Raw genomic sequence first — 56,929 nt, 5'->3', positions numbered from 1 at the left:
TGCTTTCGCGGATGGCGAGGCGGTGCACAAGGCTGCGGGGGATTTCATAGTGATCTGCCCAGCGGTTGATGCTGGCGCGCAATTCACGTGTCTCATTCGGGTATAGGGGCAGGGCGCTTTTTGCTCTGGGCGTTTCAGATGGGCTTGCGGCGCAAGCTGCGAGGCCGCTGCTGGCCGCAAGGATCATAAAGGTGCGGCGGGGCAAACGGGCCATTGGGTGTCCTACATCGTTTGATTTTGGGGGACGTTAGTCCGAAAACGTATTCGGCTACAACAATGGAGCGCATCAGTGGCGAGCTTCCGCGTATCGCGGGTCATCTTTTGGTCACCCCATTTGTGACTTTAGGTAGCTTGCAAAGCCATTCAGAAATTTTGTGATATCTGTGCAATTGGGCGATTGATGCACCGCATGCGAGATATCTTCGGGCGCAACATTCATGAGCTTGAGGCGAAGGAAATGCTGAGGAGTGAACCCATCGCTGACGGTGGAAAGAACAAGCCTCAGTTGGGCCAGCATGTCATCTCCTCGATGCGAAGCATGCATTAACGCGATTGGTTTTCCAATGATTTCGTCTCGTGAGACGAGCCAGTCAATTGCATTTTTTAGCCCACCAGGAATCGCTCTGACATATTCGGGACTGGAAATGATGATCCCATCGTTTTCTTTGATCATGGTTATCAGGTTGTTCACAGATTCTGGCAGTGGCTCAACTTCGGCATCTGGATTAAAGACTGGTAGGCTAGCAAGATCGGAATAGACGTTTATTGTCATTCCATTGCTGGCGAGTTGTGCAACCGCATTGAGCATCGCTGTATTGGTTGAGGCCGCACGGGTGCTGCCAGATATGGCGAGAATTTTCATATACGATTTCTACAACAGGTACTTGGGCTGCTCAATGGCGCTGATAATTTGACACAAGCTGCATCGAACAACAAAAAAACGCCGCGCAAATGCGCGGCGTTTCTATGTGTCAAAGCCAGTAAAGGCTTTGGCGATAGCTTAAGCTTCTTCGTCTGCAGCTGCGGCAGGCGCTTCTGCATCGTCATCGTCGGACGCGGCGGAGCCGAGATCGTCAAACAGTTCGGAAATCTCGAATTCTGCTGCGGCTTCTTCTTCCGCTGCGAGTTCTTGAATGGATTTACCGGCTGCTTGCAATTCAGCTTCTTCAGGTGAACGTGCAACGTTCATCTCGATTGTCGCTTCAACCTCTGGGTGAAGAATAACCTTCACTTCGTGGATGCCCAAGTATTTGATAGGCGCGATCAAAACGACCTGCTTGCGGTCAACGGTGAAGCCTTCGGCAGTTGCGGCATCGGATGCGTCACGTGTTGTAACGGAACCGTAAAGCGCGCCTGCGTCGGAAGCGGAACGAATCACAACGAACTGCTGGCCACCAAGACGTTCGGCCATTGCTTCGGCTTCTGCTTTGGTTTCGAGGTTCTGTGCTTCGAGCTGTGCTTTCTGACCTTCAAAAGCTTCGATGTTTGCTTTGGAGGCGGTCAGAGCTTTTTGCTGTGGCAGCAAGAAGTTGCGTGCATGGCCTGGCTTAACGTCAACGACGTCACCCATTTGGCCCAGTTTCGCAACACGTTGGAGAAGGATAACTTTCATGATCTCTGCTCCTTAGTTTACAGCATAGGGCAGCAGGGCGAGGAAGCGGGCGCGTTTGATGGCACGGGCCAATTCACGCTGCTTTTTCGCAGATACTGCGGTGATACGGGAAGGCACGATTTTGCCACGCTCGGAGATGTAGCGTTGCAGAAGACGTGTGTCTTTGTAGTCGATCGCCGGAGCGTTATCACCCGAGAAGGGGCACACTTTGCGACGGCGGAAAAATGGTTTTGCAGCCATGGTTTAGGTCCTTTTTCTCAAGCCAAAATCAGCGACGTTCACGGCGCTCTGGGCGCTCGTCACGTTTTTGCATCTGAACCGATGGCAGCTCTTTGTGCGCATCAACTTTGATGGTCAGAACACGCATAACATCGTCGTGCAGACGCATCAGGCGTTCCATCTCTTGCACGGCAGTTGCCGGTGCATCAGAGCGCAAGAAGGCATAGTGGCCTTTGCGGTTCTTGTTGATTTTATAGGCCATCGTTTTGACGCCCCAGTACTCGCTATCCACGAGTGCTCCGCCGTTGTCGGACAGAACTGTACCAAAATGTTCGATGAGGCCTTCGGCTTGTGTATTGGACAAGTCCTGACGCGCGATCATCACATGCTCATATAGCGGCATGTTTGCTCCACTTATTTCAAGGCGCATTTCATAGGCAGGGCAATGATCCTTTGCGGCCCCACCACGAGAGTCTGCGCGGTTTAATCGTCTTACAAAGGAAGCACCGCATATACACCGTTTTGGGCGTGGCGCAAGCGGGGATGTCGTTGTTTGGGTGATGTGGCGTCTTCATGCATGTTGGACGACAATGGACTTTCAGCTTTGCGTCAACAACTTTCTTAATTGAAACAAGCTGTAGATCTGGCCCTTAATATTGATTCTGAATCTCATGCAGAGTGCTGCTATCGCGGTCAGGCAAATGCCTTCAACAATTACTTGGGTTTTGAACGGGGTTTTTGGCAACGTTAGTCGAGGTGGTTTGCGGCTGTGCCAAGAACAAGCGTTTAAGGCGTGCGCTGCGAAGGTTGGTTGAAACCTTAGATCGTTGTACTATTGACCAATATACCATAGGTTATGGGGCATACTACCGACGGAACCGATGACACATTATTTTTTTACCTTCCTACTGCTGGTTTCCGTCGCTTTGTTCGGCTCCCCGCCGCATGCGGCAATGGCCGAGTCCTCACAAGTAATGTCGGTCACGTGTCACACTCAAAAAACCACTATGCACGATGACGCAATGGCGAGTGGACATGGCGGGTCGTGTGAGCAAGCTATGACTGGAGCATGTGCAATTGCCTGCATGGGGTCAATTGCCACTTGGCTCACGGCCTCCGTACAGACCCCGTTTGCATTGCAGCCTTCCGCGCTTCGTATCCCAATGTCTCGCATTTTGCGTGGATGGTCGGGGGAAACCGCTGATCGGCCTCCACAGTCTGTTTGAACGTTTGACTGGCGGGGCCAAATAACGGCTCCAAAGTGATGCACCCCTCAGCGGGGTATAATGGAATTTTACGATGAAACATGATCTAACACGCCGCGGCTTTTTGGCTGCATCAACAGCTATGGCTGCAACAACTGCCTTGCCGCACAGGGGCTTTGCACAAGGCTCGCCACTTTCTCTAACCGCGACGACGCGCGTGATCGAGGTGAATGGCCGTGCTGCCACGGTTATGGGCATAACAAATGGGGCCGGAAAACAAGGACTGGTGCTTGATCCCGGTCAGAGATTTCAGGTGGACCTGACCAATGCTCTGGATGAGGAAACCATTATCCATTGGCACGGGCAAATTCCCCCCAATGTGCAAGATGGTGTGCCTAACCTGCCGATGCCGATGCTAACACCCGGTGAAATGCGCAGCTACGATTATGCGACCTTGCCCGGCACGTTTTGGATGCACAGCCATGTGCCTGTCCAAGAGATGAGCCTTCTCGCTGCGCCGCTGATCGTGAGACGGCCAGAGGATTTGACTGCGGATCGGCAAGAGGTCGTGATGTTCTTGCATGATTTCGCGTTTAAACCTGCTGAGGAGGTCTTGGCCGAGATCACAAACGGGGCCGCACAGCATGATATGAGCAGTATGGGCGAGCAAAGCGACATGGCGGGTATGGATCATTCCGGCATGGACATGTCGGCGATGATGGAAGGTGGGCAGATGAACATGGGCGGGATGGCCATGGACCTGAACGACTTTGATTTCGACGCCTATCTTGCCAATGACCGCACGCTTGCCGACCCAGAGGTGATCGCGGTTGAACCTAAGGGGCGCATCTTGCTGCGGGTGATCAATGCCTCTGCGGCGACAGTATTTTGGATCGATACGGGCGGTGTGGCTGCGCGGCTTGTGGCGGTGGATGGCCATCCTGTGGAGCCGATGGCGGGCACACGTTTTGGCATAGCAATGGCGCAGCGGCTTGATTTGGAAATTGATCTGCCGGGTGCAGGGGGCTTCCCTATACTTGCATTGCGCGAAGGCGCACGCGAACGCACGGGCCTTATTCTTGCGACCAAAGGCGCAGAAATACGTCGGATCGAAGATCTTGGAGAAACTGAAAGCGACGCGTTTGATATTGATCTGGCACAGGAGGTTTCACTTCGGGCGGCGACAGCCCCGCTCGCGCCGCGCCCGGTGGATCGCTCTCATATGATCATGCTGGGCGGCACAATGCAGCCCTACGTTTGGACGATCAACGGACAGGTTTGGGGCAGTCACATCCCAATCATCGCCACCTCAGGCGAGAGAGTACATCTGACATTCCACAACATGTCGATGATGGGACATCCGATACATTTACACGGGCATGTGTTTCAGGTGGTGAATGTGAACGGGCGTGCCATTAACGGCGCTTTCCGCGACACGGTCTATGTCCCGCCGATGGCGATGGTTACGGTTGCGTTGGATGCGGGCGAGGCCGCGCGCTGGATGCTACATTGCCACCACATGCCGCACCTCTCCACCGGCATGATGACAGAATTTGCCGTTACAGCCTGATATAAACACTAACTGAGTCAGGCTGGCGGGATATCCTACCCCGTCAGCCTGATTTTCACATCGTCGCAAGCATCCAGACGGCGATACCGATCATCATCAGGTTTTCTGTCAGCGACACAAAGCCAAGCGGCACCTTGTTGTTACCCCCCGACACATGCGCATTTCAGTTCACGCTTGTCGATATAGACAGCCTTGAACGCATCCACTGCGTCGCGGCTGGTCAGGTGTTGGTCATCAATAACATACCCCTGACGCTCCAACAGAACCTTGGATTTCATCCCGTAAGGGCACATGTGATCCGTCATCACCATCCGGTAAAGTGTGGCTTCCCTAAAACGAGTTCACTTACCCCCTCCCAAAACCACCCTTTTTGGAAGGGCCCAGCGTACCGGACTTAGCTGCACGCACGCCGATAGTCTGGCTTGGGCTTGAGAGGCTTGATGTTTTGGCCAATATTACTTGACGCCGTCCATGAATAGGATTCAGAAAATTCGCAAAGCTGGGTCAGAAATGGGCTACATTCAATACGCCATTCGCCCAGACCATGCCCACTGTGTGCCCTGTTTTGGTCCAGATTGCAGTGCACAAACTGTTTCAGACAGTAGGAGAGCAGCCCATGACAATAGCAACCGATTTTAAATTCGAACGGCCTTCGGCGTCAACGTCCGTGCAGGTTTTGGATGGATCTCGGTTTCTTGGGCGTGTTGCATTCCGTTTTAGCGCAATAAGTTTCGCGCTGATCACTGTACTCATCTGGCTAGCCCCCGGCGCATCGTGGGAAAGTGACGTGATGTTGTTCAAACTGGCGCTGAGTATTTTCTCGGGTTTGGTGGCTGTTGGGTGCTGGCAATCTGCGACGCCACCTGTCGCGCCGACGGTCGAGTTGGACATCGCGCGCGCTGAGGTGCGTTTGGTCTGTGAAGAGTCTGGAAGGCGAGTGATTAAAAGTTGCAGCTTTGCGGATTTACAGAGTGCCGAGTTAAATGGCCGTAGCATTTCCTTTTGGGAAGCGGGGGGGCAGTTTCTGGCGCAGGTAACTTTGAGCAATGCGACAGCACATGCTCATTTACTTCACGCTTTGCGCACGGCCGGCAAGCTCGACTAAGCCACACAAGTTTTAGGTCACATACTTGTGTGTTCATCTACGCGCAGCCCATGTTTGGTGGTGCGGAGTTTGATTATGTCGAAGAACACACCATTTAGGTGGGATGTTTAATCTTATCCGGAGTGTTCCTATGAAATCCCTCGTACTTGCCGCTTTGCTTTCAGCTACTGCTTCCATGAGCATGGCCGCAGATAAATACACCCTTGATTCCAGCCACAGCCAGGTGGTGTTCACTTATAATCACCTTGGCTATTCTACGACGACAGGCATGTTTTCGGGATTTGAGGGCGAGATCATGTTTGATCAGGAAAACCCTGAAAATTCTTCGGTAAGTGTCTCCATGCCGACAAAATCCATGTTCACAGGTTGGGAAGAGCGTGACACGCACTTCATGACGGATGATTTCTTTGGTGCCACTGACGAGGACATGATTACATTCACCTCAACGGCGATCGAAGTGACGGGCGAAAATACTGCCAACATCACGGGTGATCTGACCATGAATGACATCACCAAATCTGTGGTTCTTGATGCCAAGCTGAACCAGACGGGCGATCACCCGATGCAGGGCAAGCCTTGGGCAGGGTTTGATGCCACTACAACTTTGCTGCGGTCTGAATTTGGTGTGGATAAATTCGCGCCCTTCGTCGGTGATGAAGTCCAAGTGAAGATTTCTCTGGAAGCGATGAAAGCTGAATAAGCTCTTCTAGATTGTGAAGATTTGGCCGCGGGGAGGAAGCTCCCCGCGGCTTTTTTATTCCGCGGGTGTGCGGCTGGCTGTCAGGTCGATGGTGACGCCTACGTTAAAACCAAGCGAGCTTTCATCCGCCATATTATCCCCGATACCAAAGCTGCGTCTGTCAAGCGCAAGGTCAGCTTGCATGCGGGTGCTTTGCGCATCTGTGGTTAGGGTGAACGGGAAGGACAGCGGCATGGTTTGGCCTTTTAGGGTCAGCGTGCCTTGGGCTATCAGGCCGTCGGCGGCGATGATGTCTGCCTTAAAGATTGCCGTTTGGAACTGCGTCGCATCGAAATAGTCAGGCCCCATGGCCTGATCCGTGACGGACCCCAGAGTGAGCGAGCCGATGGCGATGGTGACCTCGACCATGCCCGCTGTGCCTTGGGTGATTTCAGGATCATAGCTGATGTTTGCTGTCCAATCGTTGAAGCTGCCTTGAACAACCGATCCGAATTGCGTGACCCCGATGCTGATGGTGCCAGTCTGGACGGTCCAGTCGGATGAAACTGCCGCCAGTTGCGCAGATTGAACTGTAGGTGCGGTGCTGTGACTGCCGTAGACACCAAAACTGCCACCAGCGGCGAGTGCTATTGCCCAAAGGGCTATGGCGGCAAAGAAAGGTGTTGCGCTGTGGCGGGCAGCGGGCAGGTGCCCCAGATCAGGGGCACCGTTGATCATTCTACGCAATGTCGCATCTTTATCCACCACCTGATGTTTCAGCGCGCCTGCGATGTGCAAGATAAGCGAGATAATCATCACCTTGCCAAAGACCCAATGCACACCGCCTGCAAAGGCGGCGACTGTTTCGGATTTTGGCACCATGGGCAGGTCTTGGCCCAAGGGCCACCAGATTGGCGCGAATCCGGTTGTGGCGGCGTGATGTACCCAGCCCGACAAAGGCACCAGCACAAGCGAACTATAAAGCAGCCAGTGAACGGTCTCTGCGGCGAGAGTTTCCAGTTTGCGTTTCGGGTGCAAGGGGGCTGGTTTGGTCTGGGTCATGGCCCAGAGGATGCGCAGCAAAGCCACAAGAAACACGCCGATCCCAAGGGTTTTATGGAGTGAAAACAGCCACGCTTTGCGGGTCAACTGTTCGGAGGTGTCAAAGGGCATATCGGCGGCCATGATGCCTACTGGAATAAGGGTGAGGATCAGCAAAGCCGTGAGCCAGTGAAAGCAGCGGGTGACGCTGCCGTAGGTGGTGTTGGTATTGGAACGGGCCATGAGTTACTCCGAGAATTGGCGTTCTCCCCTATCTACGCAAAGCGGGTTTCAGGGCAATGATCGTTTACGCAGGGGCATTGTGCGCTCTTGTGAGAAGGGGCATGTTTGGATACAACATCTTGCAAATATTAAAGGGTTTATCATGAGCACAGCATTCGTTTTTCCTGGTCAGGGCGCGCAAACCATCGGTATGGGGCGTGATCTGGCAGAGGCTTATCCGGCGGCGAAGGCCGTTTTTGATGAAGTAGATGACGCTTTGGGTGAGAAGCTGAGTGCGTTGATTTGGGACGGCGATATCGAGACGCTGACGCTGACCGAAAATGCGCAACCTGCTTTGATGGCCACATCCATGGCGGCGATGCGGGCGTTGGAAGCCGAAGGTATCGACGTGACACGCGCCTCTTTTGTGGCAGGACATAGCTTGGGCGAATACTCGGCGCTTTGCGCGGCAGGTGTATTTACGCTGGCTGATACGGCGCGTTTGCTGCGGACGCGCGGCCGTGCAATGCAATCGGCGGTTCCAGTCGGGCAGGGCGCAATGGCGGCTATTCTGGGTTTGTCGGCTGATGATGTGACGGCATTGGCAGCCGAGGCCGCTGGCGATGATATCTGCCAGTTGGCGAATGAAAACGACCCGACGCAGAATGTAATTTCAGGTAGTAAAGCGGCTGTTGAACGGGCGATTGATATGGCCAAAGGCAAAGGCGCAAAACGTGCATTGCCGCTGCCTGTTTCTGCACCGTTCCATTGCGCGTTGATGCAGCCTGCGGCAGATGAAATGGCACGGGCTTTGGCCGATGTCACGCTTGCTGATCCAACGGTTCCTTTGGTGGCCAACGTGCTGGCGGCGAGTGTCAGCACTGCGGACCCGATTGCGCAGTTGCTTGTGGATCAGGTGACAGGCCGCGTGCGCTGGCGTTCCTCGGTGGAGTGGATGGTAGAGCAAGGTGTGACCGAGTTTTGGGAAATTGGCGCGGGCAAGGCGCTATCTGGTATGATCCGCCGCATCCACAAAGACGCAGTTTTGCGTAATGTTGGCGTGGCGGCAGATGTAAAAGCGGCAGTTGAAGCGTAATAGACGCTCGCAAATGCACGAATTGAGAAGGAAGAGTAAATGTTTGATCTGACAGGTAAAAATGCATTGGTGACGGGTGCATCGGGGGGCATTGGTGCGGATATCGCACGGGCCTTGCATGCGCAGGGGGCCAGTGTTGGCCTGTCTGGCACGCGCACAGAGCCACTGGAAGCCTTGGCCGCCGAGTTAGGTGAGCGTGCCTATGTGCTGCCGTGTAACCTGAGCGATATGGAGGCCGTTAAGGCGCTGCCTAAACAAGCTGCCGAGGCGATGGGGTCGGTTGATATTCTGGTCAACAATGCGGGAATCACCCGCGACAATCTGTTTATGCGGATGTCGGATGATGAATGGCAATCGGTGCTGGACGTGAACCTGACCGCGACTTTCCAGCTGTGCAAAGGCGTGATGCGCGGCATGATGAAGGCGCGTTGGGGACGGATTGTGAACATCTCAAGCATCGTGGGCGCCACGGGAAATCCGGGTCAGGCGAATTACGCGGCGTCCAAGGCAGGTTTGATCGGCATGTCCAAGAGTTTGGCATATGAAGTGGCCAGCAGGGGAATCACTGTGAATGCTGTTGCCCCCGGATTTATTGCGACTGCGATGACAGATAAGCTGACTGATGATCAAAAAACGGGAATCATGGGGCAAATTCCTGCGGGTCGTATGGGCACGCCTGATGAGATCGCCAGCGCCGTTGTTTATCTGGCCAGCAGTGAATCCGCCTATATTACAGGGGCTACCTTGCATGTGAATGGTGGTATGGCCATGTTGTAGAACGCTGGCGAAAGCGTTTGCGAACCTTGCATCATATGCTAAAGGGAGCGCAGAATACCCAGACGGGCGCTTGATGTGACCCGCGCCTTGTGCGAGCAAGGAGAACGAGCCGCCCCTGTCAGGGGGCACCTTCTGCCTCTTTCAACTCTGAAAGTGGTAGAAACCCTAAAGGGGCGACAGAGCCCGATGAATGAGGACTAAACTATGAGCGACGTTGCAGACCGCGTTAAAAAAATCGTTGTTGAGCACCTTGGTGTTGAAGAAGATAAAGTTGTCGAAAACGCTTCGTTTATCGACGATTTGGGTGCAGACAGCCTCGACACAGTTGAGCTGGTAATGGCATTCGAAGAAGAGTTCGGCATCGAGATCCCTGATGACGCAGCCGAAAACATCCAGACTTTTGGTGATGCGGTTAAGTTCATCAGCGAAGCTTCCTAATTAAGCTTCTGTCCGGGTTCGCTCGGCGATAAAATTCTTGAACGGCGCTTAGATCTGCGGATCGGCGCCGTTTTTGATTCTATGATGCCTTTTGTCTTGTGCGCATCAGGCGGTACTGCAAGTTTGCTTTTATGCCCTTACGCCTAAAAGAAAGTAACGCGCTGCATGTCTCGCACCATTCCAACCATCAATACGTCTACTGTAACGCTACGCGGCATGCGTCGGGAAGATTTTCCGCGTTTTGCAGAAATCTGGGAAACCCGGGAGGTCGTGGCGCATATCACGGGGGTGCCGCGGGCGCGTGCGCTGAGTTGGGATTCGTTTTTGCGCAATGCGGGGCATTGGCAGATTGCGGGATTTGGCCAATGGGGTATTCAGGTGCATGGGCAGCCTGATATTGCAGGGCACACGGGTTTTTTCTTTGGTTCACGAGGGCTTGGGGATGATTTTGATCCTTATCCCGAGGCCGGATGGGTTCTGGCCCCTGAATATCAGGGCAAAGGCTATGGCCGTGATGCAGCGTCTGCTGCGCATGATTGGTTTGACCGCATCGTGGCGGGGCGCACTGTTTGTATGATTGCGCCCGAAAACGAGACTTCGCTGCGGGTGGCAGAGCGGTTGGGGTATACGCCGCTGCGCGAAGCGGAGGTTGAGGGGGGGCAAGTGATCTTGCTGACGCGCAAAGGGCCACCAGTCTAAAGTGCGCCTGTACGTTCGGGTATGGACGATGGGGGTATTCCCGCCAGTGTGAACCCAAAGACTTGAACAATGACATGCCCACAAGGTATAGCCGTGCCAATTAGGAATACACCAAAGGGCAGAGCATATGCGCAGAGTGGTCGTTACGGGATTGGGCTTGGTTACACCGTTGGCAGACGGGGTCGAAGAAAGCTGGAAACGAATTTTGGACTGCCAGTCTGGCGCAGGACCGATCACAGGTTTTGATGCAAGCCGGTGCGTAACGCAATACGCCTGCGAAGTTCCTTTGGGAGATGGCACGGACGGGACGTTTAACGCAGATACTTATATGGCCCCAAAGGACCAGCGTAAGGTCGATACGTTTATCCTTTTTGGCATGGCTGCGGCGCAGCAGGCTGTGGAAGATTCAGGCTGGATGCCCGAGGATAACGAGAGCCTTGAGCGCACTGGCGTTTTGATCGGTTCGGGTATCGGTGGGTTGAATTCCATCGCGAATACCGCTGTGATGATGGCCGAGAAGGGCCCCAAGCGGGTCAGCCCGTTCTTTGTCCCGGGCGCGTTGATCAACCTGATCTCGGGTCAGGTGTCGATCAAATATGGCTATAAAGGGCCGAACCACTCTGTTGTGACGGCGTGCTCTACGGGGGCGCATGCGATTGGCGATGCGAGCCGCTTGATCCAGCACGGTGATGCGGATGTGATGATTGCAGGCGGCGCAGAAGCCGCAATCTGTGAAATTGGCATTGCGGGTTTCAACGCATGTAAAGCGCTGAGCACCAAAGGCGGTGATGATCCTCAGAAAGCCAGCCGCCCCTATGACATTGACCGTGACGGTTTTGTTATGGGCGAAGGTGCGGGTATTGTGGTGCTGGAAGAGTATGAGCACGCCAAGGCGCGCGGTGCCAAGATTTATGCAGAAGTGATTGGCTATGGCCTGTCGGGCGACGCGTACCACATCACAGCGCCTTCCGAGAACGGCGAAGGGGGCGAGCGCTCTATGCGGGCGGCGCTGCGCGGTGCGGGGCTGGAGCCCAAAGACATCGACTATATCAACGCGCATGGGACCTCGACCATGGCCGACACCATCGAGTTGGGCGCGGTTGAGCGGATGATGGGCGAGCATGCGGGCAAGGTCACCATGTCTTCGACCAAATCAGCCACGGGCCACCTGTTGGGCGCTGCGGGCGCGATTGAGGCGATTTTCTCAATCCTTGCGATCCGCGATCAGATTGCGCCACCGACCATCAACCTTGATAACGTCGCGGTTGAGACCAAAATTGATCTGGCCGCAAATGCACCAGTGAAACGTGAAATCAAAGTCGCACTGAGCAATTCCTTTGGCTTTGGCGGCACAAACGCGAGCGTGTTGTTCGGGAAGGTTGATTAAATGTGGCGCCATGTTGCGGCTAATGCATTTACCTTCCTCATCGTCGGATTGTTTCTGGTCGGCGGGCTGATCGTCTGGGGTAAAGGCCAGTATGATGAGCCCGGCCCTTTGTCGCAGGCGATCTGTGTGCAAGTGCCCAGCGGGAGCAACATGCGCCGTGTCAGCCAGAACTTGGCTGACCAAGGGGCTGTCAGCTCGGCCTCTATTTTCCGTATTGGTGCGGATTATGAGGACAAGACTGGCAGTCTGAAGGCGGGTAGCTTTCTGATCGAGCCTGAAGTCTCGATGAAAGAAATCGTGGATGTGATCACCCGTGGCGGTGCAAGCACCTGCGGGACCGAAATTGTGTACCGTGTGGGTGTGACCCGTGTGAGTGTGCAAGTGCGTGAGTTGGACCCTGCGACGAACCGTTTTGCGGAATTGGCTCAATTTGACCAAGGCGCGGAAGAGGTGCCAGCGGCCTACACCGAAACCCGTGACAAAGCGGACGTGCGGTTTCGCGTTGCTGTGGCTGAGGGTGTGACCAGCTGGCAGGTTGTGAATGCGCTGAGTGGCATGGATATCATGGAAGGTGACGTGGCCGAAACGCCTGCGGAAGGTTCACTTGCGCCTGATAGCTACGAAGTGCGCAAAGGGGATGACCGCATGGCGTTGATCACGCGGATGCAGGCGGCGCAAGAGACGCTGCTGGCTGCTGCGTGGGAAGCGCGGGATGAGGATTTGCCGATCAACAGCCCCGAAGAACTTCTGATCCTTGCGTCTATCGTGGAAAAGGAAACGGGCGTTGCAGAAGAACGGCGTCAGGTGGCGAGTGTGTTTGTGAACCGTTTGAACCAAGGGATGCGTCTACAGACGGACCCTACGGTGATTTACGGCATCACAAATGGCGAGGGTGTCTTGGGGCGTGGTCTGCGGCGTAGTGAATTGCGTGGCGAGACGGCTTACAACACCTATGTGATCCCTGCCTTGCCTCCTACGCCAATTGCCAACCCCGGACGCGCCAGCCTGATGGCAGCGGCACAACCTGATGAGACGCCCTACATCTTCTTTGTTGCGGATGGGACAGGGGGGCACGCGTTTGCTGTGTCTTTGGACGATCATAACCGCAACGTGGCTGAGTGGCGCAAGATTGAAGCCGAGCGCGGCGCGGCGGCGGCTGGTAATGCTTCGACGGGCGGTGACTAAGCCTGTTGCCCGCGCGGTGCTGTGAGCCTGCGTTAACATATCATCGGTAAACCAGATCCCATGCTAGGAGATTTGGGGAACGGCCCTGACACCTCGTCGGGGCCGTTTTTTCATGTCTTTCGATTGGAGGTATCCAAGCGAAAGGACCGATTAAATATGACTACTCAACCGGTGCCACAGCTGGACGAGTTGGCGGAAGCAGAGGCGATGTTCGCCTCGGTTCACCGTTCGCTCGCCGAGTTACGAGAAGCCTTAGAAAGCCTGAAACAACAGGCAATATCCGGAGAGGAAATTGATGCAACCGCAACGACAAAAACTGTTAGCCAACTTTCGGAGGCAGTTGCGCGTTGCCAGAAAGCGGGATTGATCTTGTATGACTGCCGAAACAAACAAGCCGGAATTGCGCGAGGGGGATATGCCCTCGACTTCGACAAAGCGCGGGCTGATATCGGGTGCAAGCTTGATCGGCTCCGCTGTGCCATCGGTTCAGGAGAGTTTCTTGAATGAGCTGGATGAGGGGGAGCTTCGTGCTCTCCCTTACTTATTCGATTTTTGGGCTATGCCGCATCAACTGCCTCCTGAGGGGCTTTGGCGGTCGTGGGTCATCATGGGCGGGCGCGGTGCGGGCAAGACCCGTGCAGGTGCTGAATGGGTGCGTAGCGTGGTTGAGGGATCACGGCCTTTGGACAAGGGCCAGTGTGCCCGCGTGGCGCTGGTGGGCGAAACCATCGAGCAGGTGCGCGAGGTAATGATTTTTGGCGATAGCGGCATATTGGCCTGTTCGCCAGCAGACAGGCGACCTGATTGGGAGGCGACGCGGAAACGTCTGGTCTGGCCCAATGGTGCAATTGCGACGGTCCATTCAGCGCATGACCCCGAAGGGTTGCGGGGGCCGCAGTTTGATGCGGCTTGGGTGGATGAAATTGCGAAGTGGAAGAAAGCGCAAGAGGCGTGGGATATGCTGCAATTTGCGCTGAGGTTGGGGGATCAGCCGCAGGTCTGTGTGACGACCACCCCGCGCAATGTTGGAGTGTTAAAGGCGTTATTGGCGTCGCCTTCGACAGTGGTGACCCATGCGCCAACAGAGGCGAACCGCGCAAATCTGGCGGCCTCGTTTCTGGAGGAGGTGCGGGCGCGGTATCGCGGGACGCGGCTGGGGCGGCAGGAGTTGGACGGCGTGTTGCTGGCCGATGCCGAGGGGGCGCTGTGGACTAGTGAGATGTTGGAAGGGTGCCGCGTGCGGGAGATGCCTGCGTTGGACCGAATTGTAGTGGCTGTGGACCCAGCGACAACTTCGGGAAATTCTTCGGATGAGTGCGGGATTGTCGTGGCGGGGGTGCAGTGCAGTGGCCCGCCGCAGGAGTGGCGGGCGTTTGTGTTGGCGGATTGCACGGTTGCGGGCATGGGGCCCAGTGGTTGGGCGCGGGCGGCGATCAGCGCCATGGAGCGATTTGGTGCAGACCGGTTGGTGGCGGAAGTTAATCAGGGTGGGCAGATGGTGCAGGAGGTGATCCGGCAGGTAGACCCGCTGGTGCCCTATAAGGGGGTACATGCCACTCGAGGTAAAGTGGCGCGGGCGGAGCCCGTGGCGGCATTGTACGAACAAGGACGGGTGAGCCATATGACTCAGCTGGACGATCTGGAGGACCAGATGTGCCGGATGACACGGCAAGGGTATGAAGGTGGCGGATCGCCTGACCGTGTGGATGCGCTGGTTTGGGCGTTACATGAGTTGATGATTGAGCCAGCGGCGAAGTGGCGGCAGCCGGGAGTGAGGTCCCTTTGAGTGGGCATTTTTGGGGGATGAATAGAGGGGGGGGCTTTGGCCTCCCTTTTGGTGTTTTAGGGTGTTGCGTGCGCAGCGTGCGCAGTGGTCCCGTAGAGTTAATTCTTTGATGAGAGATTGTTTCTCAGAGGCGGCCAAGTAGCGGGGTTGCCACGGGACTGGGATAGGAGAAGCATTGGTGTTTGATTTTCTAAAGCGCGGAGTGGCTGAGGTGGATGAGGCCAAAGCGTCAGCGACGGGGCGTGTTGTGGCGATGCAATCCTCGGGGCGTGTGGCATGGAGCCCGCGTGACACGGTGTCTTTGACGCAGACGGGTTTTGCGGGAAATCCTGTCGGGTTTCGGTCGGTTAAATTGATTGCAGAGGCGGCAGCGGCGTTGCCTTTGGTGTGTCAAGATGCGTGCCAGCGGTTTGATGCGCATCCTGTACTGGGGTTGATTGCACGACCCAACGGCGCACAGGGGCGGGCCGAATTGTTGGAGGCACTTTATGCGCAGTTGCTCCTGTCTGGCGATGGTTATGTTGAGGCTGTAGGCGGCGAGTCTGGGCTGCCGTTGGAGTTGCATGTGCTGCGCTCTGACCGGATGTCTGTTGTGCCTGGTGCGGATGGCTGGCCTGTGGCCTATGAGTATGCGGTTGGCGGACGCAAGCATCGTTTTGATGCCGCGCAGGCGCAGGCGATTTGCCATGTGCGCAATTTCCACCCTCAGGATGATCATTACGGGTTTAGCCCGATGCAAGCGGCGGCCACGGCGGTGGATGTACATAACTCGGCATCACGGTGGAGCAAGGCGTTGCTGGATAATGCTGCGCGGCCATCGGGGGCGATTATCTATAAGGGGGCGGATGGTCAGGGCGCGATGACGAATGACCAATACGAGCGTTTGGTGAGTGAGATGGAGAGCCATCATCAAGGCGCGCGCAATGCAGGCAGGCCGATGTTGCTGGAGGGGGGATTGGATTGGAAGCCGATGGGGTTTTCGCCCTCAGACATGGAATTCCAGAAGACCAAAGAAGCGGCGGCACGAGAGATTGCATTGGCATTTGGTGTGCCGCCGATGTTGATCGGGATTCAGGGTGATGCCACCTATGCGAATTACCAAGAGGCGCACCGTGCATTTTACCGGCTGACGGTGCTGCCTTTGGCCACGCGGGTCACAACGGTTCTGGCGCATTGGTTGTCCGGGTTTACGGGTGAATTGGTTGAGCTGAAGCCTGATTTGGATCAGGTGCCTGCACTATCGGCCGAGCGTGATGCGCAATGGGCGCGGGTGGCTGGTGCCGATTTCCTGACCGATGCAGAAAAGCGTGCGTTGCTGGGCCTGCCTGTGGTGGCGGCGGATGAATGAGCATCCCAGTGAGCGATTTCAATGTGCGCCAGGGATGCGGTTGCAGGCGCATGAGCGAGTGAGCGCAATCCATTTTGATAATCTGGCCAAGCGGTTGGACCGGATTGAGCTGATGATGGAGCGGCTGGAAAAACGCCTTTGGCTGACGGTTTACGGGGTTGCGGCGGTGATACTGGCGCAGGCGGTTCAGTCCTTTTTGGTGGTGGTGCCTGCGGGCTAAGGGACAAAACAGGAGAGTTTCATGACTATGATTGAAAATAACTTCGCGCATGTCGCGGAGAACGGGAGCGGTTTCCCTGCGTTAGAGCGCAAGTTCATGCAGTTCGACGAGGTTGCAAAGGTTGAAGGCGGCGTTGAGATCAAAGGCTATGCCAGTTTCTTTGATGCCGTCGATCAGGGCAATGATGTGGTGCAACGGGGCGCATATGGCGCGAGTTTGATGGCGTTGAAGGCGGCGGGGCGTGGCGTGAAAATGTTGTGGCAGCATGATCCTGCACAGCCGATTGGCGTCTGGGATGAGGTGCGTGAGGATACGCGTGGTCTGTTTGTCAAAGGCCGCATCCTGCAATCGGTTGCGAAGGGCTGTGAGGCGATTGCGCTGATTGAAGCGGGGGCGATTGATGGTCTGTCGATCGGCTACCGCACTGTGAAATCTAGTAAGAACACCAAGGGCCAGCGGCTCTTGCAGGAACTGGAGCTTTGGGAAGTGTCTTTGGTGACCTTTCCGATGCTGCCCAGTGCGCGGGTGGGGGCAAAGGCGGACGGGTTTGTGCGCCTTGGAGACGTCCTGCGTGACATGGCGGGGATATTTGATGCGGCATCAGCCGAGATCACCCCCGCGCGACAGCAACCATAGGGGAACGCAAGATGAGCGATACCGAACAAAATGCCGTGGAGCTTTCTCCGGCCGAGGATGTGCGGCGGGCCGTGACGGGCTTTGTCACGCAATTCAAAGGCTTTCAGGCCGAAATCGAAACGAAAATTCAACAAACAGAAGAGCGAATGACCATGCTGGATCGTAAAACAATGACTGCTGTGCGTACACCTTTGGCAGGAGCAGCAGACGCGGGTGCGCCGCATAAAAAGGCATTCAACGCCTATGTGCGTTCGGGGGACGATGACGGGCTGCGTGGATTGCATTTGGAAGGCAAAGCCTTGTCTACGGCGGTGAATTCCGACGGCGGCTATTTGGTGGACCCGCAGACATCTGACACGGTGAAATCCGTTCTCAATACCACGGCGTCTATTCGTGCAATTGCCACGGTGGTGAACGTGGAAGCGACGTCTTATGACGTGCTGGTAGATCATACGGATGTGGGGGCAGGCTGGGCCACGGAAACCTCCACCATTGGTGAAAGTGACACGCCGCAGATTGACCGTATTACGGTGCAGTTACATGAACTAAGTGCGCTGCCGAAAGCCTCGCAACGCCTGCTGGATGATGCGGCTTTTGACATTGAGGGCTGGTTGGCGGGCCGTATCGCGGACAAGTTTGCACGTGCCGAGGCAGGGGCGTTTATCAACGGTGATGGTGTCGACAAGCCCAAGGGCTTTCTGGCGCATGCGTCTGTGGATAATGATGTCTGGGTCTGGGGCAATCTGGGGTATGTGCCGACGGGCGTGTCCGGGGACATCACACCTGATGCCATCGTTGATGTTGTCTATGCGCTGGGGGCGCAATACCGTGCCAACGCCAGCTTTGTGATGAACTCAAAGACCGCAGGCATGGTGCGCAAGCTGAAAGATATGGATGGCCGTTTCTTGTGGTCGGATGGGCTGGCGGCGGGCGAACCAGCGCGTCTGATGGGGTATCCTGTGTTGATTGCCGAAGACATGCCCGATGCGGGTGCGGGCACAATGGCGATGGCCTTTGGCGATTTTGCGGCTGGTTACACCATTGCCGAGCGCCCTGATCTGCGCATTTTGCGTGATCCCTTCAGCGCCAAACCCCACGTCCTGTTCTATGCGACCAAACGTGTGGGCGGCGATGTGAGCGATTTCGCAGCGATCAAGTTGTTGAAATTCGGCACTTCGTAAAAACGGGTGCTGATGCCAGAGCGGGGGAACCTGTTCTGGCGGCGCACGCGTCTGTTTTTTGTTGGCATTGTCTAGCTGCTCCCCTCCGACCGAGCAATGCCAATGGTGGTGCGTGCGCCTGCAAGGGGATGTGGATGCCGGGAGTTCGAGAGAAGTTTAAGAGAGGCTTTGGGATGTTGATTTCAGAAACAAATCTGCCGGATGCAGTACTGCCGGTTGAGGCGCTCAAGGCGCATCTGCGTATGGGAACCGGATTTGCGGCAGATACTTTGCAAGATGCCGTTTTGGGGAGTTTTTTACGTGCATCAATGGCGGCGGTAGAGGCGCGCACGGGGAAGGTTTTGCTTGAAAGAGAGTTCACGTTGAGTGTGTCTTCTTTGCGTAATGCTGCTGCTTTGCCGCTGACGGTGGCCCCTGTGAGCGTGGTTTCGCGGGTGCAATTGGTGGGCCGATATGGCGGTGTGCAGGATGTGAATGACAGCGTTTATTGGCTGGAACGGGACATGCAAAACCCGCAATTGCGCGCCACGGCTGCATGTTTACCTGGACCAGAAACAGGCGGGGAGTTGCGGGTCCGTTTCTGGGCTGGTTACGGGGCGGAATGGGCAGATGTGCCTGATGACATGCAGCAGGCAGTGTTGATGCTGGCCGCGCATTATTACGAATATCGCCATGACACGGCACTGGGTACCGGCTGTATGCCGTTTGGTGTGACAGCGTTGATTGAGCGGTTCCGCCCGCTGCGTTTGGGCCGTAGCGGAGCGGTATCATGAGTGCGCCACGACTGAACCGTCAGATGGTGCTGGAAGCACCGGAAACGGTGAGTGACGGTGCAGGTGGGTTCACGCAGGGGTGGGTTCCGCTTGGGATGATTTGGGCCGAGGTGTCGCCGCGCAGTGGGCGGGAGATGGCACAGAACGGGGCTGCGGTGAGCCGTATGAGCTATCGCATTATCGTGCGTGCGGCCCCTGTGGGGGACGAGCAGCGACCCGCAGCACAACAAAGGTTTCGGGAAGGTAGCCGGATTTTCAACATTGATGCAGTGGCTGAGCACGGCATGGGCGGGCGCTACCTTCAGTGCTGGGCGCAAGAGGAGCAGGTGGTATGAGCTATGCAGTTTCAGGGGCGCTTCAGGCGGCGGTTTTCACAGCGTTGACGGGGGATGCAACACTGGCGTCGTTGGTGGGCAGTGCCATCTATGATGCGGTTCCAGCGGGTATCGTGCCTGACATCCATGTTCGGCTGGGTACCGAAACTGTGCGCGAGGCATCAGATGGCAGCGGCGCGGGCGCAGTGCATTTTTTGACGGTTTCAGTGGTCACCAGTAACCCCGGGTTCGGTACCGCCAAAGCGGCGGCAACTGCGGTGAGCGATGTTTTACACGAAGCGGATCTGACCCTGACGCGCGGTAGATTGGTGTCCCTCAGGTTCGAGCGGGCAACAGCACGGCGCATTGATGCGGCCAGTGCACGGCAGATTGATTTGCGGTTTCGCGCACGGGTTCAAGACGATTAATTTTCAACGCCTTCGGGCATTTAGCAGGAGTAGATAGAATGGCTGTTCAAGCAGGCAAAGACCTTTTGGTCAAAGTGGATATGACAACAGACGGTACTTTCGAGACATTGGCGGGGCTGCGTGCGACGCGGATTAGCTTCAACGCAGAGGCGGTAGATGTAACCGCGCTGGATAGCGAAGGCGGCTGGCGCGAGTTGCTGGCGGGAGCGGGCGTGCGTTCTGCGGCGATCAGCGGGTCGGGCGTGTTTCGTGATGCTGCTACTGACGAGCGTGCACGACAGTTGTTGTTTGACGGTTTGACCCCTGATTTTCAGGTGGTGATCCCTGAATTTGGTGTGGTTCAGGGGCCGTTTCAGGTGACCTCTCTGGAATATGCGGGGCAACTGAATGGTGAGGCGACATATGAGCTGTCTTTGGCTTCGGCGGGGCAGTTGCAGTTTGTTCCTTACGTTGATCCGGTTGAATGAGCATGGAAAACCGGTGGCGAGGTGAGGTGGGGGTGGTCATTGACGGCCAGACCCACCGGATGCGGCTCACGTTGGGGGCCTTGGCAGAGCTAGAGGAGGATCTGGCAGAGCCGTCGTTGATGGCCCTTGTGCAACGTTTTGAAAGCGGCGGGTTCAGTACCCGAGATGTGTTGGCGTTGCTGTGTGCGGGGTTACGCGGAGGTGGCGTGCAGATGGACCCTGATGCGCTGGGGCAGGCCGAAATTGAAGGCGGTCCGATGCGGGCGGCCCATGCGGCGGCTGAACTGTTGGCGCGGGCATTTGCGGTGCAGCAATGAACGTCGGCTTTGATTGGCCTGCTTTGATGCGGGCAGGGCTGCACGGGTTGGGCCTGACGCCGGATGTGTTTTGGGCTCTGACGCCAGCGGAGTTGGAGGTGATGTTGGGCCGTAATGCGGCTGAGAAACCAATGCTGAGCGACGGATTAGCAGCCCTGATGGCGGCATACCCTGACAAGAAAAAGGATTGAAATGATGAGTGATACAGATGGTTTTGACGATCTGGAAATAGACGCGCAAACGCTGAACCAGACTTTGGGGCAGACGAGTGTGTTGGTTTCGGGGTTTGACAGTGAACTGCGGCGAATGAGCAGTGCGTTGAGTGCAACGGGCAAGGATGTTGCGACGCTTGAGAGCGGCCTGAGCCGTGGTTTGCGCAAGGCATTCGACAACGTAGCGTTTGATGGCATGAAGCTTTCTGATGCGCTGAGCACTCTCGCGCAGTCCCTCTCTGACAGCGCCTATAACGCGGCGATCAAACCCGTGGCAAACCACTTTGGCGGTTTGTTGACGCAAGGGGTTACGGGATTGATGCAAGGCATTTTGCCTTTTGCGAATGGCGCGCCGTTTAGCCAAGGACGGGTGATGCCGTTTGCGGATGGTGGGGTTGTCAGTCAGGCGACGCATTTCGGTATGCGCGGTGGGCTGGGTGTGATGGGGGAAGCGGGACCAGAAGCGATTATGCCATTGGCCCGGGGGCCAGATGGCAAGCTGGGCGTGCGGGCTGGTGGGAATGGTGGTGGTGCCGCCACGGTGGTGATGAACATTACCACGCCCGATGTGGCAGGGTTCCAGCGGTCACGCGGGCAGATCGCAGCACAGATGAGCCGCGCCTTAAGTGCTGGCCAGAAAAATCGATAAGCGAGGGGATTTGAGATGAGTTTTCACGAAGTGCAATTTCCGGCGAACCTGAGCTTTGGTGCGTTGGGTGGTCCGCAACGGCGGGTCGATGTGGTGGCGCTGGCCAACGGATTTGAGGAACGCAACACGCCTTGGGCGCATTCCAGGCGGGTTTATGATGCGGGGCTGGGCCTGCGGTCTTTGGATGATGTGGAGGCAGTGATCGCGTTTTATGAGGCGCGATATGGTCAGATCTACGGGTTTCGATGGAAGGACTGGTCTGACTATAAGTCATCTAAACCCTCAGCGCCGATTGGCCGCTGGGACCAACAGATTGCTGTTGGAAATGGGGTGAAAACACAGTTTCAAATCATTAAAACGTATCGCTCGGGAGGGCATGCCTATGCGCGACCTATCGTGAAACCTGTCCAAGGTAGTGTTCTGGTCGCAGTTGAGCAGGACGACAAAAGCGACACAATTGATTATACGGTGGATGATACCACTGGGGTAATCACGTTCTTCAACCCACCTGATCCTGATACACGGGTCTATGCAGGGTATGAGTTCGATGTGCCTGTGCGTTTTGACAGTGACAGCCTGTTGGCCAACATCGCTAGTTTCCATGCTGGCCAGGTTCCCGACATTCCGGTTCGCGAGGTGCGCGTATGAGTGTGCAGTTCAATGAGGGGCTGGCGGCACATCTGGCCAGTCGATTGACCACGGTGTGTCACGCGTGGGCCATTACACGCAAAGATGGCGTGGTTTTTGCCTTCACCGATCACGATAGGCCGTTGGCATTTGCAGGCTTTGAATTTCGCGCCGATACGGGGTTGAGTGCGCTGGCGCTGGCGCAGTCTACGGGCCTGTCTGTCGACAACTCTGAGGCCTTAGGAGCGTTGTCAGATGTGTCTTTGCGCGAGGACGAGATCGAGCAGGGGCGTTTTGACGGGGCCGAGGTGCGTGCGTGGCTGGTGAATTGGGCGGATACGACGCAGCACTGGTTGAACTTTCGCGGGAGTTTGGGAGAGCTGACACGCGCAGGGGGTGGTTTTCGGGCAGAACTTCGTGGGCTGACAGAAGGGCTGAATCGCCCGTTGGGGCGCGTGTATCAAAAGCCATGCTCGGTTGTACTCGGGGATGGTGCGTGCCGTTTTAACCTATCGCAAGAAAGTTATGCGCAGACTCTGGCTGTTGAAGCCATCGAAGGAGCGCGGCGGTTTGTTTGGCAAACGTTCGAGCCCTTTGATGTGGATTGGTTCACGCGCGGGCGGTTGGAAGTTTTGGACGGGCCAGCAGCAGGGCTTTGGGGAATGATCAAATCGGATCGCAATGAAGGCGCGGCACGGGTGGTCGAGTTGTGGGAACCGATGCGGGGGCTGGTCACAGAAGGTACACAAATCCGGTTGGTTGCCGGCTGTGACAAACGCGTTGAAACCTGTCGGCTCAAGTTCAACAATTTTGATAACTATCAGGGTTTTCCTGATTTGCCGGGCGAAGATTGGGTTGTGTCCGTGCCCAGCAGCAAAGGTACAAACAGTGGCGGATCACTCAGATGAGTGGTGCATGCATCATTGCCGCTGCCCGTGGCTGGATTGGCACGCCTTATGTGCATCAGGCTGGTATCCGCGGTGCGGGGAGCGATTGTCTGGGGTTGGTACGCGGCGTTTGGCGCGAGGTTTACGGGGCAGAGCCGGAAGCCATCCCTGCATATTCAATGGATTGGTCCGAACCGCAGGGCGAAGAGCTTTTGTGGGCGGCGGCATTGCGTCACCTGAAGCCCAAGTCTGTGGGCCAAGCCAGTACCGGAGATGTGTTGCTGTTCCGAATGCGTGATGGCGCTGTAGCCAAGCATTTGGGCATTTTATCCAGCGCTGGATGTGGCGCGCGGTTTATCCACGCCTATTCGCGGCGCGGCGTTGTAGAGAGCCCGCTGAGCGCGCCATGGCAGCGCCGGATTGTGGCGTGTTTTGAATTTCCCAAGGAGGTCATCTAATGGCAACGGTTTTATTCTCGGCAGCAGGTGCTGCGGTAGGTGGCTCAATTGGCGGAACATTTGCGGGCTTGTCATCGGTTGCCATTGGCCGCGCTGTTGGTGCGACGTTGGGCCGTGTCGTGGACCAGAAAATACTGGGCAGCGGCGCGCAAGCAGTTGAGACGGGTAAAGTGGACCGATTTCGCCTGACCAATGCGGGAGAAGGTGATCCTGTGACACAGCTGTATGGGAGTTTGCGGCTGGGTGGGCAGGTGATCTGGGCGTCCGATTTCGAGGAAGTCAGCACCACAAGCGGCGGCGGCAAAGGTGGCAGCTCACAACCTAAAACAACCGAGTATAGTTATTCGGTCAATCTGGCGATTGCCTTGTGTGAGGGGGAAATAACCCGTGTGGGCCGTGTTTGGGCAGATGGCGAAGAGATCGCGCCCGATGATCTGAACATGACAGTTTATTCTGGCAGTGCAGATCAAGTAGCGGACCCGTTGATGGAAGCGATTGAGGGTGTCGGCATGGTGCCTGCCTATCGCGGGACCGCCTATGTGGTGATCGAAGCCTTGGCGTTGCAGCGGTTTGGAAACCGCATTCCTCAGTTTAGTTTTGAGGTGATGCGCCCTGAGCAACGTGGTGCAGAAGACGCGCAACATGCCTTGTCCTATGGGGTGCAAGGCGTCGCTTTGATACCGGGCACGGGCGAGTATTCATTGGCGACAACTCCCGTTAGCTATGAAGGTGAAAACCAATCGCGTTGGAGCGCAAATATCAATTCCCCTTCTGGGAAAACAGATTTCTCAACCTCTTTGGATGCGTTGGGAGCTGAATTACCAGAGTTGAAGGCCGCATCTTTGGTGGTGTCATGGTTCGGGTCTGACTTGCGGGTTGGCGAGTGCCTTGTGCAGCCAAAAGTCGAAGACCCGCTTGTTGAGGGGGAAGAAATGCCGTGGCACGTGGCCGGAGTGTCGCGTGGTGCTGCTGAGGTGATTGCACGCGGTACAGATGACCGCCCCATTTATGGCGGGACCCCTGCGGACACGGCGGTAATCGAGGCCATTCAAGCGATGAATGCGCGCGGCACGGCAGTGATGTTTTATCCGTTCATCCTGATGGACCAACTTGCGGGAAACGTCCTGCCTGACCCCTATACAGGGGAGGAAGGTCAGCCTGCCTTGCCTTGGCGTGGGCGCATGACACTCGCCGCCGCTCCGGGTCGGATTGGATCAACCGATATGACGTCCGCAGCGACAGTGGAAGTATCTGCATTTTTTGGCACGGTTCAGGCGTCTGATTTCTCGGTTCAAAACGGCAGTGTGAGCTATTCTGGTCCGCAAGAGTGGACGCTGTCACGTTTCATTTTGCATTATGCTGCATTATGCAAAGCCGCTGGCGGGGTGGATGCCTTTTGCATTGGCTCCGAGATGCGCGGCCTGACCCAGATCCGCTCTGGGCGCAACACGTTCCCCTCGGTTGCCGCGTTTATTGATCTGGCGGCACAGGTTCGACATTTGCTGGGGCCTGATACCAAAATAAGCTATGCGGCGGATTGGAGCGAATACTTCGGTTATCAGCCGCAGGACGGAACGGGAGACCGGTTGTTCCACCTTGATCCTCTTTGGGCAGATGCCAACATCGATTTTATTGGTATCGACAATTACATGCCACTGTCAGATTGGCGCGAGAGCGTGGATCATGTGGATGCGCAGTCGTGGGATGCCATCTACAATTTGGACTATCTGCAATCCAACATTGAGGGTGGTGAAGGCTATGATTGGTATTATGGTTCGATCGAAGAACGCGACGCGCAAATTCGCACGCCGATCACCGACGGCGCGCATGATGAGGCGTGGATTTATCGCTACAAAGACATTCGCAATTGGTGGAGCAATCTACACTATGACCGCATTGACGGGATGCGTGCGAATGAACCGACAGCGTGGTTAAAAGGGCAAAAGCCGATCTGGTTCACGGAATACGGTTGCGCGGCAATCGACAATGGCACGAACCAGCCGAATAAGTTCTTGGATGCAAAATCGTCCGAGAGCAGCCTGCCGCGGTATTCGGATGGGGGGCGCGATGACCTGATCCAGATGCAATATCTGCGAGCTATGATCGACTATTGGGCCAAACCACACAACAACCCCCAAGGTATCGAATATGCTGGTCCGATGATCGACATGTCCCGCGCCTTTGTCTGGGCGTGGGATGTGCGACCTTTCCCTCATTTCCCAAACAACCGTGATTTATGGAGCGACGGGACATCCTATGCGCGTGGTCATTGGCTCAATGGACGAACATCGTCACGCAGTTTGGCGTCAGTCGTGCAAGAGATTTGCAATCGTGCAGGGGTGACTGCTGTGGATACAAGCGGCCTTTATGGTTTGGTGCGGGGCTATGCCGTAAGCGATGTGACGGAGGCGCGGGCGTCTTTGCAGCCGCTGATGCTACGGTTTGGCTTTGACGCGGTTGAACGCGACGGGGTGCTGGTGTTTCGGATGCGTGATGGGCTGCGCGAAACTGCGCTGAACCCCGCAGAGTTCGCGGTAAGTAATGATCTGGATGGCACAACGGTGCAACTGCGCGAGGCGGATGCGGCCTTGTCGGGGCGGGTGAGGCTGCGATTTATCCAAGCAGATGCCAGCTATGATGTGATCTCGGAAGAGGCGGTTTTGCCGGATGAGGAAACCCACGCCATTGCGGCTACAGAATTCTCCATGCTTCTTACCCGCACCGAAGGGCGGCAAGTGGCAGAGCGGTGGCTAAACGAGGCGCGAATTGCACGCGAGAGTGTTCAATTTGCTCTGCCACCGTCCCAGATGCCTGTGCGGGCGGGCGATGTTGTCTCCCTTCCTGCGGATCAGGGCGAGAGCGCATCATTGTACCGCATTGATCGCGTGATCAGGCTGAATTTCAGCAGATAGAAGCCATGCGCATTGATCCCGAAATCTATAAAGCGTCACCATTGTCGGATGAGTTGGTAGGCATGAAAGCTTTTGTTGCGCCAATGCCTGTGACGCCAGTCTTTCTGGATATCCCGATGTTGACGGGAGATGAGGTGCCCCATGCCCCCTACATCGCAGCAAGTGCAAATCCTTGGCCGGGGAGTGTTGCGCTCTATTCCAGCCTGACGGATCAGAATTTTGGCCTCAATACGATCCTGCCTTTACGTGCCACGCTTGGGTCAACACGCTCGCCGATGCTGCGTGCGACAACAGGATTGTTTGATCGGGGTGATGCATTGGAGGTGCAATTGGCCAGTGGGCAATTGGAATCCGTAGAGGAAGCCGCGCTGCTGAGCGGGGCAAATTTGACAGCCATCGGAGATGGCAGCAGCGACAATTGGGAGATTTTTCAATTTGCCACAGCGGAACTGATTGCGCCGCGCACATATCTGTTACGTGACCGGTTGCGCGGGCAGGCGGGGTCGGATGGGTTGATGCCTGATGTATGGCCAACTGGCTCACAGTTTGTGCTGCTAAACTCTGTCCCGCAACAAATTGACCTCAGCCGAAATATGCGCAGGGTGACGCAGAACTATCGGATTGGGCCAGCTCAGCGGCCTGTGGATGATCCGTCGTTCCGGCAAATGCAAAAGGCGTTTGATGGCAATGGCCTGCGCCCCTATGCGCCCGCGCATCTGCGTGCGGTGATCCAGCCAGACGGTGCTGTTACCATGACATGGGTACGTCGTACCCGTGTCGATGGCGATGCATGGGAGAGCTTTGAAGTCCCGCTGGGGGAGGAAAGCGAATCCTACATGCTACGCGTCGTCAAGGACGGAGCAATTGTACGGACCGACGTTCTAACAACGCCCAGTTACGTCTACTCTGGCGCGGCGCAGGCGTCAGACGCCATAACCCTGCCGTTCACAGTCGAAGTCGGTCAGGTCTCAGCTACTTATGGTGTTGGGTTGTGGGCAAGCACAAGGATCACCGCATTGTGAGACAGCTCAGTCTGTCTGATTTATATCATGCGGCACGCGCACTCCAGCGCGTGCCGCATGATGAACGGCATGGATTTTGTGAAGAGCTGTTTTGGCGCGCACATGTGGCGGATAAATACGTCAAACGCCTGCAAAAACTGCACCCGCAGTGGGGGGATGGTAGCCTGCGTGCCGCTGCGATGCCGTATTCTTGCGGTCCCCTTCAGCCGCAAAATGTCCGTGATACCTGGTCTTGCATGGCAGTAATTCTGGAGGCTTTGCGAGACCAGTCTAAGGTCGGGGAGCACAGTTGTGCTCCTGAACGGGTTTTCTCATCGCGTAACTGTGCTAAGGATATAGCAAGTAGACTGGAATGAGGAAGCAATCGCGTGCCCAACCTACAAAGCAAACTTGCATCTGTTGACCCCGTCTGGGACCAGATCAAACATGAAGCACAAGATGCGGCATTGGCTGAGCCCCTGATTGGGGGCTTTGTGCATGCCACGATCCTGCATCATGCGTCGATTGAAAAAGCACTGTCTTATCGCATCGCGGCAAAGCTATCCTCTAACGAGATGTCGATGATGGTTGTGCGCGAAATCGTTGACCAAGCTTATGCAGAAGAACCTGCACTGGTCGAAGCGGCACGTGCCGATCTGGTGGCGATCTATGATCGCGACCCCGCCTGCCACCGTTTGCTACAACCAATTTTATATTTCAAAGGCTATCAGGCCGTTCAGGCTTACCGCGTGAGCCACTATCTTTGGCAGCAGGGCCACCGCGACTTGGCCTATTTCTTCCAGATGCGTGTGTCGGAAATCTTTGGTGTCGATATTCATCCCGGTGCACGCATCGGTAAAGGCATTATGATTGACCATGCCCATTCCGTTGTCATCGGCGAAACCGCCGTGGTGGGCGATAATGTTTCTATGCTGCATTCCGTAACCTTGGGTGGGACAGGCAAAGAAGAAGAAGACCGTCATCCCAAGATCGGTGATGGGGTGCTGATTGGCGCAGGGGCAAAAGTGTTGGGTAACATCACCATTGGCCACTGCTCGCGCATTGCAGCGGGATCTGTAGTGTTGGAGGCGGTGCCGCCTTGCAAAACGGTAGCTGGTATTCCAGCCAAGATCGTTGGGGAGGCGGGGTGTGATCAGCCCTCTATCTCAATGAATCACATGCTGGGTCCCTGGGAAGACTGATCTTTCAAACCTCTTTGAAATGCAAAAGGCCGGAGCAATACTCCGGCCTTTTCTATGATTTACTGTGAAATATTCACTAGGCTAGCATGGTCATCGGCGCTTCAAGGTTATCCTTGATCGCAGCCAGTAGTTCCGCACCCAATGCGCCGTCAATCACACGATGATCTACCGACAGCGTCACCGACATAACGGTGGCCACAGCCAATTCGCCGTCTTTGCCAACTACCGGTTTTTTTACACCAGCACCTACAGCCAGAATGGCACCGTGGGGCGGGTTGATGACGGCATCAAAGTTGTCGATGCCCATCATGCCAAGGTTCGAAATAGCAAAGCTGCCGCCCTGATATTCGTGCGGAGCCAGCTTGCGGTCTTTGGCGCGTGCGGCAAGGTCTTTCATCTCGGCACTCAGCGCAGAGAGTGATTTCATCTCGGCGTCTTTCAGGACAGGCGTAAACAGCCCGCCCTCAATGGCAACCGCCACCGCCACATCGGATGGCTTGAGCTTGAAGATTTTATCACCCGCCCAAACAGCATTGGCATCGGGCACTTGCTGCAAGGCCAGTGCGCAGGCTTTGATGATGAAATCATTCACCGACAGCTTCACGCCCCGTGGTTCCAACTGTTTGTTCAATTGGGCACGGAAGTTCATAAGCGCATCCAGCTGGATGTCACGGCGCAGGTAGAAATGCGGCACCGTTTGCTTGGCTTCGGTCAGACGCGCTGCAATCGTTTTACGCATCCCGTTGAGGGTGACTTCTTCATAGTTACGATCCTCATACATCTTGGCAATCGCATCGCTAGACGGGCCAGCAGGGGCCACCTTGGCAGTGGCCTGTTCCGCAGGTGCCGCTGCTTTGGGCGCTTCGGATTTTGTTAGGCCCTCAACATCTGCTTTTACAATACGGCCATGTGGGCCGGAGCCAGAAATACCCGCCAGATCAAGACCTTTTTGCTCGGCAATTCGGCGCGCCAAAGGCGAAGCAAAAATACGGCTACCATCGGGCTTACTTGCGGAGGCAGGGGCAGGGCTTGCCTGCTCCTCGGGCGCTTCTTCGCCTTTTTCTTTTGCGGTTGCAGGGGCTGGTGCCTCTTGGGTCTTAGGCGCCGCAGATGCGCTTCCGATGTCATCGGCGCTTTCACCGTCTTCCAACAGCACGGCGATGGCCGCGTTCACTTTCACGCCCTCCGTACCATCGGCAACAAGGATCTTCCCGATTACGCCTTCATCCACGGCTTCAAATTCCATGGTGGCTTTATCGGTTTCAATCTCGCACATCACGTCACCAGAGGCGACAGTATCGCCTTCTTTGACCAGCCATTTGGCCAGCGTGCCTTCTTCCATCGTAGGAGAGAGGGCGGGCATGAGGATTTCTATAGGCATCGTGACCGCTCCTTATTTATAGGTTACTTTTTTCACCGCTTCGATCACCTCGGCGGTGGTGACAAGCGCGTGTTTCTCAAGGTTCGCTGCGTAGGGCATTGGCACATCTTTGCCCGTGCAGTTGATCACAGGCGCGTCCAGATAATCAAACGCTTCTTGCATCACCACAGAACTGATGTAGCTGCCAACGCTGCCCTGCGGCCAGCCTTCTTCGACAGTGACCAGACGGTTTGTTTTCTTGACCGATTTGATAATCGCAGGTGTGTCCATCGGGCGCAGGGTGCGCAGGTCGATGACCTCGGCCATGATGCCTTCTTCCGCCAGCTTGTCCGCGGCTTCCAGTGCATAGCTCATCCCGATGCCAAAGCTGACGATGGTCACATCGTCGCCTTCACGCCAGATACGCGCCTTACCAAACGGTACCGTATAGTCATCGATCTCTGGCACATCAAAGGAACGCCCGTAGAGAATTTCATTCTCAAGGAAAATCACAGGGTTCGGATCGCGGATGGCTGTCTTCATCAGGCCTTTGTAATCCGAGGCCGAATAAGGCATCGCCACCTTAAGGCCCGGCACCTGCATATACCATGCAGCGTAATCCTGCGAGTGCTGGGCACCCACACGCGCCGCAGCACCGTTTGGCCCACGGAACACAATCGGCGCGCCCATCTGGCCACCAGACATATACAGCGTCTTGGCAGCAGAGTTGATAATGTGGTCAATCGCCTGCATGGCAAAGTTAAAGGTCATGAACTCAAGGATGGGTTTGAGCCCACCAAAAGACGCACCCACCGCGATACCAGCAAAACCATGTTCGGTGATCGGCGTATCGATCACGCGCTTGGAGCCGAATTCATCCAACATGCCTTGGGTGATTTTATATGCACCCTGATACTCGGCTACTTCTTCACCCATGATGAACACGTCGCCGTCTTTGCGCATCTCTTCGGCCATGCCATCACGCAAGGCTTCACGCACGGTTTGTTGCTTCAGTGTTGTGCCCTCTGGCCAGTCTGGCGAAGTATCAACAACGGCTTGGGCTTCTTGCGTCTGGGCAGCAGGGGCAGGGGCCGCCGCAGCGGTTTCCTCTTTAGCCGCAGGAGCTGGGGCGGAGTCAGGGGCGGATTTCGCGCTGTCCATGGCAGAGGCGTCTTCACCTTCTTCCAGCAAGATGGCGATGGCAGTGTTTACTTTCACCCCCTCAGTGCCTTCGGCAATCAGGATTTTGCCGATCACACCTTCGTCTACCGCTTCAAATTCCATCGTGGCTTTGTCGGTTTCGATTTCGGCCATGATGTCACCAGATGCAACGGTATCGCCTTCCTTGACCAGCCATTTGGCCAATGTGCCTTCTTCCATGGTCGGGCTTAGGGCGGGCATCAGTATTTCGGTTGCCATATCTCATGCCTCCTGTGGAATTTTTTCAGCGTAAATATCGGTCCAAAGTTCGTCCAGATGCGGTTCTGGGCTTTCTTTGGCGAAATCGGCGCTTTTGTTCACGATAGCTTTGATCTCTTTGTCGATGCTCTTCAGATCATCCTCACTTGCGTGTTTGCCAGTCAGCAACAGCGTGCGCACAGCTTCAATCGGGTCGCGCTCGTCGCGCATTTTTTGCACTTCTTCACGGGTCCGGTATTTGGCAGGGTCCGACATGGAGTGCCCACGGTAACGGTAGGTCTTGATCTCCAGAATGTAGGGGCCTTCGCCCGAGCGGCAGTGCTTGACTGCTGTCTCGCCTGCGGCTTTAACCGCCAAAACATCCATGCCGTCCACGGCTTCTCCCGGAATGCCAAAGGCTTTGCCGCGCTCGTAAATCTCGGCGGAGGAGGTGGAGCGTTGCTGCGAGGTGCCCATTGCGTATTGGTTGTTCTCAATCACAAAGATGCAGGGCAATTTCCACAGGGCCGCCATGTTGAACGCCTCATAGACCTGACCTTGGTTCGCGGCACCGTCACCGAAATAGGTAAAGGTCACACGCCCGTTGTCTTTGTATTTATCCGCAAAGGCCAAACCCGCGCCCAAAGGCACCTGCGCCGCTACGATGCCGTGACCGCCATAGAAATGCTTCTCTTTGCTGAACATATGCATCGAGCCGCCTTTACCCTTGGAGTATCCCCCCTCGCGGCCTGTCAGCTCTGCCATAACACCGTTCGGGTCCATCCCGCAGGCCAGCATGTGACCATGATCACGGTAAGAGGTGATGCGCTTGTCGCCTTCCTCCGCTGCTGCCTCTAGGCCGACAACAACCGCTTCTTGTCCGATATACAGGTGGCAAAAACCGCCGATCAGACCCATGCCATATAACTGGCCCGCTTTTTCTTCAAAGCGGCGTATCAATAGCATGTCGCGGTAATAGGCTTTTAACTCATCCGCCGACACATTTGACGGGGTGGCTTTGGTGCTCGGCTTTTTGGCAACCATAGGGCGATCCTCCAGTCGGCGCGGTTGATCCGCGCCATATATAGTTTAACGTTAAACTACATCATAAAGGATTCGAACGGCCTTGGCGAGTGAACTTTGTATTACAGGTTTGAATCAGGCGGGCTGGAGGGCCTATCTGATGACAATCTCGTCTGTACGTACCATACCCAGCACGCTGCGGGCTTGTTCGTCCAGTAAATCCAGATCGAGATAATCGTCAGACAGGCGGTTGGTGAGGTTTTCCATCCGCGCCACGTCTGCGCGCACTTTCGCCAATTGTATCAGCATCTGATCCGCCTCGGCCAGAATTTCGGCGCGGCGGAACAGACCAAAGTCACCTTGCACTGCAGCAAAAGTGAAATACAGACTCAGCGCGAATGAAATCGCGAAGAATAGGATAGGGCCAAACGTGGGTTTGCTCATGGTAACTGCGCCTAGAAAGAAGTGCCTGAAATTCTGCCGAATAAACCGCCTCTTGTCGGGCGGATACTCTCTTATGGCACAAGGGAATCGTTTTGTGAATCCCCTGATTCTGTCTGAACACACCCGAAAGAACTGATTTCCTTCGGGTGTGGCAGTCCTGCCTATTGTTGTTGCAGCTTTTGCGCCAAGTCGCTTTTAATCCAGCCCAACAAGACGTCGCGCTCGATCTTGGCCGTGCGCACGGCCCATGGTTCTGCAAGGCCGCGTAGGCGCATACGTTCGTCCAGATCATCGCGCAGTGCGGCGGCGGCGCTATCGCCCCCTGCTGCGGCCATTGACGCCCAGAAATAGGCGGTCTCATAGCTGCGCGGTGCGCCTAGACCTGTGGTGTGGGCCCGTGCAGCGCTACGCATCTGCGCCAATGTTGTAAAACGATCAGGTGCGCGCAGGGCATCGGGCACAGCACCGGATTGAATGTCCATGACCACATCAAAGATCAGAGAATCCTCCAGACGGTCCAAAAGAGCCAAGCCATCGGCACGGCCCGTTGCTACCGCTGTCAGAGCGTCGCGGTAAGCCAGATCGGGGTTGATGTCTTGAAAGGCCTCGGCCAGCAAAAGCCCTGCTTCGGCGTTGCCTTCTTTGGACAAAGGCGCAAGAATTTGGGCGGCCAGATCACGGTCTCGCGGCGCGCCAATCCCTGTGATCAATGCGCGACCCACGGGCAGGCGATCCTCGTCAGCCAGTTTGCCTTTGGTGGCGGCAATCAGGATGTCGCGTGGTATATTGCTCAGTAAGGCCATGGGGGTGTTGCTGATCCGGGGGGCAAGGGCTGTGATCAAGGCTGTCGGATCACTCAGCGAGGCTTCATTGACCGTCAGTGGCGCGTCTTGAATGTTGGTTTCCAGTACAATGCGCGTCCCGCCTTGGGCCAAGGTCGCAGCCACTTTGCCTGCGTCTGTGACCAACTGTTGTTGCACAGGTCCAAGAGGCGCTCCGCCGCCCAGCATCGCTGCCAGGTTCTGCTCAACCATCGCAGAGGCGGTTGCTGGCTCACGCATTTCTGGGGGTAAGATACGTTCGGCCTGTGCAGCCAAACCCATATCTTCGATTTGCAAACGGGCGCTACGCAATTGCGCTGAGGGGTCCGATTCTTCGGTTTCAAAATCCATGCGGTAACTGATGTAATCCAGATCGACATCCCCGATGACCCGTACCAGACCGTTAACGCCTGCTTCGAATTCAATCGTCGCACTGCCTTGGGGCATGTTGTAATCCACCATCAGGTCTAACCGGTCGATCATAATATCCGTGATGCCAACCATGCCCACCATCGGACGGGCTTCGGCCGGGAGGCAGTCGAAATCAACTACAGCATTGTCTAGCGACACCTTGACCCGCATCTGATCCACTTGATCCAGTGGCGCGCCGCGCAGAGTGGCACGTTGGGCGCGGATCACGCAGGCACCTGCGGCCACACCGGGAAGGTTCGGGATAACCTCCAACCCGACGATCCCCATCTGTCCACTCATCAAATCAGCCTGCACCGCTTGATATCGAATATCCGCAAAGGCGCGGGCAGACATCATGAGCTGGCTGAACACAGCATTGCCGAGGCGTTCAAACGTGAACAACGACCAGATCGAGGGCTGGTTTTGGGCCTGCTGACTCAGCGCCGGTGACGACAGCAAAAAAGATAGAACAACAGGGGTGATAAAACGGCGCATGATTACATCCTCATAAAGGGATCACTTTATCAATGCGGCCACGCCGGGCAAGGTTTTCCCTTCCATCCACTCCAAAAAGGCACCGCCTGCGGTGGAGATATAGGTGAAGTCATCCGCCACGCCCGCTTGGTTCAACGCCGCGACGGTATCACCGCCACCCGCAACAGAAATCAACGCGCCATTGCGGGTGCGTTCCGCTGCGCATTGGGCCGCCGCAACGGTGGCCGTATCAAAGGGGGCGATTTCAAACGCGCCCATAGGTCCGTTCCAGATCAGTGTTTTCAATCCTTCAAAGGCGATCTTGATCTGTTTGATGGTTTCGGGGCCTGCATCCAATACCATTTGATCCGCATCCAGAACTGTATCTGGCCCAAGCAGGGCAACCTCATGCGCGGCACCGGATTTGAATTCGGTCGCAACCAAGCCATCTACGGGCAGGATCACGCGGCAACCCGCCTTGGCGGCTTGCGCCATAATATCGCGTGCGGTGTCCAAGTAATCCATCTCGCACAAAGATGCGCCCAATTGCGCGCCTTGCGCCACAAGGAATGTATTGGCCATGCCGCCGCCAATAACTAGCACGTCCAGACGGTTCACTAGGTTCTCCAGCAGCGCGATCTTGGTCGAAACTTTGGCACCACCCACAACCGCCCCAACAGGGCGTTCGGGTTTGGACAACGCAGATTCCAGTGCCGACAGTTCGGCCTGCATCAAACGGCCTGCGCATGACGGCAGATATTTCGCAATGCCTTCGGTCGAGGCATGGGCGCGGTGCGCTGCAGAGAACGCATCGTTGCAATACACATCGCCCAATTTTGCCAGACGCTGTGCAAATTCAGGATCGTTGGCTTCCTCGCCCGCATGGAAGCGGATGTTCTCGATCAGCTCAACCTCGGCGGCGGCCACTTCGGCGGTCATCTTTTCGGCAGCCTCCAAGGTCTCTACCAATGCAACCGAGCGCATCAGCGCGTGGCGCAGGGCAGGGACCACTTGGCGCAGGCTCATGTCCAGGTTGACCTTGCCTTTGGGGCGGCCAAAATGGGCCAGCAAAATGGGCGAGCCACCTTTCGCCAGAATATCATGCACCGTTGGTACAATCCGTTCGATTCGCGTGGCATCTGTGACTTGGCCTTTTTCAACGGGAACGTTGATATCGACGCGTACCAGAACCCGCTTGCCGTGCAGGTCCATGTCATCAAGTGATTTCCAGCCCATGTGTTCGGATCCTTGGTATTTGTGATCAAAGTTACCCGTTGTTTTGCCGTTATCTTGCCTAGGGTCAATGCTCTGACTTGGCAATTGTGCCTCTGCACCTTAGGTAACTGGTAAGATTTTAGAAGGAGCGCCCCATGGCCGAGATCAAAGACCCAGAAAACACAATCCTGATGGAGCTGAAAAACGGCACCGTCATCATCGAATTGCTGCCCGATGTGGCACCACAGCACACCGAGCGTATGAAAACGCTGGCCCGTGCTGGCGCTTATGACAATGTGGCCTTCCACCGCGTCATCGACGGCTTTATGGCCCAGACCGGCGATGTTCAGCACGCCAACATGGAAAAAGACTATAACCCCCGCGCCGCAGGCACAGGCAGCTCCGAGCACCCCGACGTGCCCGCAGAATTCTCCAAGATCCCACACGCACGCGGATCACTGGGCGCTGCACGTTCAGCCAACCCGAACTCGGCCAACAGCCAGTTCTTTATCAACTTCAAAGACAATGACTTCCTTAATGGCCAGTACACTGTTTACGGTCAGGTTATCTCTGGCATGGAACATGTGGACGCGATTGTTAAGGGCGAGCCACCTGCCAATCCTGACCGTATGATCAGCGTTAAAGTTGCCGCAGATGCGTAAGCTTATCGCAGGCGGCGTCTTCGCGACGCTCATCGCAAGCTCGGCTCTGGCCTCTGGCCTGAAGATCGAAGTTGAGGGCGAAGCAAACGGCACGATCACAATTGATCTGCTGGAAGACATCGCCCCCAAACATGTGGCCCAAATCACGGCGCTTGCGGCAGATGGTAAATATGATGGTGTGGTGTTCCACCGCGTCATCGATGGCTTCATGGCGCAAACTGGCGATGTAGAATTTGGCCGCGTCGGCGGTGACATGCGCCGCGCAGGTACAGGCGGCTCTGATCTGCCCGACCTTCCAGCGGAATTTTCGGATGTGTCGTTTGACAAAGGCGTTGTCGGCATGGCGCGCTCGCAAAGCCCAGACTCTGCCAACAGCCAGTTTTTCATCATGTTTGATGCAGGGCCTTTCTTGAACGGACAATACACGGTTGTTGGCCGTGTAACCGACGGTCAGGACGTGGTTGACGCGATCAAACGCGGCGCAGGCAGCAATGGCGCTGTGATCGGCGCACCTGATGTGATGAAGACGGTAACTGTCACAGACTAGGGCACTTGCCGTGGTTTGAAGAATTGAGGCGCCTCGCAAGGGGCGCCTTTTTCGTTTGGAGCGGGGGTGGATATCGGCGGTCTGTAAAAGCAGGTTTTAACGAAATTTTCTGATAGGTTCTCACATGTCGTCTCGGTGGATTGTACCGCGCTCCTAAAACAGCTTAACATCACAATTCAATAGACCTGTATGACACCCCAAAGGACACGATACAGTCGATGAATATACTCTTCATTTGTAGCATGAACAAATGGCGCAGCCCCACGGGCGAGAAGATTTTCCAGCGCCACGACGGGGTGAACACCCGCTCAGCAGGGACCAGCAGCAAGGCGCGTCGGCAAGTGAACGTGAGTGATATCCGCTGGGCTGACGTTATTTGTGATATGGAAGACAAACATTTATCGCGCCTGCGGGCCGAATTCCGAGGCGAAATGAAGTATAAAACCACCTATGTTTTGGACATACCCGACGACTATCAATTCATGGACCCAGGAGTTGGTTGAATTGATCAGCGATGCTGTGGGGCCGCTGATTGATGCTGGGGCTAAAATGGAGGGGCGGTAAGGCTGGTTTAGGAGGGGAGCTGACTTTACCATCCTACGTCACGCTACAGATTCCTAGATAAACAAAAACGCCGCAAGCAAAGCTCACGGCGTCCTGAAATTCTCAATCAAACCTCAGCTTAAGAAGCAGGGTTTGCTTTCTGCGCTGGCACAGCTTTTGCGCCTGGGTTCAACGGATCGTCCTGACGCTGCACAGAGCCTTCAAAATGCGCGCCGCTCTCGATGGCGATAGTCTTGTGGATGATGTCACCCTCAACACGCGCTGTGGATGTCAGGCGGACCTTCAGGCCACGGACACGGCCAACGATACGGCCATTGATCACAACATCATCGGCAATCACTTCGCCTTTGATGGTTGCTGTTTCGCCGATGGTCAGCAGATGCGCACGGATGTCGCCTTCAACAGTGCCTTCAACCTGAATATCACCGGTTGTTTTCATGTTGCCCGTGACGTGCAGGTCTGCGGACAAAACAGAGGCAGGGGGCTTGGCTTTGGGGGCGCTTGCCTTGAACTCGTTCTGCTTTTGTGGCGGCATGGATGGCGCAGGTGCTGTAGAAGAGGGCACTGCGGGTTTAGGTGCATCTGTGCCGCCTTGGGCGGGATCATTGATTTTGCTCTTAGAAAACATCGTTTGCTGCCTTGATATAGATCATTGGATTAACGGCCTTACCGCCGACGCGTACTTCGTAATGGAGGTGCACGCCGGTGACCCGTCCTGTAGCACCCATATCACCAATTCTATCGCCACGCGACACTCTTTGACCAACCTTCACACGCAATTTTGATTGATGTGCATAGCGGGTCTCGATTCCGAACTCATGCTGGATTTTGACCAAACGTCCATATCCTGAGCTCCAACCCGCGTGAGTCACAACACCGTCCGCCGTTGCATAGAGTGGCGTGCCTGTGCCCGCCGCGAAATCAACACCAGAGTGCATGCGACGTCCACCGGTCTTTGGATCACGGCGGAAGCCGAATTGGGATGTAAAGCGAAACGAATCTTTTACGGGATTCGCAAAGGGCGCTTTTGCAGCTGCAAGGCGATAGAGGTTCAATTGGTCCATCTGGCTGATCAGACGGTTGGCACGCAACGTGTCAGCGGATGGTTTTTCGCCACGGGTTGTAAAGCTAAGGGGCGTCAGGGGGCCACCTTGGCCGGAATAACCGCGGCGTACTGTGCTAAGCATCTTTTCGGTGGGCATGCCAGCTTCGCGGAACATGCGGTCCAGCGGTGCAACCGATACAGTCATCGCTTCTTCCAGCTGACGGAAGATCGTGTCGTTTTGTTCCTGCATGGTTGCGATTTTCTGGTTCAACTCGTCCGCCATCAAAAGCGCGTCTTGTGAGTCCAGAATAACCTGATCGCGTTCTTTGGCGGTACGTTCCAGTGCTTCGGCAAGAAAATCCATGGGGGCAGTGCTGGCGGCGATTTGGATCGCAGCGCCGTCTTCGCTTTGAAGCAGTGCAACCTGTTTGCGGGCGGCTTCGCGGTCTTTCATCGTGTCGCGCAGCGTGGACTGGATCACGTCAATGCCGGTTTCCAGTTCGCGGCGGCGGGTTTCAGAAGCGAGCAGCTCGGATTGCATGATCGAAATCTGGGAAAGGGCGGCGTTAAAGCGGCCCTGTGCGGCCAGCGCTTCAACAGCGCGGGTGTCGCGTTGACCGCTGAGATCGTTAAGGCGCGCTTGATAGGTGCGTTGGTCACGTTTTGCTTGCTCGCGAAAGTTCCCCGAACCGATGCTGTCCATCAGAATGATGGCCGTCGCAACAATCGCCCAAGCGACAAAAAGTGCTGATCCAGTCAAAGCGATCAACTGTGTGATCGGCCGCAGACGGATGAAGCGTGCGTCATTGTCTGATTTCAAAAATACACGGCGTTCAGGGAAATGCTTCCCGAGAAACGCGTCTGTCTTAATCGCGAGCTTTGTACGCACGTCTGATAATTCCCTTAGGTCCCGTTCCAGATTTATGTGTCCCTCACAAATCTGTTAACAAAACTGCAATAACTTTTGAGGCACCATCGGGCAACCCTTGTGGTCACCTGTGACGTTTCATTGCCGAATAATGTGTCATATAGGCAAAAAACCGCCCACTTTGGCAGGATTGCCTGCCAAAGCTTAACGTTCTTGCGCGAGGGGCCAATAGAAATCTGGCGGAATTCCGGCCTCGGCGCGTTTTTCTTCGTTGAAGGGGGGCTTTAGTTGGCCGTGAAAGTATTGCCGCACCAGCGCGTGAAATTTTTGCGTCGGGTCCATCTCATGACGACCACATAAAAAGTGGAACCATTTGGAGCCATAGGCGACGTGATGTACTTCTTCTGCATAGATAATTTCTAGGGCCGCAACTGTGTCGTCTGCCTTGGCCTGCTTGAAAACCTTGATCATGCCGGGGGTCACGTCCAGTCCACGGGCTTCCAGTACCATGGGCACAACGGCAAGGCGGCCCATAATGTCATCCGCTGTATCTTCGGCGGCACGCCACATGCCGGCATGCGCAGGAAGGGCACCGTAATGGCTGCCCGCAGCTTCAAGGCAGTCGCACATCAGGTTGAAATGTTTGGATTCTTCATCAGCCGATTTCACCCAGTCATCATAATATCCGATGGGCATTTTGATGTCTGTGAACCGCGCAATGATGTCCCAGTGTAAATCAACGGCATTCAATTCGATATGCGCCACTGCATGCATCAATGCGATACGTCCCTCCGGTGTGCCGGGGCGGCGACGCGGCACATCACGGGGGCTGAGCAGCTCTGGCGTCGCAGGGCGGGCAGGGTGAAGCGGTGGGTTGGCTGTGCCAATTTCGGGGTGGCTGCCGTCTTCACGCGCCGCACGCCATTCGGCGGCGTATTTATGCGACAGGGCCGTTTTTTCGCGGCCATCAGCGGTGCGCAATACGGCTTCGGCCATTTGGGCAAGAGGCATCATAGCGCGCGCACCGCGTCTAGAACGGCCTCGACATGGCCTGCCACTTTAACCTTGCGCCAAATTTGTGCGATGTTGCCCTGCGCGTCGATCAGATAGGTTGCCCGCTCGATCCCCATGGATTTCTTGCCGTACATATTTTTCTCCACCCAGACGCCATAGGCTTCGGTCACTGTACCTTCTTCATCTGAGAGCAATGGCACGGTCAGCGCATGTTTGGTTGTGAATTTGTCATGTTTCGCCATCGTATCCCGAGACACGCCAAACACTTTTGCCCCAGCATCCTCAAACTCTGCCAACTTTTCGGAAAAGCCGATGCTTTCTGTGGTGCAGCCCGGGGTGTCGTCACGCGGATAGAAGAATAACACAACGGGGGTGCCTTGCAGCGCGGAGAGTGTCACATTGCCTCCGCCTGTGACGGGCAGGGTAAATTCTGGTGCAGGTTTTGAAATCTCTGGCATGTAAAACTCCGCCGTTGGGAAAGGGGTGCCCTTGGAGGGGCGGTTATCCTCTGTCATAGTAGGTCAGAGGCGCAAATGTCCAACCCGTAGCGCCGCAAAAGTAGAATCCCTAGTGAGTGACCCGTACCTGATGGCAGACCCCGCACCGACCGCGCCCCCGCCAGTCAGGCCATCCCGCCGCAAACGCGGTTTGCTGATGTTGTTGATCGGTCTTTTTAATGCGATCTGGTCGCTGGTGGTTCTGGCCGTGGTTATTGCTGTTGGGGCTGTGTACTTCTTCTATGACCGTCCTGTTGTTGTGCCTGCATGGATAGAGGCACGGATCGAACAGCGCCTTGAGGAAGAATTCCCCTTTGTCACAATCTCTTTCGGAGAGTTGCGGTTCTTGATGGAAGAGGGCTGGCGCCCGCGCATCCGGCTGAGCGATGTGTCTGTCGAGACACCTGAAGGCGCCGAGCTGATCCGCTTTTCCGAGGCGCGGGTACGGTTTTCGATGCCCGCGCTGCGCACAGGAAAACTTCAGCCCGCAGAAGTAGCTTTGCGCGGTGTTTTTATGACTATTGTGCGTGCGCCCGACGGCACATTGGCACTGCAAACAGCCCTGAGCGGCACACGCAGTGCGGGCACCACACGCCAGAGCCGCAGTCTGGGGTCTGTGGTTGAACAAATCGATGCGGTTTTGCAGCAGCCCGGTTTGGCCGCATTGGATAATGCGGAAATGCGGGGTCTGACACTACAATACATTGATCAACGCGCCGAGAAGGCTTTTACACTGGATGGCGGGCGGCTGATCGCGGTGCGCAAAGAGGGTGCATTGGTTGTTAATGTTGACCTTGCGCTGTTGGGAGAAGGGCCAGGCGTCACGACGCTTGCTGCGAATTACTCCAGCGTCATCGGCGTGCCCGAGGCGCAATTCGGTGTGCAGCTATCAGAGGCCTCTGCCGGTGACCTTGCCACACAAAGCCCTGCCTTTGCATGGATGGGTGCGCTGCGTGCGCCGATTTCGGGCGCGTTGCGTTCGGGGGTTCGGCGTGACGGTACATTGGCCCCGCTCAGTGCGACATTTCATATCGGCGCTGGGGTACTACAGCCCAATGAGGGCACAAAACCGATCCCGTTCGATTCAGCACGCAGCTATTTCTCCTACGACTCTGCGCTAGGGCTGGTCGAGTTTGATGACATTTCGGTGGACAGTAAATGGGGCAGTGCCAGCGGCGAAGGCACCGCAAGCATGACGGGCCTGACTGAGGGCACCTTAGAAGCATTGGTGGGGCAGTTCCGCCTGACCGATATCCACGCAAATCCCTTGGGGCTATATCCCGAGCCCATCGAACTGGACCGTGCAGAGGTCGATTTCCGCCTGCAAACAGCGCCGTTTAATCTGAATGTTGGCCGCTTTGATATCTTTGATCAAGGCCAGACCCGCCATGCCTTTGGGACGCTAAGCGCCGAACCTGATGGCTGGAAGGTGGCGCTGGATGCGCGGACACAAAGTGTTGATCCGAAACGTGTGCTGGAACTTTGGCCTTCAAATGTCGGTCAAAAGACCCGCCAATGGCTCGAAGAGAATGTGTATGCTGCCAAAATAAGGGACGCGGATTTCGCCCTGCGGATTTCGCCTCAACAAAAGCCACGGATTTTTCTGGGGATGGATTTTGCCGAAGGGAACGCCCGCTTTTTGCCAACCTTGCCGCCTATTTCTCAAGCGAGTGGTCAGGTCAGTCTCGATGGCACGCGACTGGTTGTGTCCTTGGACGAAGGCGTGGTCGAGGCAGGCATGGGCGGGGCGGTACAGGTTGAAAGATCCGCCTTCATCATTCCCGACGTGACTGTGAAGGGCGGCGCGCCTGCAGTGGTGCGGTTGAACCTGCGCAGCTCGGCCACGGCTGCCCTGTGGTCGCTTGACCAGCCGCCGATGTCCGTAATGAGCCGCGCTGGCCTGCCTGTGGATTTGGGTGAGGGCGAGGTGGATGCCAGTGGCACGATATCCTTTCCCCTCATGCGAGGCGGCGGAGCGGATGCGGTCAAATTTGATGTGACGGGCAATGTATCGAATCTGACCAGTCGTAAATTGATCAAAAGCCGCACTTTGAAATCGCAACGCATGGCGGTGACAGCCAGCGACACTGGCGTTGAAATCGCAGGACGTGGAACCTTGGATGGTGTCGCATTTGACGGGCGTTGGCAGCAACCTCTGGGAAATGGCTCCTCCAAAAGCACGCTACGAGGCACCGCGCAAATTACGCCAAAGGCGCTCGCGGCGTTTAATGTGGGCCTGCCGGATGGTATGGTCACAGGGTCAACACGCGCTTCAATCGGCATTGATTTTGCCAAAGGCCAATCGCCGCGCATGTCAATCCGCTCGGATCTGCGGGGCGCTGCACTGGTTATTCCGCAACTGGGGTGGCGTAAAGATAAAAACACCCGTGGCGCGTTGGATATGAATATTAGGCTGGGTGCCAAGCCCGCCGTTACTGCAATGTCTCTTACAGGCGCAGGCTTGTCCGCCAAAGGCAGCATCACACTGGCCAATTCGGGTGGCTTGGATGTGCTGGAGTTGGACAGCTTGCGTGTGGGCGACTGGCTGAATGTACGTGCAGCGCTTGTGGGTCAGGGGGGCAACCGTGCGCCTCAGGTTGTTGTGCGCGGTGGTCAACTGGATCTGCGCGGCGCGCAATTCGGCGGCAGTGGGGGAAGTGGCGGTGCTGGAGCACCGTCCGCGCCTGCAGCGCCTATGCAAGTCAGGCTTGATCGGTTGCAAATCACCGAAGACATCTGGCTTCAAGGACTGGCAGGCACGTTTAAAACGGCGGGTGGCATTGACGGCCCGTTTGAGGCGCGCGTGAACGGTAAAACGGGTGTGTCGGGGCGGGTGCTACCGAAAAATGGCCGAACGGCAGTACAAATGACATCGGCTGACGCCGGTGGCGTGCTGCGCTCGGCTGGGTTGTTGAAGCAGGCTGTTGGTGGTGCGCTAGAATTGGCGCTTACCCCTGTTGGCAACGGCTCAGCCTATGACGGGCGGGCCAAAATCACTGGGGTGTCGATCAAGGATGCACCTGCAATGGCGGCTCTGGTGAATTCGCTGTCTGTGGTCGGGTTGGTCAATGAAATGAACGGTGACGGCATCTACTTTGATGAGGTCGAGGCCGAATTTCGCATGACGCCGGGGCGTTTCACCCTTAGCCGTGCCAGCGCTGTCGGGGCATCACTGGGCCTGTCTGCTGACGGGGTGTTTGCCACGGATACGGGGCAGATTGCCATTCAAGGTGTGGTGACACCTGTGTACCTTTTGAACGGCATAGGATCGGTGCTGACGCGCAAAGGCGAAGGCCTGTTAGGGTTTAACTATACTCTCGGCGGTAACACCAAAGCACCCAAAGTATCTATAAACCCGCTATCGGTTCTGGCGCCAGGCGGGTTGCGCAATGTGTTCCGCGCCCCGCAAACCCAAGTTCCAACCGTAGAAGGCGAAACCCCGCCAGAACCCGTTGAAACGCCCAAAAGGCCCGTTGTACACGAGTATGAAGGCCGTTAGAGGCAGGATCATGAAACTAAGTGATTTTGACTTCGATCTTCCCGATTCCCTCATCGCGGTGCGCCCTGCACAGCCGCGTTCTTCTGCGCGTTTGCTGGTGGCGCAGGGGGCTGAAATCCACGATGCGCGGGTCCATGATTTACTGGACTGGCTGCATGCGGGTGACCGATTGGTGTTGAATGACACCCGTGTGATCCCTGCGCGGCTGTCCGGCCTGCGTCACCGTGTGACAGGGCAGGGACCTGTCGCCGCCAAGATCGAAGCAACCTTGTTGGAGCCACAGGCGGATGCAGGCCAATGGTCGGCGCTGATCAAGCCGCTTAAAAAGCTGAAAATAGGTGAAGAAATTGTTTTCTCTGACGATCTGAGTGCGACCTTCGAGGCGATCTCGGATGGAGTGGCCTATCTGCGTTTTAACATCACAGGCGTTGATTTCGACAAGGCGCTGAATGCGGCGGGGGCGATGCCGTTGCCGCCTTATATTGCGGCCAAACGTCCAGCGGATGCACAAGATAAAACCGATTATCAAACGGTTTGGGCCAAGAACATCGGCGCGGTTGCAGCCCCGACAGCATCCTTGCATTTCGACGCGCCTTTGTTGGCTGCTCTGCGCGACAAAGGTGTCGAATTCTCATATGTCACGCTGCACGTGGGCGCGGGTACTTTTCTGCCTGTGAAGGTCGATGATATTTCCGATCACAAGATGCATTCGGAATGGGGGCAGGTCACACAGACCGCCGTTGATGAAATCACCGCAACGAAAACTGCTGGCGGGCGTGTGATCCCTGTGGGCACCACCGCGCTGCGGTTGATTGAGACAGCAGGCAAAGGCGGTGCCATCGCGGCTTGGGAAGGGGATACAGATATTTTCATCACTCCCGGATTCCAGTTTAATGTCGCAGATGCGCTGATGACCAACTTTCATCTGCCGCGCTCGACTTTGATGATGCTGGTCTCTGCGTTGATGGGGAGCGATGTCATCCGAATGATATATTCTCACGCTATCGCTGAGAAATATCGATTCTTCTCATACGGTGATGCGTCACTCCTGCTTCCTCCGCGCAAAAGCGATTGAAATAGTCGCATTTGAGCCTACCCTAAAATAACTGCGCCGCTAAGGGTGGCCCGCAGATACAAGGAACCACATAATGCTTCAGGTCCTCTCCAGCGCATGGGCGCTTCTTTTTGGTATGTTCCTGTTAATGCTGGGTAACGGCATGCAGGGTACCTTGCTGGGTATTCGGGGTGAGATTGAAGGTTTTGACACCTTTATGATGTCGATTGTTATGTCGGCGTATTTTGTGGGCTTCCTTGGCGGCTCGCGTTTGGCACCGCGTATGATCCAGCGGGTTGGGCATGTGCGCGTGTTTGCGGCGCTGGCGTCGGCTATTTCTGCTGTGATGATCCTATACCCAACCTTTCCCAACGTGCCGATGTGGATCTTGGGCCGTGTTTTGATCGGGTTTTGCTTTTCTGCGGTTTACGTAACTGCCGAAAGCTGGCTCAACAACGCGGCAGACAACTCTAATCGCGGCAAGGCGCTGTCGCTGTATATGATCGTGCAAACGTTGGGTATTGTTGCTGCGCAGGCCATGCTGCTGGTCGCCGAACCTGACGGGTTTATCCTGTTTGTGATCCCCTCCATCGCGGTGAGCATTGCGGTCACGCCGATCCTGCTGTCGATCAGCCCAACACCCGCGTTTGACCGCACCAAACCGATGAGCCTGAGCGCGCTGATGGGCTTCTCTCCTTTGGGGTGTGTGGGTATGTTCATTTTGGGTGGCATCTTTTCCGCGCAATTCGGTATGGCGGCTGTTTACGGTGCCGAAGCGGGATTGAACGTTGCGCAAATTTCCAGCTTTGTCGCCAGCTTCTTTGTGGGGGCGGTGATCTTGCAATATCCTATCGGCTGGATTTCAGACCGTATGGACCGCCGTTTCCTGATCATTATCGTTTCGTTGATCGGTGCCGCCGGATCGGTGATGGGGATGGTTCTGGGCGATGTGTTTTCGCTTCTGCTTGTCTCGGCGTTTGTGGTCGGTGGCATGGCGAACCCGCTCTACTCTTTGTTGATCGCGCATACCAACGACTTTCTCGAGCATGATGATATGGCTGCGGCCTCTGGTGGGTTGCTGTTCATCAACGGCCTTGGCGCGGTCTTGGGGCCGGTGATCACAGGTTGGATGATGGGGACGTCCTTGGGGCCGGGTGGCTTCTATCTTTTCACCGCAGTCTTGTTTGTAGCGATGGTGATTTACGCGGGCTACCGTTCCACAGTGCGTGCCACACTACCTGTCGATGAAACCGCATCTTATGTTGTTATGGGGCCGACAGCGACCACAGTTGCGATGGAAATCGCGCAGGAATACGTGATTGAGACAGAGTTGGAAGAGCAAGAGCAGCAGGAGCTCGAAGAGCAAGAACAGCTTGAGGAACCTGAGGTGGGTAAAACAAGCCTCTGATTTGGCGGGCTTTCGCTGTGGTAGCGCCCAACAATGAGGTTTGTGGGCAACTAGATTGGGAATGTAACCGTTTTGTTGCAATTCGTGTTTGTTAAAACAGGTTGAAATGCATTTAGCTGGGGGCATTGTTACCACTGTGCAGGAAGGATGCGGCGATGGTAGGCCCCGAGAAAGTACTTGAGTTTTGGTTGGATCACGTTGGACCCGCAGGATGGTACCTTGCGGATGACGCGGTTGATGCGGAAATCCGCGAGAAATTTATGTCCACATGGGAGGCCGCACGCGATGGCGGCCTGAGCATGTGGCTGACCTACCCCTCAGGCACGCTGGCCTATCTCATTGTTACGGATCAATTCTCGCGCAACATGTTCCGCAACGACGACGGGCGGGCGTTCTCTATGGATGCGGTCGCAAATGCGGCGGCCAAACGGGCCATCTGCAAAGGCTGGGACATGAAAATCGACGCTCCGGCGCGACAGTTTTTCTATCTGCCGTTGATGCATTCGGAAAACCTGTGTGACCAAGATCGCTGCATCCGCCTGCTGGTGGAGAGAATGCCACAACAGGGCGGCAACAACCTGCTGCACGCGCAGGCACACCGCGAAGTGATCCGCCAGTTTGGCCGTTTTCCTTATCGCAATGCGGCCTTGTCACGTGAGGATACGCGCAGTGAGGTCGCTTATGCGCAAGCGGGCAGCTATGGTCATACTCTGCGCCAGATCCAGACCAAACAGGCCGCCTGAAAGGCATTCCTTTTGGGTGCGACAGGCAAAGAACATCTCAAACAGGGCGGGCAGGGCGCAAGTGCTGCAATCCGCCCTAGCCATTGTTGGTGGTAGTGGTATGGTTTAATGGTAAACTATATGTTCCAAACCTAGCAAGAGGTGTGAAATGGCCGAGACAACCTATGATCTGATTGTAATCGGAGCAGGTCCGGGGGGCTATGTGGCCGCCATCCGAGGCGCGCAATTGGGCATGAAAGTCTGTATTGTCGAGCGTGAAAACCTTGGGGGGATTTGCCTGAACTGGGGTTGTATCCCAACCAAAGCCTTGCTGCGGTCTTCCGAAGTTTTCCACTTGATGCACCGCGCCAAAGAATTTGGCCTGAAAGCAGATGGCATTGGTTACGATCTGGATGCGGTTGTGAAACGCTCGCGCAAAGTGGCGGGCCAGTTGTCAGGCGGCATCGGCCATTTGATGAAGAAGAACAAGATTGCCGTGGTGATGGGCGAGGCGACGATCCCTGCCAAGGGCAAGGTGAGCGTTAAAACCGACAAAGGCACCGAAAGCCTGAGCGCCAAGAACATCGTGTTGGCCACAGGCGCACGTGCGCGTGAATTGCCGGGCCTTGAGGCCGATGGCAAACTGGTCTGGACCTATCGCCACGCATTGCAACCGCCCCATATGCCGAAAAAGCTGTTGGTCATCGGATCAGGCGCGATTGGTATCGAATTTGCCAGCTTCTATAATACGCTGGGCGCCGACACGACTGTGGTCGAGGTCATGGACCGCGTGCTGCCAGTGGAAGACGCTGAAATCTCGGCGTTTGCCAAAAAAGCGTTTGAGAAACAGGGCATGAAGATCATGCAAAAGGCGATGGTCAAAAAACTGAATCGCAAGGGGGATAAGGTCACCGCGCATATCGAAGTGGGCGGCAAGATCGAGACACAGGAATTCGATACGGTCATCAGTGCTGTGGGCATTGTTGGCAATATCGAAGACCTTGGCCTTGAGGAGCTGGGTGTCAAAATCGACCGCACCCATGTTGTGACAGACGAATACTGCCGTACAGGCGTTGACGGGCTTTATGCCATCGGTGACATCGCAGGTGCACCGTGGCTTGCACATAAAGCCAGCCACGAAGGTGTCATGGTGGCCGAATTGATGGCAGGTGAAAACCCCCACCCCGTCAAACCCGAAAGCATCGCTGGTTGCACCTATTGCCACCCGCAAGTGGCCTCTGTCGGCTATACCGAAGCGAAGGCCAAAGAGCTGGGTTATGACATTAAAGTGGGCCGTTTTCCCTTTATAGGCAACGGCAAGGCCATCGCTTTGGGCGAGGAGAGCGGTTTGATTAAAACCATTTTTGACGCCAAAACAGGCGAATTGCTGGGCGCGCATATGATTGGTGCCGAAGTGACCGAGTTGATTCAGGGTTATGTGGTGGGCCGTCAGTTGGAAACCACCGAAGAAGACTTGATGAACACCGTATTCCCACATCCGACCTTGTCGGAAATGATGCATGAATCCGTGCTGGATGCCTATGGCAAAGTCATCCACATGTAACGTAAAGGGCAGGGGGAAACCCCACTTTAGCGGCATAGATAAAAGGGCGCAGATTACCTCTGCGCCCTTTGTTATGTGCCTGTATGAACGGCCTTTAAATTAGTGCATCATTGCGGCAAAGCTGCTGAAACTATCCATACCTGTATCGCCCATCAAGGTCAGGGCACCGCTGCTCAGATCGATTTGATATAGGCCGGATGTCTCGCCACCTTCTATCGCCAGAAGGGCGACGGCCATATCTTCGCCTGCGGCAGGCGAGATAATGTCAAAACCGCCCGCCATAGTTACGTCAAAGGGCGCACCGTCCAATGTCAGCGGCGCAACCGTGGTCAACGTGCCTTCGTTGTTGGCAAGGCTGACCAGAGCATTCAAACCGCTGTCCAAAGCATATTGGAAAGTTGTGTCTTGCTTGGCACCGTTCACCGCGTTGGTATAGGCGTTGGCAAAGACCATCGGTGTTGCCCCTTGGTTTGCATCGCCCTCGGCATAGGCCAGGTCGGTAAAGCGCAGGACGGAATTGGCTTTGTCACCGCCGAAATCCGTCGGGAAATATACCACATTCACGCCATCGGACGACACTGCACGCACAGCGTCGATTTTGTTGTTGAAATCAAACGCCACGGCAGCATCATCGCCCATGCTGACTTCAGGTGCGAAGGTTGCTTTGATATCTGTCAACGCCCCTGTTGTTGTATCCACGACATAGACGTTGCCAGCTTTGGAAAACCCGATCAGCTCGCCTGTCACTGGGCGGTAGGCGATGGCATCCAATGTACCGCCGTTCAGCTCGATTTTGGTGGCCTCAGAAGGGGCGGAAATGTCGGAAAACACCACCAGAGATGCGCCGTCAGTGGTCAGGCCATAGCCGCTCATCGTGGGCTGGCCCTCCGCAAAAACAGCAGATGTGGAAAGCGCGAGCAAGGTTGTGGTTGAGAGTAGCTTGAGCATTTGGGCGTCCTTTGTAAAACTAGGGGCAGGTTTATTTCGACCTATGCAGCACTCACGATTGATCCGGTGCGGAAGTTTCAAACTTTTCACCTTTTCACAGCACGGGACGTATATTCCTTAGCGGGTGCTTTGCCCTAGACCCGCGCAATCGCCCCTGACATAGTTATGTCATGGTAAGTTTAAATCGCGTCGTCATGGGGCCGGCTTCACGCCGGATGATCCAAGAACTCAAACCGCAAAACCTGAAGGTGGCCGAGATATCGGGCCATTATGGCACGCAGTTTGATTTCAAAAGCTATGAGCAGTTCCGTTATCCCGAATATGACATTTGCGCAGGCCCTTATCTGGACCCTGCCACAGGCAAGATGCGTAAATTTGATCTGATCTTGGCCAATCAAGTGTGGGAACATCTGGACCGCCCATATGTTGCCACCAAACATGTGCGCCAGATGTTGAAAAAGGGCGGTAAATTCTGGGTGGCTGTGCCATTCTATGTGCCGTTTCATGCCGCGCCGATGGATAACTCGCGCTGGTCTGCACGGGGGCTCAAGAACTTTCTGATTGAATGCGGGTTTGAGGAACACCTTATCCAGTCATTCCAATGGGGCAACCGCCATGTGGCCCAACGCAACCTCGAAGATGTTTGGCCGCCCGAGTATGACGAAGCAACAGATGACATTGAAGATGATCCGATGATGCCGATCTGCGCATGGGCCATGGCCGAGCGCAGCTGATGCCAGTGTTATCGTTATGATCGGTTCATGGCCGCTGATACTGGCGCTGTGGGGCGCAGGGCTGGGCGCGGCCATGCAATATGCCAAAATATCTGTGATCTACGACCTGCTGGGCAGCGCATATCCTGATGGCGGTGCGGGCTTGGGTTGGATGGTTTCTATGGTCGGGGGCATCGGGATTGTGCTGGGCGTGGTTGCGGCGATGCTGGTGGCGCGCATTCGCTATCGCCGCGCTCTTTTGGGTGCGCTTTGGCTCGGCGCTGCTGTGTCACTGGGCCAAGCTTTGCTGCCGCCGCTGCCTGCGATGCTGGCCTTGCGCCTGATTGAGGGGATATCCCATTTGGCCATTGTTGTGGCTGCACCGACCCTGATTGCCCAGATCGCGACAGATCGGCAGCGCGGGCTTGCGCTGACCCTATGGGGGACCTTCTTTGGCGTTGCCTTTGCTGTGATGGCGTGGGGCGGACGGCCTTTAGCGATAAACGTTGGCATTCCTGCGCTTTTTGGGCTGCATGCGGTCTATATGGCAGGGTTTGCGCTCTACCTCAGCCCGCGCTTGCGCAGTCTGCCAGATGAAGGCGTGGTGCCTGAATTTTCGTTACGCACGGTGCTGGCCACACATATCGCCATTTACCGCTCTCCTTATATCAACGCGCCCGCCATAGGGTGGCTGTTCTATACCTTTTGCTATGTGGCGACCCTGACGGTTTTGCCGCCTTACCTTGATCCCTCGATCCGCAGTTTGGTCATGGGGACAATGCCGCTGGTCAGTATTGCGGTTTCGATGACGATCGGCGTTGCCATGTTGCGCCGTATTCCCGCAGTTCAGGTGGTGATCATGGGGTTTGGCCTTGCCGCGCTCTCGATGCTCTGGCTTTGGGTGACACCTGCCGGAGCGCTGGCCTGTATGGGGTTGGCGGTGGCCGTGGGCTTGATCCAAGGGGCCAGCTTTGCTGCAGTGCCACAGTTGAACGCCACACCGCAGGCGCAAGCCCAAGCAAATGGTGCGATGGCGCAGATGGGAAATCTTGGTAATACGCTGGGCACACCCGTTATGGCCATGGCTTTGGCGGGATGGGGCTATGTCAGCCTGCCGGTACTGGCGGGCATGGCCTTCTTGCTGGCGATGATCTTGCACGTTGCCTTGGCAGGGCTGCGTCGAAAATCATGATGTTTACCCTTTGTTCACAATTTACCATTGGAGAATCCCACGACCCCACCTATATCCCATAGGGAAGTAAGGGGTGTCCAAATGGCTGAGCTGAAGAATATCGAAGTGCGCGGTGCGCGTGAACACAACCTAAAGAACATCGATGTCGACATTCCGCGTGATCAACTGGTGGTCATTACGGGGCTGTCAGGCTCTGGTAAATCCAGTCTTGCCTTTGACACGATTTATGCCGAAGGGCAGCGGCGCTACGTCGAAAGCCTGAGCGCCTATGCGCGGCAATTCCTTGATATGATGCAAAAACCTGACGTGGATCACATCTCGGGCCTTAGCCCTGCGATCAGTATCGAGCAGAAAACCACTTCGAAAAACCCACGCTCAACTGTCGGCACCGTGACCGAGATTTACGACTACATGCGTCTGCTCTTTGCACGCGTCGGCACCCCCTATAGCCCCGCCACAGGCAAGCCGATTGAGGCGCAGCAAGTGCAGGATATGGTCGACCGGATCATGACGATGGAGGAGGGCACACGCGCCTATCTGCTGGCCCCGATCATCCGTGACCGCAAAGGCGAGTACCGCAAAGAGTTCCTTGAGTTGCGCAAATCGGGGTTTCAGCGCGTCAAGGTCAACGGCGAGTTCTATGAGCTGGACGAACCGCCGACATTGGACAAGAAATTCCGCCATGACATTGATGTTGTTGTTGACCGTATCGTTGTGCGCGAAGGGCTGGAGACGCGGCTGGCAGATAGCTTGCGCACCGCGCTTGATCTGGCCGACGGCATCGCCATTCTGGAAACTGCGCCCAGCGAAGGCGAGGCCGAGCGCTTCACCTTCTCCGAGAAGTTTGCCTGCCCTGTCAGTGGCTTCACCATCCCCGAGATCGAGCCGCGTCTGTTCTCTTTCAACGCGCCCTTTGGGGCGTGCCCGTCTTGTGACGGCTTGGGCAAAGAACTGTTCTTTGATGAACGCCTTGTGGTGCCAGACCAGAACCTGAAGATTTATGACGGTGCATTGGCCCCATGGCGTAAAGGGAAATCGCCGTACTTCAAGCAGACGATTGAAGCGATTGCCAAACACTATGGCTTTAGCCAATCGGCAAAATGGAAAGATATTGATCCGAAAATCCAAAAGGTTTTCCTGTATGGGTCTGGCAAGGAAGAGATCAAGTTTCGCTATGACGAGGGCGGCCGCGTCTATGAGGTGAGCCGCGTGTTTGAAGGGGTCATCCCCAACATGGAACGCCGCTACCGGGAGACGGATAGCAACTGGGTGCGCGAAGAGTTCGAGCGGTATCAAAACAACCGTCATTGTGGCACCTGTGAAGGCTACCGTTTGCGCGCCGAAGCGCTGGCTGTGAAGATCGGTAAACCCGATAATCTGATGCATGCAGGTCAGGTTGTGCAGATGTCGATCCGTGATGCGTTTGACTGGTGCAACACCGTTCCCGAGGCTCTTACGGCCCAGAATAACGAGATCGCCAAAGCCATCTTGAAGGAAATTCGTGAGCGACTGGGTTTCTTGAATAATGTTGGATTAGAGTATCTTACGCTTGCACGTTCAAGTGGTACATTAAGTGGTGGGGAGAGCCAGCGCATCCGCTTGGCCTCACAAATCGGGTCTGGCCTGACGGGGGTTCTTTATGTGTTGGATGAACCCTCTATCGGTCTGCACCAACGTGACAACGACCGCCTGCTGCTCACGCTGAAAAACCTGCGCGATCAGGGCAATACTGTGATTGTGGTAGAACACGACGAAGAAGCAATCCGTGAGGCGGATTACGTCTTTGATATTGGCCCTGGGGCAGGTGTGCATGGCGGACAAGTGGTGAGCCACGGCACGCCCGAACATGTCGCCGCCGATCCGAACTCGCTGACGGGGCAATATCTGACAGGCGTCCGCCGGATCGAAGTGCCAACGACACGGCGCAAGGGAAACAAAAAGAAAATTCAGGTGGTTAAGGCCACAGGGAACAACCTGCAAAACGTCACGGTTGATTTTCCGCTGGGTAAATTTGTCTGTGTGACGGGGGTTTCTGGCGGGGGTAAATCGACGCTGACAATCGAAACATTGTTCAAAACCGCCTCTATGAACCTGAACGGTGCACGCCAGACGCCAGCCCCCTGCGAGACGATCAAAGGGTTGGAGCATCTGGACAAAGTCATCGACATTGATCAACGCCCCATCGGGCGGACTCCGCGTTCAAATCCAGCGACTTACACGGGGGCCTTCACCCCGATCCGTGACTGGTTTGCAGGGCTACCCGAGTCCAAGGCACGCGGATATAAACCGGGCCGTTTCAGCTTTAACGTCAAAGGCGGACGTTGTGAGGCCTGCCAAGGCGACGGTGTGATCAAGATCGAAATGCACTTCTTGCCGGATGTCTATGTAGAATGCGAAACCTGCAAAGGCGCGCGCTATAACCGTGAAACGCTAGAGATCAAATTCAAAGGCAAAAGCATCGCTGACGTGCTGGATATGAACGTGGAAGACGCGCAGACCTTCTTTACCGCTGTCCCGTCGATCCGTGAGAAAATGGATGCACTGATGCGTGTGGGCCTCAGCTATATCAAAGTGGGCCAACAGGCGACAACCCTGTCAGGCGGTGAGGCGCAGCGCGTCAAGCTGTCCAAGGAGCTCAGCAAACGTTCAACGGGTCGCACGCTCTATATCTTGGATGAACCTACCACTGGTTTGCACTTTGAGGATGTGCGCAAACTGTTGGAAGTGTTGCATGAATTGGTCGATCAGGGGAATTCGGTCATTGTGATCGAACATAACCTAGATGTGGTGAAAACCGCTGATTACATCATTGATATCGGCCCCGAAGGCGGCGATGGCGGTGGCCAAGTGGTTGCCAAAGGCACGCCAGAGCAAGTGGCCGAAGTACCTGAAAGCTATACGGGGAAGTACCTCAAACCGATGCTGACCCAGCGCGTTGTAGCTGCCGAATAATCAGTGAGGATGGTGCTCACAGGCCCGAAATCAGGCCTGTGAGCGTGTTGGTTTAGCTGTTGTGGCCGCGTGTCTCAAACCGTGGCAACATGGCTGAGAAATCCTTGCCTCGGCCGTCCTCATTTTCAACGAATTGCGTATAGAGGCTGCGTGCGAGCGCGCCCATGGGTGTATCTGCATCCGCAGCTTCGGCCGCTTGTTGGCTCAGTCCCAGATCTTTGAGCATCAATTCAGCCGCAAAGCCGGGTGTATACCCGTTATCCGCAGGGGATTGGGGGCCAACACCGGGGGCTGGGCAGTAGGTGTTCATCGACCAGCTAGACCCAGAAGACGTGCTGGCCACATCAAACATTTTTTGACGGTCCAGACCCAATTTGTCAGCCAAAGCAAAGGCTTCACAGGTGGCAATCATCGTGACACCCAAAATCATGTTGTTGCAAATCTTGGCTGCTTGACCTGCGCCTGCTTGGCCGCAATGCACGGCTTTTTGACCCATGATGTCAAACAAGCCCTGCGTCGCTGCGAATGCTGCATCCGAACCGCCAGCCATAAAGGTCAACGTCCCGCCAGCCGCGCCGCCGATGCCGCCCGAAACAGGAGCATCGACAAATCCGATGCCCAATTCTGACGCTTGGGCATCAACTGCGCGTGCGCTGTCCACATCTACGGTAGAGCAATCCACCAATGTGGCACCTTTTTTCATCGCAGGAAGGGCCTGCGCGGCAACGCTACGCAAAATCGCACCGTTTGGCAGCATCGTGAACACAAAATCCGCATCGGCGCAGGCGGCTTCTGCACTGGCCGCTACAGTGACACCTTTGGCCGTTGTGCCCGCTGGGTCAAAACCCGCCACATCATGCCCTGCGGCCGCCAAATTGGCCGCCATAGGCGCGCCCATGTTGCCTAGGCCAATAAATCCGATTTTAAAGCTGCTCATGTCAGTCTCCCGTTTGTAAATTCAGTGTATCTTTGCCCAGAGGGGCCAGCAGCTGCGCGACAACCTCCTGTGGGACGTCCTCTTGTGCGTGACGCCACTTGGGCTGACGGTCTTTGTCGATAATCGCGGCGCGGATGCCTTCCAGAAAATCGCTATGTTCCATCGAGCGGGCAGTATAGCGATACTCCAGCTCAAGCGCGGCTTCGATGCTGGGGGATGTCCCGCGCAAACGGTGGATCAGTTCCATCGTCACAGCCATCGCGAGAGGAGAGTTGCGATCCACCATCTTGCGCGCAGCGGCGGCGAAGGCGCTGTCATCCGCGGCAAGCGCCTGCCGGATGTCGGCCAATGTTTCACCTGCAAACAAGTCATTGATCTGTTCAATCTGATCTTCCAGTACCCCATCGGGTGCGGCCTGCGCGTGGGTTTCAAGGCAGGCGACGTCACCCGTGGTTTCCAGTTCTTGGATTACCTTATCCCACATGAGTTGTGGTATGTAATGGTCTGCAAAACCAGCATAAATTGCATCACTTGCATTGAGCCTGCTGGCGGTTAAACCCAGATATTCGCCAACCCGTCCGGGGGCCAGAGCCAGTATCAGCGTGCCGCCCACATCGGGGACCAATCCAATGCCCACTTCTGGCATGGCGATCTGGCTGCTTTCGCCCACAACGCGGTGCGACCCATGACAGCCCACACCCACACCGCCGCCCATCGTAAACCCTTGCAGGAAGGACACGATAGGTTTGGCGTAATTATAGATTTTGCTGTTCAGGCGATATTCATCGGACCAAAATTTGCGCCCATAAGCGTAATCACCTGCTGTGCCCGTGGCATAGAGTTCGGCAATGTCGCCACCTGAGCAAAAGGCGCGTTCGCCTTCTGCGTCAATCACCACGTTGGCAACTTGATCATCATTCGCCCAAGCATCCAAGGCGACTTCC

General features: G+C 55.8%; 56 protein-coding genes and 2 pseudogenes (2 of these 58 running past the window's edge). 38 read left to right on the top strand and 20 right to left on the bottom strand.

All coding sequences use genetic code 11. The features are described 5' to 3' along the window. The 5 genes from GGR95_RS11585 to rpsF all read right to left on the bottom strand — a co-directional run. Positions 1-214, bottom strand: partial view of a transglycosylase SLT domain-containing protein gene (locus tag GGR95_RS11585; protein ID WP_184565984.1) — the start only. The gene continues 266 nt to the left of window position 1, outside the view; the window shows 214 of its 480 coding nt (coding positions 1-214); the start codon lies at positions 212-214; its stop codon lies off the left edge, out of view. A gap of 111 nt (positions 215-325) precedes the next feature. Further along, positions 326-862, bottom strand: coding sequence for an NADPH-dependent FMN reductase (locus GGR95_RS11580; protein WP_184565982.1), 537 nt, complete (start codon positions 860-862; stop codon positions 326-328). A 138-nt stretch (positions 863-1,000) separates the two neighbouring features. Beyond that, a complete protein-coding gene (gene rplI / locus GGR95_RS11575) occupies positions 1,001-1,612 on the bottom strand; it encodes a 50S ribosomal protein L9 (protein WP_184565980.1) in 612 nt (203 codons plus the stop codon). A 12-nt stretch (positions 1,613-1,624) separates the two neighbouring features. Further along, entirely contained in the window at positions 1,625-1,852 is a 228-nt protein-coding gene (gene rpsR / locus GGR95_RS11570; RefSeq protein WP_184565978.1) for a 30S ribosomal protein S18, read from the bottom strand. Positions 1,853-1,880: 28 nt separating this feature from the next. After that, positions 1,881-2,234, bottom strand: a complete 354-nt coding sequence (gene rpsF, locus GGR95_RS11565; RefSeq protein WP_184565976.1) for a 30S ribosomal protein S6 — start codon at positions 2,232-2,234, stop codon at positions 1,881-1,883. 896 nt (positions 2,235-3,130) lie between these two features. Between rpsF and GGR95_RS11560 the strand changes: the two genes are divergently transcribed. After that, positions 3,131-4,606: a multicopper oxidase family protein gene (locus GGR95_RS11560; protein ID WP_184565974.1), complete on the top strand. Its 1,476-nt coding sequence runs from the start codon at positions 3,131-3,133 to the stop codon at positions 4,604-4,606. A gap of 55 nt (positions 4,607-4,661) precedes the next feature. Here the strand turns inward: GGR95_RS11560 and GGR95_RS19170 are convergent. Continuing rightward, positions 4,662-4,815: pseudogene (locus GGR95_RS19170) on the bottom strand (glutaredoxin); the annotation flags it as partial. A 407-nt stretch (positions 4,816-5,222) separates the two neighbouring features. On the opposite strand from GGR95_RS19170, the gene GGR95_RS11550 reads away from it, so the two are divergent. Both GGR95_RS11550 and GGR95_RS11545 read left to right on the top strand, forming a co-directional pair. Beyond that, a complete protein-coding gene (locus GGR95_RS11550) occupies positions 5,223-5,711 on the top strand; it encodes a hypothetical protein (protein WP_184565971.1) in 489 nt (162 codons plus the stop codon). A 130-nt stretch (positions 5,712-5,841) separates the two neighbouring features. After that, positions 5,842-6,411 carry a YceI family protein gene (locus tag GGR95_RS11545; RefSeq protein WP_184565969.1) on the top strand — a complete coding sequence of 190 codons (570 nt, stop codon included), beginning with the start codon at positions 5,842-5,844 and terminating at the stop codon, positions 6,409-6,411. Positions 6,412-6,465: 54 nt separating this feature from the next. Here GGR95_RS11545 and GGR95_RS11540 read toward each other — a convergent pair whose 3' ends face one another. Further along, a complete protein-coding gene (locus GGR95_RS11540) occupies positions 6,466-7,674 on the bottom strand; it encodes a cytochrome b/b6 domain-containing protein (RefSeq protein ID WP_184565967.1) in 1,209 nt (402 codons plus the stop codon). A 142-nt stretch (positions 7,675-7,816) separates the two neighbouring features. Between GGR95_RS11540 and fabD the strand changes: the two genes are divergently transcribed. From fabD to cysE, 24 genes and pseudogenes are all read left to right on the top strand, one after another. Beyond that, a complete protein-coding gene (gene fabD / locus GGR95_RS11535; protein WP_184565965.1) occupies positions 7,817-8,749 on the top strand; it encodes an ACP S-malonyltransferase in 933 nt (310 codons plus the stop codon). A 39-nt stretch (positions 8,750-8,788) separates the two neighbouring features. Continuing rightward, on the top strand, positions 8,789-9,526 hold the full coding sequence (gene fabG / locus GGR95_RS11530) for a 3-oxoacyl-ACP reductase FabG (RefSeq protein WP_184565962.1): 738 nt from the start codon (positions 8,789-8,791) through the stop codon (positions 9,524-9,526). 204 nt (positions 9,527-9,730) lie between these two features. After that, entirely contained in the window at positions 9,731-9,964 is a 234-nt protein-coding gene (locus tag GGR95_RS11525; protein ID WP_025044456.1) for an acyl carrier protein, read from the top strand. 165 nt (positions 9,965-10,129) lie between these two features. Next, entirely contained in the window at positions 10,130-10,663 is a 534-nt protein-coding gene (locus GGR95_RS11520) for a GNAT family N-acetyltransferase (RefSeq protein WP_184565960.1), read from the top strand. Positions 10,664-10,790: 127 nt separating this feature from the next. Next, complete coding sequence (gene fabF, locus GGR95_RS11515) at positions 10,791-12,050, top strand: beta-ketoacyl-ACP synthase II (protein ID WP_184565958.1); 1,260 nt, start codon at positions 10,791-10,793, stop codon at positions 12,048-12,050. Beyond that, a complete protein-coding gene (gene mltG, locus GGR95_RS11510; protein ID WP_184565956.1) occupies positions 12,051-13,235 on the top strand; it encodes an endolytic transglycosylase MltG in 1,185 nt (394 codons plus the stop codon). A gap of 415 nt (positions 13,236-13,650) precedes the next feature. Continuing rightward, positions 13,651-15,021, top strand: a complete 1,371-nt coding sequence (locus tag GGR95_RS11505) for a terminase large subunit domain-containing protein (protein WP_184566054.1) — start codon at positions 13,651-13,653, stop codon at positions 15,019-15,021. Positions 15,022-15,196: 175 nt separating this feature from the next. Beyond that, the gene (locus GGR95_RS11500; RefSeq protein WP_184565954.1) at positions 15,197-16,369 is read left to right on the top strand and encodes a phage portal protein; all 1,173 of its coding nucleotides are present in this window, start codon (positions 15,197-15,199) and stop codon (positions 16,367-16,369) included. Continuing rightward, positions 16,362-16,589, top strand: coding sequence for a GTA head formation protein, RCAP_rcc01685 family (locus tag GGR95_RS11495; RefSeq protein WP_184565952.1), 228 nt, complete (start codon positions 16,362-16,364; stop codon positions 16,587-16,589). Before GGR95_RS11500 ends, GGR95_RS11495 begins: the two co-directional genes overlap by 8 nt. Before the next feature lie 21 nt (positions 16,590-16,610). Continuing rightward, a complete protein-coding gene (locus GGR95_RS11490; RefSeq protein WP_246423357.1) occupies positions 16,611-17,225 on the top strand; it encodes an HK97 family phage prohead protease in 615 nt (204 codons plus the stop codon). An 11-nt stretch (positions 17,226-17,236) separates the two neighbouring features. Then, on the top strand, positions 17,237-18,406 hold the full coding sequence (locus GGR95_RS11485) for a phage major capsid protein (RefSeq protein ID WP_184565950.1): 1,170 nt from the start codon (positions 17,237-17,239) through the stop codon (positions 18,404-18,406). Between the two features lie 173 nt (positions 18,407-18,579). Beyond that, positions 18,580-19,179 (top strand): head-tail connector protein, encoded by a 600-nt coding sequence (locus tag GGR95_RS11480; protein WP_184565948.1) that lies wholly within the window; start codon positions 18,580-18,582, stop codon positions 19,177-19,179. Next, the gene (locus tag GGR95_RS11475) at positions 19,176-19,514 is read left to right on the top strand and encodes a phage head closure protein (protein ID WP_184565946.1); all 339 of its coding nucleotides are present in this window, start codon (positions 19,176-19,178) and stop codon (positions 19,512-19,514) included. The genes GGR95_RS11480 and GGR95_RS11475 overlap by 4 nt, the downstream gene beginning before the upstream one ends. Further along, a complete protein-coding gene (locus GGR95_RS11470) occupies positions 19,511-19,921 on the top strand; it encodes a DUF3168 domain-containing protein (RefSeq protein ID WP_184565944.1) in 411 nt (136 codons plus the stop codon). Before GGR95_RS11475 ends, GGR95_RS11470 begins: the two co-directional genes overlap by 4 nt. Positions 19,922-19,959: 38 nt before the next feature. Next, complete coding sequence (locus GGR95_RS11465) at positions 19,960-20,388, top strand: phage major tail protein, TP901-1 family (RefSeq protein ID WP_184565942.1); 429 nt, start codon at positions 19,960-19,962, stop codon at positions 20,386-20,388. Positions 20,389-20,390: 2 nt separating this feature from the next. Beyond that, positions 20,391-20,705, top strand: a complete 315-nt coding sequence (locus tag GGR95_RS11460) for a gene transfer agent family protein (protein ID WP_184566052.1) — start codon at positions 20,391-20,393, stop codon at positions 20,703-20,705. Further along, positions 20,702-20,896, top strand: a complete 195-nt coding sequence (locus GGR95_RS11455) for a rcc01693 family protein (RefSeq protein ID WP_184565940.1) — start codon at positions 20,702-20,704, stop codon at positions 20,894-20,896. Before GGR95_RS11460 ends, GGR95_RS11455 begins: the two co-directional genes overlap by 4 nt. Positions 20,897-20,900: 4 nt before the next feature. After that, complete coding sequence (locus tag GGR95_RS11450) at positions 20,901-21,566, top strand: phage tail tape measure protein (protein WP_184565938.1); 666 nt, start codon at positions 20,901-20,903, stop codon at positions 21,564-21,566. A 15-nt stretch (positions 21,567-21,581) separates the two neighbouring features. Further along, positions 21,582-22,214, top strand: coding sequence for a DUF2460 domain-containing protein (locus GGR95_RS11445; protein WP_184565936.1), 633 nt, complete (start codon positions 21,582-21,584; stop codon positions 22,212-22,214). After that, positions 22,211-23,101: a DUF2163 domain-containing protein gene (locus GGR95_RS11440; protein WP_184565934.1), complete on the top strand. Its 891-nt coding sequence runs from the start codon at positions 22,211-22,213 to the stop codon at positions 23,099-23,101. Before GGR95_RS11445 ends, GGR95_RS11440 begins: the two co-directional genes overlap by 4 nt. Next, complete coding sequence (locus GGR95_RS11435) at positions 23,098-23,538, top strand: NlpC/P60 family protein (protein ID WP_184565932.1); 441 nt, start codon at positions 23,098-23,100, stop codon at positions 23,536-23,538. The genes GGR95_RS11440 and GGR95_RS11435 overlap by 4 nt, the downstream gene beginning before the upstream one ends. After that, positions 23,538-27,472: pseudogene (locus GGR95_RS11430) on the top strand (baseplate multidomain protein megatron). The gene GGR95_RS11435 and the pseudogene GGR95_RS11430 overlap by 1 nt, the downstream one beginning before the upstream one ends. Next, positions 27,442-27,828 carry a DUF7742 family protein gene (locus GGR95_RS19215; protein WP_484600362.1) on the top strand — a complete coding sequence of 129 codons (387 nt, stop codon included), beginning with the start codon at positions 27,442-27,444 and terminating at the stop codon, positions 27,826-27,828. The pseudogene GGR95_RS11430 and the gene GGR95_RS19215 overlap by 31 nt, the downstream one beginning before the upstream one ends. A gap of 12 nt (positions 27,829-27,840) precedes the next feature. Continuing rightward, the gene (gene cysE, locus GGR95_RS11425) at positions 27,841-28,653 is read left to right on the top strand and encodes a serine O-acetyltransferase (RefSeq protein WP_184565930.1); all 813 of its coding nucleotides are present in this window, start codon (positions 27,841-27,843) and stop codon (positions 28,651-28,653) included. Between the two features lie 76 nt (positions 28,654-28,729). Here the strand turns inward: cysE and GGR95_RS11420 are convergent, their stop codons facing one another. The 6 genes from GGR95_RS11420 to GGR95_RS11395 all read right to left on the bottom strand — a co-directional run bounded on the left by GGR95_RS11420 (position 28,730) and on the right by GGR95_RS11395 (position 35,820). Beyond that, positions 28,730-30,034: a pyruvate dehydrogenase complex dihydrolipoamide acetyltransferase gene (locus tag GGR95_RS11420; RefSeq protein ID WP_184565928.1), complete on the bottom strand. Its 1,305-nt coding sequence runs from the start codon at positions 30,032-30,034 to the stop codon at positions 28,730-28,732. 12 nt (positions 30,035-30,046) lie between these two features. Continuing rightward, on the bottom strand, positions 30,047-31,432 hold the full coding sequence (locus tag GGR95_RS11415; RefSeq protein ID WP_184565926.1) for a pyruvate dehydrogenase complex E1 component subunit beta: 1,386 nt from the start codon (positions 31,430-31,432) through the stop codon (positions 30,047-30,049). A gap of 3 nt (positions 31,433-31,435) precedes the next feature. Continuing rightward, positions 31,436-32,455, bottom strand: a complete 1,020-nt coding sequence (gene pdhA / locus GGR95_RS11410; protein ID WP_184565924.1) for a pyruvate dehydrogenase (acetyl-transferring) E1 component subunit alpha — start codon at positions 32,453-32,455, stop codon at positions 31,436-31,438. A 132-nt stretch (positions 32,456-32,587) separates the two neighbouring features. Further along, on the bottom strand, positions 32,588-32,878 hold the full coding sequence (locus tag GGR95_RS11405) for an FtsB family cell division protein (RefSeq protein ID WP_184565922.1): 291 nt from the start codon (positions 32,876-32,878) through the stop codon (positions 32,588-32,590). A gap of 161 nt (positions 32,879-33,039) precedes the next feature. Beyond that, positions 33,040-34,605 (bottom strand): hypothetical protein, encoded by a 1,566-nt coding sequence (locus GGR95_RS11400; RefSeq protein ID WP_184565920.1) that lies wholly within the window; start codon positions 34,603-34,605, stop codon positions 33,040-33,042. 21 nt (positions 34,606-34,626) lie between these two features. Beyond that, positions 34,627-35,820 carry a phosphoglycerate kinase gene (locus GGR95_RS11395; protein ID WP_184565918.1) on the bottom strand — a complete coding sequence of 398 codons (1,194 nt, stop codon included), beginning with the start codon at positions 35,818-35,820 and terminating at the stop codon, positions 34,627-34,629. A gap of 134 nt (positions 35,821-35,954) precedes the next feature. Here GGR95_RS11395 and GGR95_RS11390 point away from each other — a divergent pair, with 134 nt between their 5' ends. From GGR95_RS11390 to GGR95_RS11380, 3 genes are all read left to right on the top strand, one after another. Further along, positions 35,955-36,461, top strand: coding sequence for a peptidylprolyl isomerase (locus tag GGR95_RS11390; protein ID WP_184565916.1), 507 nt, complete (start codon positions 35,955-35,957; stop codon positions 36,459-36,461). Further along, on the top strand, positions 36,454-37,008 hold the full coding sequence (locus tag GGR95_RS11385; RefSeq protein ID WP_184565914.1) for a peptidylprolyl isomerase: 555 nt from the start codon (positions 36,454-36,456) through the stop codon (positions 37,006-37,008). Before GGR95_RS11390 ends, GGR95_RS11385 begins: the two co-directional genes overlap by 8 nt. 218 nt (positions 37,009-37,226) lie before the next feature. Further along, a complete protein-coding gene (locus GGR95_RS11380) occupies positions 37,227-37,511 on the top strand; it encodes a low molecular weight protein tyrosine phosphatase family protein (RefSeq protein WP_221384864.1) in 285 nt (94 codons plus the stop codon). A gap of 179 nt (positions 37,512-37,690) precedes the next feature. Here GGR95_RS11380 and GGR95_RS11375 read toward each other — a convergent pair whose 3' ends face one another. From GGR95_RS11375 to GGR95_RS11360, 4 genes are all read right to left on the bottom strand, one after another. After that, on the bottom strand, positions 37,691-38,200 hold the full coding sequence (locus GGR95_RS11375; RefSeq protein WP_184565912.1) for a bactofilin family protein: 510 nt from the start codon (positions 38,198-38,200) through the stop codon (positions 37,691-37,693). Next, positions 38,190-39,506, bottom strand: coding sequence for a DUF5930 domain-containing protein (locus GGR95_RS11370; RefSeq protein WP_184565910.1), 1,317 nt, complete (start codon positions 39,504-39,506; stop codon positions 38,190-38,192). Before GGR95_RS11370 ends, GGR95_RS11375 begins: the two co-directional genes overlap by 11 nt. Before the next feature lie 183 nt (positions 39,507-39,689). Next, positions 39,690-40,499, bottom strand: coding sequence for a ferritin-like domain-containing protein (locus GGR95_RS11365; protein ID WP_184565908.1), 810 nt, complete (start codon positions 40,497-40,499; stop codon positions 39,690-39,692). Next, complete coding sequence (locus tag GGR95_RS11360; protein ID WP_184565907.1) at positions 40,496-40,957, bottom strand: peroxiredoxin; 462 nt, start codon at positions 40,955-40,957, stop codon at positions 40,496-40,498. The genes GGR95_RS11365 and GGR95_RS11360 overlap by 4 nt, the downstream gene beginning before the upstream one ends. A 112-nt stretch (positions 40,958-41,069) precedes the next feature. On the opposite strand from GGR95_RS11360, the gene GGR95_RS11355 reads away from it, so the two are divergent. From GGR95_RS11355 to lpdA, 5 genes are all read left to right on the top strand, one after another. Beyond that, positions 41,070-44,495 carry a YhdP family protein gene (locus tag GGR95_RS11355; protein WP_184565905.1) on the top strand — a complete coding sequence of 1,142 codons (3,426 nt, stop codon included), beginning with the start codon at positions 41,070-41,072 and terminating at the stop codon, positions 44,493-44,495. 10 nt (positions 44,496-44,505) lie between these two features. Next, positions 44,506-45,570 carry a tRNA preQ1(34) S-adenosylmethionine ribosyltransferase-isomerase QueA gene (gene queA, locus GGR95_RS11350; protein ID WP_184565903.1) on the top strand — a complete coding sequence of 355 codons (1,065 nt, stop codon included), beginning with the start codon at positions 44,506-44,508 and terminating at the stop codon, positions 45,568-45,570. 73 nt (positions 45,571-45,643) lie between these two features. Continuing rightward, complete coding sequence (locus GGR95_RS11345) at positions 45,644-46,957, top strand: MFS transporter (RefSeq protein ID WP_184565901.1); 1,314 nt, start codon at positions 45,644-45,646, stop codon at positions 46,955-46,957. A gap of 155 nt (positions 46,958-47,112) precedes the next feature. Continuing rightward, entirely contained in the window at positions 47,113-47,700 is a 588-nt protein-coding gene (locus GGR95_RS11340) for a DUF924 family protein (protein ID WP_184565899.1), read from the top strand. A gap of 148 nt (positions 47,701-47,848) precedes the next feature. Beyond that, positions 47,849-49,243: a dihydrolipoyl dehydrogenase gene (lpdA, locus tag GGR95_RS11335; RefSeq protein WP_184565897.1), complete on the top strand. Its 1,395-nt coding sequence runs from the start codon at positions 47,849-47,851 to the stop codon at positions 49,241-49,243. Between the two features lie 99 nt (positions 49,244-49,342). Here lpdA and GGR95_RS11330 read toward each other — a convergent pair whose 3' ends face one another. Next, positions 49,343-50,191: a DUF4394 domain-containing protein gene (locus GGR95_RS11330; RefSeq protein ID WP_184565895.1), complete on the bottom strand. Its 849-nt coding sequence runs from the start codon at positions 50,189-50,191 to the stop codon at positions 49,343-49,345. Positions 50,192-50,361: 170 nt separating this feature from the next. Here GGR95_RS11330 and GGR95_RS11325 point away from each other — a divergent pair, with 170 nt between their 5' ends. The 3 genes from GGR95_RS11325 to uvrA all read left to right on the top strand — a co-directional run bounded on the left by GGR95_RS11325 (position 50,362) and on the right by uvrA (position 55,048). Further along, positions 50,362-50,925, top strand: coding sequence for a methyltransferase domain-containing protein (locus GGR95_RS11325; RefSeq protein ID WP_184565893.1), 564 nt, complete (start codon positions 50,362-50,364; stop codon positions 50,923-50,925). A gap of 16 nt (positions 50,926-50,941) precedes the next feature. Next, positions 50,942-52,096 (top strand): MFS transporter, encoded by a 1,155-nt coding sequence (locus tag GGR95_RS11320; protein WP_221384862.1) that lies wholly within the window; start codon positions 50,942-50,944, stop codon positions 52,094-52,096. Positions 52,097-52,177: 81 nt separating this feature from the next. Further along, positions 52,178-55,048 (top strand): excinuclease ABC subunit UvrA, encoded by a 2,871-nt coding sequence (gene uvrA, locus GGR95_RS11315; RefSeq protein ID WP_184565891.1) that lies wholly within the window; start codon positions 52,178-52,180, stop codon positions 55,046-55,048. A 52-nt stretch (positions 55,049-55,100) separates the two neighbouring features. Here uvrA and mmsB read toward each other — a convergent pair whose 3' ends face one another. Further along, entirely contained in the window at positions 55,101-55,985 is an 885-nt protein-coding gene (mmsB, locus tag GGR95_RS11310) for a 3-hydroxyisobutyrate dehydrogenase (protein ID WP_184565889.1), read from the bottom strand. A gap of 1 nt (position 55,986) precedes the next feature. Then, on the bottom strand, positions 55,987-56,929 hold the 3' portion of the coding sequence (locus GGR95_RS11305; protein ID WP_184565887.1) for a 3-hydroxyisobutyryl-CoA hydrolase. 101 nt of this gene lie beyond the right edge of the window; 943 of the gene's 1,044 nt are visible here — the last part of the coding sequence; the start codon falls outside the window, past its right edge; the stop codon is at positions 55,987-55,989.

This window comes from Sulfitobacter undariae (assembly GCF_014196805.1).
Classification (GTDB): domain Bacteria; phylum Pseudomonadota; class Alphaproteobacteria; order Rhodobacterales; family Rhodobacteraceae; genus Sulfitobacter; species Sulfitobacter undariae.
This window is presented reverse-complemented; position numbering and strand designations above follow the sequence as displayed.

Bases quoted from the DNA above. Each gene is read 5' to 3' on its own strand.
- GGR95_RS11580 (WP_184565982.1), bottom strand. From the start codon at position 862: ATGAAAATTCTCGCCATATCTGGCAGCACCCGTGCGGCCTCAACCAAT.
- rplI (WP_184565980.1), bottom strand. From the start codon at position 1,612: ATGAAAGTTATCCTTCTCCAACGTGTTGCGAAACTGGGCCAAATGGGT.
- rpsR (WP_184565978.1), bottom strand. From the start codon at position 1,852: ATGGCTGCAAAACCATTTTTCCGCCGTCGCAAAGTGTGCCCCTTCTCG.
- rpsF (WP_184565976.1), bottom strand. From the start codon at position 2,234: ATGCCGCTATATGAGCATGTGATGATCGCGCGTCAGGACTTGTCCAAT.
- GGR95_RS11560 (WP_184565974.1), top strand. From the start codon at position 3,131: ATGAAACATGATCTAACACGCCGCGGCTTTTTGGCTGCATCAACAGCT.
- GGR95_RS11550 (WP_184565971.1), top strand. From the start codon at position 5,223: ATGACAATAGCAACCGATTTTAAATTCGAACGGCCTTCGGCGTCAACG.
- GGR95_RS11545 (WP_184565969.1), top strand. From the start codon at position 5,842: ATGAAATCCCTCGTACTTGCCGCTTTGCTTTCAGCTACTGCTTCCATG.
- GGR95_RS11540 (WP_184565967.1), bottom strand. From the start codon at position 7,674: ATGGCCCGTTCCAATACCAACACCACCTACGGCAGCGTCACCCGCTGC.
- fabD (WP_184565965.1), top strand. From the start codon at position 7,817: ATGAGCACAGCATTCGTTTTTCCTGGTCAGGGCGCGCAAACCATCGGT.
- fabG (WP_184565962.1), top strand. From the start codon at position 8,789: ATGTTTGATCTGACAGGTAAAAATGCATTGGTGACGGGTGCATCGGGG.
- GGR95_RS11525 (WP_025044456.1), top strand. From the start codon at position 9,731: ATGAGCGACGTTGCAGACCGCGTTAAAAAAATCGTTGTTGAGCACCTT.
- GGR95_RS11520 (WP_184565960.1), top strand. From the start codon at position 10,130: ATGTCTCGCACCATTCCAACCATCAATACGTCTACTGTAACGCTACGC.
- fabF (WP_184565958.1), top strand. From the start codon at position 10,791: ATGCGCAGAGTGGTCGTTACGGGATTGGGCTTGGTTACACCGTTGGCA.
- mltG (WP_184565956.1), top strand. From the start codon at position 12,051: ATGTGGCGCCATGTTGCGGCTAATGCATTTACCTTCCTCATCGTCGGA.
- GGR95_RS11505 (WP_184566054.1), top strand. From the start codon at position 13,651: ATGCCCTCGACTTCGACAAAGCGCGGGCTGATATCGGGTGCAAGCTTG.
- GGR95_RS11495 (WP_184565952.1), top strand. From the start codon at position 16,362: ATGAATGAGCATCCCAGTGAGCGATTTCAATGTGCGCCAGGGATGCGG.
- GGR95_RS11490 (WP_246423357.1), top strand. From the start codon at position 16,611: ATGACTATGATTGAAAATAACTTCGCGCATGTCGCGGAGAACGGGAGC.
- GGR95_RS11485 (WP_184565950.1), top strand. From the start codon at position 17,237: ATGAGCGATACCGAACAAAATGCCGTGGAGCTTTCTCCGGCCGAGGAT.
- GGR95_RS11480 (WP_184565948.1), top strand. From the start codon at position 18,580: ATGTTGATTTCAGAAACAAATCTGCCGGATGCAGTACTGCCGGTTGAG.
- GGR95_RS11475 (WP_184565946.1), top strand. From the start codon at position 19,176: ATGAGTGCGCCACGACTGAACCGTCAGATGGTGCTGGAAGCACCGGAA.
- GGR95_RS11470 (WP_184565944.1), top strand. From the start codon at position 19,511: ATGAGCTATGCAGTTTCAGGGGCGCTTCAGGCGGCGGTTTTCACAGCG.
- GGR95_RS11465 (WP_184565942.1), top strand. From the start codon at position 19,960: ATGGCTGTTCAAGCAGGCAAAGACCTTTTGGTCAAAGTGGATATGACA.
- GGR95_RS11460 (WP_184566052.1), top strand. From the start codon at position 20,391: ATGGAAAACCGGTGGCGAGGTGAGGTGGGGGTGGTCATTGACGGCCAG.
- GGR95_RS11455 (WP_184565940.1), top strand. From the start codon at position 20,702: ATGAACGTCGGCTTTGATTGGCCTGCTTTGATGCGGGCAGGGCTGCAC.
- GGR95_RS11450 (WP_184565938.1), top strand. From the start codon at position 20,901: ATGAGTGATACAGATGGTTTTGACGATCTGGAAATAGACGCGCAAACG.
- GGR95_RS11445 (WP_184565936.1), top strand. From the start codon at position 21,582: ATGAGTTTTCACGAAGTGCAATTTCCGGCGAACCTGAGCTTTGGTGCG.
- GGR95_RS11440 (WP_184565934.1), top strand. From the start codon at position 22,211: ATGAGTGTGCAGTTCAATGAGGGGCTGGCGGCACATCTGGCCAGTCGA.
- GGR95_RS11435 (WP_184565932.1), top strand. From the start codon at position 23,098: ATGAGTGGTGCATGCATCATTGCCGCTGCCCGTGGCTGGATTGGCACG.
- GGR95_RS11420 (WP_184565928.1), bottom strand. From the start codon at position 30,034: ATGCCTATAGAAATCCTCATGCCCGCCCTCTCTCCTACGATGGAAGAA.
- GGR95_RS11415 (WP_184565926.1), bottom strand. From the start codon at position 31,432: ATGGCAACCGAAATACTGATGCCCGCCCTAAGCCCGACCATGGAAGAA.
- pdhA (WP_184565924.1), bottom strand. From the start codon at position 32,455: ATGGTTGCCAAAAAGCCGAGCACCAAAGCCACCCCGTCAAATGTGTCG.
- GGR95_RS11405 (WP_184565922.1), bottom strand. From the start codon at position 32,878: ATGAGCAAACCCACGTTTGGCCCTATCCTATTCTTCGCGATTTCATTC.
- GGR95_RS11400 (WP_184565920.1), bottom strand. From the start codon at position 34,605: ATGCGCCGTTTTATCACCCCTGTTGTTCTATCTTTTTTGCTGTCGTCA.
- GGR95_RS11395 (WP_184565918.1), bottom strand. From the start codon at position 35,820: ATGGGCTGGAAATCACTTGATGACATGGACCTGCACGGCAAGCGGGTT.
- GGR95_RS11390 (WP_184565916.1), top strand. From the start codon at position 35,955: ATGGCCGAGATCAAAGACCCAGAAAACACAATCCTGATGGAGCTGAAA.
- GGR95_RS11385 (WP_184565914.1), top strand. From the start codon at position 36,454: ATGCGTAAGCTTATCGCAGGCGGCGTCTTCGCGACGCTCATCGCAAGC.
- GGR95_RS11380 (WP_221384864.1), top strand. From the start codon at position 37,227: ATGAATATACTCTTCATTTGTAGCATGAACAAATGGCGCAGCCCCACG.
- GGR95_RS11375 (WP_184565912.1), bottom strand. From the start codon at position 38,200: ATGTTTTCTAAGAGCAAAATCAATGATCCCGCCCAAGGCGGCACAGAT.
- GGR95_RS11365 (WP_184565908.1), bottom strand. From the start codon at position 40,499: ATGATGCCTCTTGCCCAAATGGCCGAAGCCGTATTGCGCACCGCTGAT.
- GGR95_RS11360 (WP_184565907.1), bottom strand. From the start codon at position 40,957: ATGCCAGAGATTTCAAAACCTGCACCAGAATTTACCCTGCCCGTCACA.
- queA (WP_184565903.1), top strand. From the start codon at position 44,506: ATGAAACTAAGTGATTTTGACTTCGATCTTCCCGATTCCCTCATCGCG.
- GGR95_RS11345 (WP_184565901.1), top strand. From the start codon at position 45,644: ATGCTTCAGGTCCTCTCCAGCGCATGGGCGCTTCTTTTTGGTATGTTC.
- GGR95_RS11340 (WP_184565899.1), top strand. From the start codon at position 47,113: ATGGTAGGCCCCGAGAAAGTACTTGAGTTTTGGTTGGATCACGTTGGA.
- lpdA (WP_184565897.1), top strand. From the start codon at position 47,849: ATGGCCGAGACAACCTATGATCTGATTGTAATCGGAGCAGGTCCGGGG.
- GGR95_RS11330 (WP_184565895.1), bottom strand. From the start codon at position 50,191: ATGCTCAAGCTACTCTCAACCACAACCTTGCTCGCGCTTTCCACATCT.
- GGR95_RS11325 (WP_184565893.1), top strand. From the start codon at position 50,362: ATGGTAAGTTTAAATCGCGTCGTCATGGGGCCGGCTTCACGCCGGATG.
- GGR95_RS11320 (WP_221384862.1), top strand. From the start codon at position 50,942: ATGATCGGTTCATGGCCGCTGATACTGGCGCTGTGGGGCGCAGGGCTG.
- uvrA (WP_184565891.1), top strand. From the start codon at position 52,178: ATGGCTGAGCTGAAGAATATCGAAGTGCGCGGTGCGCGTGAACACAAC.
- mmsB (WP_184565889.1), bottom strand. From the start codon at position 55,985: ATGAGCAGCTTTAAAATCGGATTTATTGGCCTAGGCAACATGGGCGCG.